This is a genomic window from Streptomyces sp. NPDC044063 (assembly GCF_056434285.1).
In genome coordinates this window covers 1-55961 of the sequence record NZ_JBWKFM010000029.1, presented here as the reverse complement: position 1 = coordinate 55961, position 55961 = coordinate 1, and the positions used below count along the sequence as shown (strand labels likewise).

General features: G+C 75.2%; 49 protein-coding genes and 1 pseudogene (1 of these 50 running past the window's edge). 23 read left to right on the top strand and 27 right to left on the bottom strand.

Annotated features, from left to right (window positions below; genetic code table 11):
* Nucleotides 1-313 carry the 3' portion of a MarR family winged helix-turn-helix transcriptional regulator gene (locus AC07BS_RS28410; protein WP_478650454.1) on the top strand. The gene continues 104 nt to the left of window position 1, outside the view, so the window shows 313 of its 417 coding nt (coding positions 105-417); its start codon lies off the left edge, out of view; it ends in the stop codon at nt 311-313.
* A gap of 22 nt (nt 314-335) precedes the next feature.
* Here AC07BS_RS28410 and AC07BS_RS28405 read toward each other — a convergent pair whose 3' ends face one another.
* From AC07BS_RS28405 to AC07BS_RS28395, 3 genes are read right to left on the bottom strand one after another with little or no spacing between them, the layout of a single operon-like run.
* Nucleotides 336-1187, bottom strand: a complete 852-nt coding sequence (locus AC07BS_RS28405) for a geranyl diphosphate 2-C-methyltransferase (RefSeq protein ID WP_478934907.1) — start codon at nt 1185-1187, stop codon at nt 336-338.
* A 48-nt stretch (nt 1188-1235) separates the two neighbouring features.
* Nucleotides 1236-2462, bottom strand: a complete 1227-nt coding sequence (locus AC07BS_RS28400; protein ID WP_478934906.1) for a family 2 encapsulin nanocompartment cargo protein terpene cyclase — start codon at nt 2460-2462, stop codon at nt 1236-1238.
* A 39-nt stretch (nt 2463-2501) separates the two neighbouring features.
* Nucleotides 2502-3926, bottom strand: coding sequence for a family 2B encapsulin nanocompartment shell protein (locus tag AC07BS_RS28395; RefSeq protein ID WP_478650460.1), 1425 nt, complete (start codon nt 3924-3926; stop codon nt 2502-2504).
* A 500-nt stretch (nt 3927-4426) separates the two neighbouring features.
* Here AC07BS_RS28395 and AC07BS_RS28390 point away from each other — a divergent pair, with 500 nt between their 5' ends.
* Nucleotides 4427-6355, top strand: coding sequence for a GTP-binding protein (locus AC07BS_RS28390; protein ID WP_478934905.1), 1929 nt, complete (start codon nt 4427-4429; stop codon nt 6353-6355).
* A gap of 52 nt (nt 6356-6407) precedes the next feature.
* Nucleotides 6408-6794 carry a DUF488 domain-containing protein gene (locus AC07BS_RS28385; protein ID WP_478934904.1) on the top strand — a complete coding sequence of 129 codons (387 nt, stop codon included), beginning with the start codon at nt 6408-6410 and terminating at the stop codon, nt 6792-6794.
* On the opposite strand, the gene AC07BS_RS28380 is transcribed toward AC07BS_RS28385, so the two are convergent.
* The gene (locus AC07BS_RS28380; RefSeq protein WP_478934903.1) at nt 6791-7237 is read right to left on the bottom strand and encodes a nuclear transport factor 2 family protein; all 447 of its coding nucleotides are present in this window, start codon (nt 7235-7237) and stop codon (nt 6791-6793) included. The genes AC07BS_RS28385 and AC07BS_RS28380 overlap by 4 nt on opposite strands.
* 100 nt (nt 7238-7337) lie before the next feature.
* Between AC07BS_RS28380 and AC07BS_RS28375 the strand changes: the two genes are divergently transcribed.
* Nucleotides 7338-7916: a PadR family transcriptional regulator gene (locus AC07BS_RS28375; protein WP_478934902.1), complete on the top strand. Its 579-nt coding sequence runs from the start codon at nt 7338-7340 to the stop codon at nt 7914-7916.
* On the opposite strand, the gene AC07BS_RS28370 is transcribed toward AC07BS_RS28375, so the two are convergent.
* The gene (locus tag AC07BS_RS28370; RefSeq protein ID WP_478934901.1) at nt 7892-11881 is read right to left on the bottom strand and encodes a hypothetical protein; all 3990 of its coding nucleotides are present in this window, start codon (nt 11879-11881) and stop codon (nt 7892-7894) included. The two genes, AC07BS_RS28375 and AC07BS_RS28370, sit on opposite strands and share 25 nt — an antisense overlap.
* Nucleotides 11882-11887: 6 nt before the next feature.
* Nucleotides 11888-15418, bottom strand: a complete 3531-nt coding sequence (locus AC07BS_RS28365; RefSeq protein WP_478934900.1) for a hypothetical protein — start codon at nt 15416-15418, stop codon at nt 11888-11890.
* Between the two features lie 170 nt (nt 15419-15588).
* On the opposite strand from AC07BS_RS28365, the gene AC07BS_RS28360 reads away from it, so the two are divergent.
* Nucleotides 15589-16506 (top strand): DUF6891 domain-containing protein, encoded by a 918-nt coding sequence (locus AC07BS_RS28360; RefSeq protein ID WP_478934899.1) that lies wholly within the window; start codon nt 15589-15591, stop codon nt 16504-16506.
* Nucleotides 16507-16535: 29 nt separating this feature from the next.
* Here AC07BS_RS28360 and AC07BS_RS28355 read toward each other — a convergent pair whose 3' ends face one another.
* Together AC07BS_RS28355 and AC07BS_RS28350 are read right to left on the bottom strand one after the other, a co-directional pair.
* Entirely contained in the window at nt 16536-19655 is a 3120-nt protein-coding gene (locus AC07BS_RS28355; protein WP_478650476.1) for a patatin-like protein, read from the bottom strand.
* A 329-nt stretch (nt 19656-19984) separates the two neighbouring features.
* Entirely contained in the window at nt 19985-20452 is a 468-nt protein-coding gene (locus AC07BS_RS28350; protein WP_478650478.1) for a hypothetical protein, read from the bottom strand.
* 348 nt (nt 20453-20800) lie between these two features.
* Here AC07BS_RS28350 and AC07BS_RS28345 point away from each other — a divergent pair, with 348 nt between their 5' ends.
* Both AC07BS_RS28345 and AC07BS_RS28340 read left to right on the top strand, forming a co-directional pair.
* A complete protein-coding gene (locus tag AC07BS_RS28345) occupies nt 20801-22174 on the top strand; it encodes a TrkH family potassium uptake protein (RefSeq protein WP_478934898.1) in 1374 nt (457 codons plus the stop codon).
* Complete coding sequence (locus tag AC07BS_RS28340) at nt 22167-22889, top strand: potassium channel family protein (RefSeq protein WP_478650482.1); 723 nt, start codon at nt 22167-22169, stop codon at nt 22887-22889. Before AC07BS_RS28345 ends, AC07BS_RS28340 begins: the two co-directional genes overlap by 8 nt.
* Before the next feature lie 7 nt (nt 22890-22896).
* Here the strand turns inward: AC07BS_RS28340 and AC07BS_RS28335 are convergent, their stop codons facing one another.
* Nucleotides 22897-23106, bottom strand: a complete 210-nt coding sequence (locus AC07BS_RS28335) for a DUF5133 domain-containing protein (protein WP_478934897.1) — start codon at nt 23104-23106, stop codon at nt 22897-22899.
* A gap of 246 nt (nt 23107-23352) precedes the next feature.
* Here AC07BS_RS28335 and AC07BS_RS28330 point away from each other — a divergent pair, with 246 nt between their 5' ends.
* Entirely contained in the window at nt 23353-24051 is a 699-nt protein-coding gene (locus AC07BS_RS28330; protein ID WP_478934896.1) for a DJ-1/PfpI family protein, read from the top strand.
* A gap of 49 nt (nt 24052-24100) precedes the next feature.
* Here AC07BS_RS28330 and AC07BS_RS28325 read toward each other — a convergent pair whose 3' ends face one another.
* Entirely contained in the window at nt 24101-25267 is a 1167-nt protein-coding gene (locus AC07BS_RS28325; RefSeq protein WP_478650488.1) for an AAA family ATPase, read from the bottom strand.
* 87 nt (nt 25268-25354) lie between these two features.
* On the opposite strand from AC07BS_RS28325, the gene AC07BS_RS28320 reads away from it, so the two are divergent.
* The 4 genes from AC07BS_RS28320 to AC07BS_RS28305 all read left to right on the top strand — a co-directional run bounded on the left by AC07BS_RS28320 (nt 25355) and on the right by AC07BS_RS28305 (nt 29768).
* Nucleotides 25355-27088, top strand: a complete 1734-nt coding sequence (locus AC07BS_RS28320) for a DUF885 domain-containing protein (RefSeq protein WP_478934895.1) — start codon at nt 25355-25357, stop codon at nt 27086-27088.
* Between the two features lie 28 nt (nt 27089-27116).
* Nucleotides 27117-27488, top strand: a complete 372-nt coding sequence (locus tag AC07BS_RS28315; RefSeq protein ID WP_478650492.1) for an arsenate reductase family protein — start codon at nt 27117-27119, stop codon at nt 27486-27488.
* Nucleotides 27489-27686: 198 nt separating this feature from the next.
* Nucleotides 27687-28352, top strand: a complete 666-nt coding sequence (locus AC07BS_RS28310; protein ID WP_478934894.1) for a hypothetical protein — start codon at nt 27687-27689, stop codon at nt 28350-28352.
* 93 nt (nt 28353-28445) lie between these two features.
* The gene (locus tag AC07BS_RS28305; protein ID WP_478650496.1) at nt 28446-29768 is read left to right on the top strand and encodes a chloride channel protein; all 1323 of its coding nucleotides are present in this window, start codon (nt 28446-28448) and stop codon (nt 29766-29768) included.
* Nucleotides 29769-29795: 27 nt separating this feature from the next.
* On the opposite strand, the gene AC07BS_RS28300 is transcribed toward AC07BS_RS28305, so the two are convergent.
* Nucleotides 29796-30578 carry a hypothetical protein gene (locus tag AC07BS_RS28300; RefSeq protein WP_478650498.1) on the bottom strand — a complete coding sequence of 261 codons (783 nt, stop codon included), beginning with the start codon at nt 30576-30578 and terminating at the stop codon, nt 29796-29798.
* Between the two features lie 200 nt (nt 30579-30778).
* Entirely contained in the window at nt 30779-31327 is a 549-nt protein-coding gene (locus AC07BS_RS28295) for a hypothetical protein (RefSeq protein ID WP_478650500.1), read from the bottom strand.
* Between the two features lie 269 nt (nt 31328-31596).
* Between AC07BS_RS28295 and bla the strand changes: the two genes are divergently transcribed.
* Complete coding sequence (gene bla / locus AC07BS_RS28290; RefSeq protein WP_478650537.1) at nt 31597-32472, top strand: class A beta-lactamase; 876 nt, start codon at nt 31597-31599, stop codon at nt 32470-32472.
* A 92-nt stretch (nt 32473-32564) separates the two neighbouring features.
* Nucleotides 32565-32930: a cupin domain-containing protein gene (locus AC07BS_RS28285; protein ID WP_478650502.1), complete on the top strand. Its 366-nt coding sequence runs from the start codon at nt 32565-32567 to the stop codon at nt 32928-32930.
* Nucleotides 32931-32944: 14 nt separating this feature from the next.
* Here the strand turns inward: AC07BS_RS28285 and AC07BS_RS28280 are convergent, their stop codons facing one another.
* Genes AC07BS_RS28280 through AC07BS_RS28265 form a run of 4 tightly spaced genes read right to left on the bottom strand, consistent with a single transcriptional unit; the run spans nt 32945 to nt 36480 of the window.
* Nucleotides 32945-33730: an SDR family NAD(P)-dependent oxidoreductase gene (locus AC07BS_RS28280; RefSeq protein WP_478650504.1), complete on the bottom strand. Its 786-nt coding sequence runs from the start codon at nt 33728-33730 to the stop codon at nt 32945-32947.
* Nucleotides 33727-34986 (bottom strand): kynureninase, encoded by a 1260-nt coding sequence (locus tag AC07BS_RS28275; protein ID WP_478650506.1) that lies wholly within the window; start codon nt 34984-34986, stop codon nt 33727-33729. The genes AC07BS_RS28280 and AC07BS_RS28275 overlap by 4 nt, the downstream gene beginning before the upstream one ends.
* 10 nt (nt 34987-34996) lie before the next feature.
* Nucleotides 34997-35887, bottom strand: a complete 891-nt coding sequence (locus AC07BS_RS28270; protein WP_478650508.1) for a tryptophan 2,3-dioxygenase — start codon at nt 35885-35887, stop codon at nt 34997-34999.
* A complete protein-coding gene (locus AC07BS_RS28265) occupies nt 35884-36480 on the bottom strand; it encodes a DUF6875 domain-containing protein (RefSeq protein WP_478934893.1) in 597 nt (198 codons plus the stop codon). The genes AC07BS_RS28270 and AC07BS_RS28265 overlap by 4 nt, the downstream gene beginning before the upstream one ends.
* A gap of 385 nt (nt 36481-36865) precedes the next feature.
* Between AC07BS_RS28265 and yczE the strand changes: the two genes are divergently transcribed.
* A complete protein-coding gene (gene yczE / locus AC07BS_RS28260; RefSeq protein ID WP_478650512.1) occupies nt 36866-37498 on the top strand; it encodes a membrane protein YczE in 633 nt (210 codons plus the stop codon).
* 45 nt (nt 37499-37543) lie between these two features.
* Here the strand turns inward: yczE and AC07BS_RS28255 are convergent, their stop codons facing one another.
* Nucleotides 37544-39337 carry a gamma-glutamyltransferase family protein gene (locus tag AC07BS_RS28255; RefSeq protein WP_478934892.1) on the bottom strand — a complete coding sequence of 598 codons (1794 nt, stop codon included), beginning with the start codon at nt 39335-39337 and terminating at the stop codon, nt 37544-37546.
* A gap of 58 nt (nt 39338-39395) precedes the next feature.
* Nucleotides 39396-39857 carry a protein-tyrosine phosphatase family protein gene (locus AC07BS_RS28250; protein ID WP_478934891.1) on the bottom strand — a complete coding sequence of 154 codons (462 nt, stop codon included), beginning with the start codon at nt 39855-39857 and terminating at the stop codon, nt 39396-39398.
* Nucleotides 39858-39900: 43 nt separating this feature from the next.
* Between AC07BS_RS28250 and AC07BS_RS28245 the strand changes: the two genes are divergently transcribed.
* Nucleotides 39901-40596 (top strand): class I SAM-dependent DNA methyltransferase, encoded by a 696-nt coding sequence (locus AC07BS_RS28245; protein ID WP_478934890.1) that lies wholly within the window; start codon nt 39901-39903, stop codon nt 40594-40596.
* A 7-nt stretch (nt 40597-40603) separates the two neighbouring features.
* Here the strand turns inward: AC07BS_RS28245 and AC07BS_RS28240 are convergent, their stop codons facing one another.
* Together AC07BS_RS28240 and AC07BS_RS28235 are read right to left on the bottom strand one after the other, a co-directional pair.
* Nucleotides 40604-41119, bottom strand: a complete 516-nt coding sequence (locus AC07BS_RS28240; RefSeq protein ID WP_478934889.1) for a GNAT family N-acetyltransferase — start codon at nt 41117-41119, stop codon at nt 40604-40606.
* A 201-nt stretch (nt 41120-41320) separates the two neighbouring features.
* Entirely contained in the window at nt 41321-41698 is a 378-nt protein-coding gene (locus tag AC07BS_RS28235; RefSeq protein WP_478934888.1) for an SDR family oxidoreductase, read from the bottom strand.
* Between the two features lie 7 nt (nt 41699-41705).
* Between AC07BS_RS28235 and AC07BS_RS28230 the strand changes: the two genes are divergently transcribed.
* The 4 genes from AC07BS_RS28230 to AC07BS_RS28215 all read left to right on the top strand — a co-directional run bounded on the left by AC07BS_RS28230 (nt 41706) and on the right by AC07BS_RS28215 (nt 44448).
* The gene (locus AC07BS_RS28230) at nt 41706-41843 is read left to right on the top strand and encodes a hypothetical protein (protein WP_478934887.1); all 138 of its coding nucleotides are present in this window, start codon (nt 41706-41708) and stop codon (nt 41841-41843) included.
* Between the two features lie 234 nt (nt 41844-42077).
* Entirely contained in the window at nt 42078-42809 is a 732-nt protein-coding gene (locus AC07BS_RS28225) for a GNAT family N-acetyltransferase (RefSeq protein ID WP_478650522.1), read from the top strand.
* A gap of 102 nt (nt 42810-42911) precedes the next feature.
* Nucleotides 42912-44057, top strand: coding sequence for a PP2C family protein-serine/threonine phosphatase (locus AC07BS_RS28220; protein ID WP_478650524.1), 1146 nt, complete (start codon nt 42912-42914; stop codon nt 44055-44057).
* Nucleotides 44058-44214: 157 nt separating this feature from the next.
* Nucleotides 44215-44448, top strand: coding sequence for a hypothetical protein (locus tag AC07BS_RS28215; RefSeq protein ID WP_478650538.1), 234 nt, complete (start codon nt 44215-44217; stop codon nt 44446-44448).
* Between the two features lie 21 nt (nt 44449-44469).
* Here the strand turns inward: AC07BS_RS28215 and AC07BS_RS28210 are convergent, their stop codons facing one another.
* Both AC07BS_RS28210 and AC07BS_RS28205 read right to left on the bottom strand, forming a co-directional pair.
* Nucleotides 44470-45417 (bottom strand): glycosyltransferase, encoded by a 948-nt coding sequence (locus AC07BS_RS28210; RefSeq protein ID WP_478650526.1) that lies wholly within the window; start codon nt 45415-45417, stop codon nt 44470-44472.
* Nucleotides 45418-45523: 106 nt separating this feature from the next.
* Nucleotides 45524-45964 carry a GNAT family N-acetyltransferase gene (locus tag AC07BS_RS28205; RefSeq protein WP_478934886.1) on the bottom strand — a complete coding sequence of 147 codons (441 nt, stop codon included), beginning with the start codon at nt 45962-45964 and terminating at the stop codon, nt 45524-45526.
* Nucleotides 45965-46125: 161 nt separating this feature from the next.
* Here AC07BS_RS28205 and AC07BS_RS28200 point away from each other — a divergent pair, with 161 nt between their 5' ends.
* Nucleotides 46126-47064 carry an anti-sigma factor RsbA family regulatory protein gene (locus tag AC07BS_RS28200; protein WP_478934885.1) on the top strand — a complete coding sequence of 313 codons (939 nt, stop codon included), beginning with the start codon at nt 46126-46128 and terminating at the stop codon, nt 47062-47064.
* Between the two features lie 149 nt (nt 47065-47213).
* A complete protein-coding gene (locus AC07BS_RS28195) occupies nt 47214-48620 on the top strand; it encodes an amino acid permease (protein ID WP_478650531.1) in 1407 nt (468 codons plus the stop codon).
* 58 nt (nt 48621-48678) lie between these two features.
* On the opposite strand, the gene AC07BS_RS28190 is transcribed toward AC07BS_RS28195, so the two are convergent.
* From AC07BS_RS28190 to AC07BS_RS28175, 4 genes are all read right to left on the bottom strand, one after another.
* Nucleotides 48679-49530: a class I SAM-dependent methyltransferase gene (locus AC07BS_RS28190; protein WP_478650532.1), complete on the bottom strand. Its 852-nt coding sequence runs from the start codon at nt 49528-49530 to the stop codon at nt 48679-48681.
* Nucleotides 49531-49648: 118 nt separating this feature from the next.
* Nucleotides 49649-50584 (bottom strand): alpha/beta fold hydrolase, encoded by a 936-nt coding sequence (locus tag AC07BS_RS28185; protein ID WP_478934884.1) that lies wholly within the window; start codon nt 50582-50584, stop codon nt 49649-49651.
* A gap of 147 nt (nt 50585-50731) precedes the next feature.
* Nucleotides 50732-53644, bottom strand: coding sequence for a helix-turn-helix transcriptional regulator (locus tag AC07BS_RS28180; protein WP_478934883.1), 2913 nt, complete (start codon nt 53642-53644; stop codon nt 50732-50734).
* Between the two features lie 176 nt (nt 53645-53820).
* Complete coding sequence (locus AC07BS_RS28175) at nt 53821-54324, bottom strand: NUDIX domain-containing protein (RefSeq protein WP_478650535.1); 504 nt, start codon at nt 54322-54324, stop codon at nt 53821-53823.
* Between the two features lie 118 nt (nt 54325-54442).
* On the opposite strand from AC07BS_RS28175, the gene AC07BS_RS28170 reads away from it, so the two are divergent.
* On the top strand, nt 54443-55795 hold the full coding sequence (locus AC07BS_RS28170) for a cytochrome P450 (RefSeq protein ID WP_478650536.1): 1353 nt from the start codon (nt 54443-54445) through the stop codon (nt 55793-55795).
* 73 nt (nt 55796-55868) lie between these two features.
* Here the strand turns inward: AC07BS_RS28170 and AC07BS_RS28165 are convergent.
* Nucleotides 55869-55961 (bottom strand): annotated as a pseudogene (locus AC07BS_RS28165) (transglycosylase SLT domain-containing protein); the annotation flags it as partial.

Genomic DNA, 55961 nt, shown 5'->3' with positions numbered 1-55961 from the left:
CGCCTGGCAGGTCCTCAACGTCGTCGGCGGGGCCCCGCGCGTCGCGGACGCCGAGGTCCTGACCGTCCTGGCCGCCAACGCCGAGGCCACCGCCCTGACGGCCACCGTGGAGCGGCTCCTCGCCGACGGCTGGATGATCCGCCCGGCCCCGGACCACCTCGCCCTGACCGACCCGGACCGTACTCGCCTGGCCGCCGTCGCCGGACACGTCGGCGCCTTCCGCGCCCGGGCCGCGGCCGGCATCACCGACGACGAGTACCGCGTCGCCGTCGGTGTCCTGGAGCGCCTGACGCGCAACGCGGAGGCCGCGTGACGCCCGGCGCGGGGACCGGACGTCAGATCCGGTCGGCGGCGATCAGGAGGTAGTGGAAGCTGCCCTCGCGGTACGCCGTCAGGAACGGGTCCTCCACCCCCGTGGCCAGCGACGACTTGGCCCGCAGCTCCCAGTAGGGGATCGCCGCGGGCGTGAGGTCGACGACGTGCATCGGCACGAGCCCGTTGGCCGCCATGGCCTTGAAGTACGCGCTGCGCGGGTGGATGTTGCACGTGTAGTGCTCGTCGATGGCGCTGACCGCCTTGGAACGGCCGCCGGTCACATCGTTGGAGCAGCCGGTGATGACGACGTAGCGGCCGCCGCGCGCGAGCTGCCGCGCGTGCTCGGCGAAGAGCTCGCCCAGGTCCACGTACATGGTGGACTCGTTGTTCCAGATGCCCTGGAAGGCGCCGGTCGGGAAGCCGGTGTCCAGCATGTTGCGGAAGTGGTAGCCGACCTTGTCGTCCACACCGCGCCTGCGGGCCTCCGCGTTGGCGAAGTCGACCTGCGTCCGCGAGATGGAGACGCCGTCGACCCGGCAGCCGAAGCGGGCGTTGGCCATGACGCTGGTGCCGCCGCGGCCGCAGCCCGCGTCGAGCAGCCGGTGACCGGGGGCGATGGGGCCGAGGTGGTCGAGGAGGACCTCGGCCTGGGCCGACTCCAGGCGGTGGAGCTCCTCGACGATGCGGGCCTCGCGGGTCTCCTCCGGGCCCTCCAGCACGGACGGGTCGTAGTCGCCGAGCCCGTAGTGGTGGTGGTAGAGGTCGTCGACCTCGCCCAGCCGCAGGTTGACCGGGTCCTTCTCGTTGTTCCAGTAGTCGGCGACCGCCTGCTGGTACGCGGTGCGCAGGACGACCTCGGGGGTGGTGGTCATCGGGGGTTTGCTCCTTACGGATGGTGCGAAAAAAGGGTGCCGGCCGTCCTACGCGGCGTAGCGGGCGCTGCCCGCGTGCCAGGCGCGGTTGCCGCCGAGCCAGGCCCAGACCCCGGCGAGGAAGCGGCCCAGGGCCGGGGAGCCGGTGAGGACGAGGGCGGCGGCCTCCCGTTCGAAGGCGCGGACGAGCTCGTCGTGGATACCGGCGCTGCGCTCGATCGCCTCCGGCGGGGAGCACCCCTCCTCGGCCGCGATGGCCGCGGGGAGGTTGAAGTGGAGGCCGGCGGAGCCGTCCTCCTTGGCCATGGAGTACAGGTCGTTGACGAGCGTGCTCGCGATACCGGCCATGGTGACGGCGCGGCGCACCCGGGGGTCGAAGTACTCGGCGGCGGACAGCGGGTGCCCGTCCACGACGTCGACGAGCGCGATGCACGGCAGGAAGCTGTTGAAGCGGCGGTGCGCCAGGTACTCGTGGACGGCGGGCATGGTGCCGGTGCTCCGCCAGGAGCCCTCCTGCTCGTAGCCGACGAACAGCCCGGCGATCTCCTGGCGCAGCCGGGCCATCTGGGTCGGGTCGGCGTACCGCTCCAGGTGCCCGAAGCCGGAGCGCAGCGCGTTGCGTACGGGGTCCGCGCGGACGGCGGCGTCGAGGGCGGCGGCGTAGGGGTGGGGCAGGTGTGCCGGGTCGACGGCGGCGAGGGCGTTACCGAGCTGGGCGCCGAGGCGTTCCGGCGAGGAGCCCATGGTCTCGTCGTCGCAGTAGTAGTCGTCCGTGGCCCATTCCGCGAGGGCGCAGCGGGCCGCGGCCAGCAGCCGTTCCGGGTCGTCGGTCTGCGGGTGGGCGAGCATCATCATGCGGCCGAGGTTCGTGGCGCGGATGCGGTCGGGCCGCTCCCGGTAGATGCCGGTCTCCTCGGCCCAGCTCATCAGCCGGTCGTTGACCTCGTCGCCGAGCGCCACGTCGTCACGGAGCGGTGGCGGGCAGTACAGCTCGGGCACGGGGTTCCGGGACGCGGCCGCGCCCGTGTCCGTACGCGTTCCCGCGCCCGGCCGTGGTGCGGGGACGCGCAGGCCCGCGGTGCCGAGGCCGGTCGGGCCGGTCGGCACGGTGCGGGCCGGCACCGTACGGGCGGCGGCCCGGGCGGGCCCCTCCCCCGCGGCGCGGGCGTCGAGGACGCGGGGGGCGGCGCCGCTCTGCCGGGTCAGCAGGGCGGCGACCAGCCGCGCGGCGGCGTGGGTGGCCGGCGGCGCGGTCATGCGGGACAGCAACGACACCGCTGTTTCTCCGTACTTCTCTCCGTGCGACGAGGACGGTCAGGAAAAGGCGCCGGAGACCTCGGCGTGCTCGAGCACACCGAGCGCGTCGGGCACCAGGACGGCGGCGGAGTAGTAGGTGCTGACCAGGTAGGAGATGACGGCCTGGTCGTTGATGCCCATGAACCGCACGTTGAGGCCCGGCTCGTACTCGTCGGGGATGCCGGTCTGGCGCAGGCCGACCACGCCCTCGTCGGACTCGCCGGTGCGCATCGCGAGGATGGAGGAGGTGCCCTCGTCCGAGACCGGGATCTTGCCGCAGGGCAGGATGGGCACGCCCCGCCAGGCCGGGATGCGGTGGCCGTTGACGTCGGCGGTGTCGAAGGCGAGGCCGCGCTTGTTGCACTCGCGGCCGAAGGCGGCGATGGCGCGCGGGTGGGCGAGGAAGTACTTCGTGCCGCGCCGCATGCTCAGCAGCTCGTCCATGTCGTCCGGGGTGGGCGGGCCGGAGTGGGTCTGGAGGCGCTGGCTGTAGTCGACGTTGTGGAGGAGGCCGAACTCGGGGTTGTTGACCATCTCGTGCTCCTGGCGCTCGCGCAGGGCCTCGACGGTCAGGCGGAGCTGCTGCTCGACCTGGTTCATCGGGTCGTTGTAGAGGTCGGCGACCCGGCTGTGGACGCGCAGGACGGTCTGGGCCACGCTCAGTTCGTACTCGCGCGGCTCGAGTTCGTAGTCGACGAAGGTGCCCGGGATGACCGGCTCGCCCATGTGTCCGGCGGTGAGGGCGATGTCGGCCTCGCCGCGCTTGTTGCGCGGGAGCCCGCCGTCGGCCTCGCGCCGCGCGACGTGGGCGCGGAGCCGCTCGCTGCGGGCGGCCACCTCCTCGTAGGCCCGGCGGGGCAGGGCGAGGACGGTGCAGGCGGTCGCCGCGCGGGCCGTGGACTCCCAGGTGCCGGGCTCCGCGCCCAGGACGCGGCCGCCGAAGAACCCGCCGTCGGCCAGCATGCCGCGCCGGGTCGGGCCACCGTACGGGCCGGTGCCGGTGCGCTCCACCTTGCCGTGGGCGATCAGGTAGACGTGGTCGGCTGGCCGACCGGCCTCGGCGATGACCTGGCCGGCCCCGAACTCGCGCTGCTCGAACCGGTCGGCCAGGGCGCGCAGCACGTCCGCGTCGGCGAAGCCGCGCAGCAGCGACAGTTCCCCCAGCTCGGCGGGGACGACCCGGACCCGGGCGCCCTCCTGCACGAAGGTCACGCGGCCGTCGCCGACCTCGTACACCAGGCGCCGGTTGACGCGGTACGTGCCGCCGCTGACCTGTACCCAGGGCAGGACGCGCAGCAGCCAGCGCGAGCTCTTGCCCTGCATCTGGGGGACGGTCTTGGTGGTGGTCGCCAGGTTCCGTGCCGCGGCGATGCCCAGGCTGAGCTGTGCGTGGGCTCCCGTGGCCCGCTGTTCCGGCTGCTCCGGCATCCCCGCGGTCGACATCCCAGGTCCTTTCCCCTCAGGCGCCGCCGAGGAGCCCGTAACGGTGTACGGAACGCTCGTGGCGGCCCTGATGACCTGCGGTGACGGCGCTCCGCCGGGAGTGAACCAGCCACCGGCGACAGCGGTCGACATGGGCCTGTCACACCGTATGCATTCACGCCACGCGCGTCACGGCGATCTCTTTTGCCTCTCAGGCAACATTTCTCGGGAGGAAGGGGCGCTGCAATCGGCCGGGTTGGGGGCGTCCGGCGTCGCGCGGCCTTTCTCGCGCGGGGGTCGCGGGGCCTGCTGGAGGGCGGCCGGGCGCCGCCCAAGATGACGAGAACTCTTCGCTCCGCGTCCGCTCGGCCGGGGGCGCCGGAAATCCGGTTGCCGGGCTTCGCGGCGCCGTCCAGCATGGGGAGGTCCCGTCGATCACCGAAGGAGCAACGCGATGCGCCGATTCCTCGAAACGCCCCAGCGCCCCGACCACACGGCGATCTTCGAGGACTTCAGCCATCATGCACTTCGAGCACATCGAGCACACCCGGAACATCGGCGTTCTCGCACACGTCGACGCCGGTAAGACCAGCCTGACCGAGCGTCTGCTCTTCGACTCCGGCGCGATCGACCGGCTCGGCAGCGTCGACGCCGGCAGCACCCGGACGGACAGCGGCGCCATCGAGCGGGAGCGGGGCATCACGATCCGCTCCGCCGTCGCGTCGTTCACCGTCGGCACCACGCAGATCAATCTCATCGACACCCCCGGACACACCGACTTCGTCGCCGAGGTCGAGCGTGCCCTCGGCGTGCTCGACGGCGCGGTGCTCGTGCTCTCCGCCGTCGAGGGCGTGCAGGCCCACACCCGGGTCCTGATGCGGACGCTGCGCGCCATGGGCCTGCCGGTCCTGCTCTTCGTCAACAAGATCGACCGGGCCGGCGCGCGCCGCACCGGCCTGCTCGACGACATCCGGCGGAAGCTGGCCCCGCACATCGTCCCCATGACGGCGGTGGAGGGGCTGGGCGGCCGGGCCGCCCGCGCGGTGCCGGAGTCGTTCGACGACCCGGGGTTCCGCGCGCGCGTCGGCGAGGCGCTGGCCGAGGTGGACGACGCGCTGCTCGCGCGCGTCGTCGACGGCCCCGCGCCCTCCGCCGGGGAGCTGCGGGACGCGCTCGCCCGGCACACCGCCGGCGGCCGGGCGCACCCCGTGTACTTCGGCTCGGCCCTGAGCGGGGAGGGCGTCGGCGCCCTCGTACGCGGCATGGCGGAGCTGCTCCCGCCCGCCCCCGGGCGCGGCGGCCCCGCCCCGCACGGCACGGTCTTCGCCGTCGAGCGGGGGCCGCTCCGGGAGAAGACGGCCTATGTGCGCCTGTTCTCCGGGGAGCTGACCGAGCGGCAGAGCGTGACCCTCCACCAGTACGGGCCGGACGGCGAGCACGACACGTACACCGCCCGCGTCACCTCGCTGGAGGTCGTCGGGCAGGCCGGCGGGGACGCCGGTCGCGTCCGGCTCACCGCGGGGAACATCGGCAGGATCCGGGGCCTGGCCCGGGTCCGGGTCGGGGACCGGCTCGGGGAGCACGACGGCCCGGACCGGGCCCGCTTCCCCTCCCCCACCGTGCGGACGGTCGTCCGCCCGGCGGACCCGGGTCCGGAGCCGGCCGCCCTGCTCCACACGGCGCTGCGGGAGCTGGCCGAGCAGGACCCCCTCATCCGCACGCGCGCCGAACCCGGCGGCGGCGTCTCGGTCCTGCTGTACGGCGAGGTCCAGCAGGAGGTCCTCGCGGCGACCCTGACGCGCGAGTACGGCGTCGCGGTGGTCTTCGAGGACACCCGGACCGTGTGCGTCGAGCGCGTCACCGGCGTCGGCGAGGCGTACGAGGAGATGGGGCACCGCGCGCCGAGCCCGAGCGGCTTCTGGGCCACCGTCGGGCTGCGGGTGGAGCCCGCGCCGTACGGCGGCGGGGTCTCCTTCCGGTACGAGACGGAGCTGGGCGCGCTCCCGCACGCCTTCCACACCGCCGTCGAGGAGGGCGTGCGTGCCGCGCTGCGCGACGGGCCGCACGGCTGGGCGGTGACGGACTGCGTCGTCACGCTGACCCGGTCGGGCTTCGCCGGCCCGGTCAGCACGGCCGGCGACTTCCGCGGGCTCACACCGGTGGTGCTGGCCCGGGCCCTGGAGCGGGCCGGCCTCCAGGCGTACGAGCCGTGCCACGCCTTCGAGGCGGACGTCCCCCTCGACGCGCTCGCCGCCGTCACCGGTTCGCTCGCCGCGCTGGAGGCGGACGTCCGGGAGACGGCGGGCGGCACGACGTCCTGGCTGCTGAAGGGCGTCGTGCCCGCCCGCCGGGTGCGCGCGATCGAACGGCGGCTGCCGGATCTCTCCCACGGCGAGGGGGTGTGGTGGTCCCGGCCCTCCGGCGACCGGCCGGTCCCCGGACCCGCCTGAGGGACAGAGCTCTCCGGGTGCGCGGCCGGCGGGCCCGGCCGAGGATGGAGAAGTGGGACGAGGACGGGCGGCGCACGCGGACGTCCGCGTGCGCCGGGTGTACGAGGAGCCCGGGGCGGCGGACGGCAGCCGGGTGCTGGTGGACCGCGTCTGGCCGCGCGGCCTGAGCAAGGAGGCCGCCGCGCTCGACGAGTGGTGCAAGGACGCCGCGCCCTCGACGGACCTGCGGAAGTGGTACGGCCACGATCCGGAGAGGTTCGGCGAGTTCGGCAGGCGCTACCGCGGCGAGCTCCACGGCGACCCGGAGCACGAGGAGGCCGTGCGCCACCTGCGCGACCTGGCCGCGCACGGCCCACTGACCCTGCTGACGGCCACCAAGGACCCGGACATCAGCGCCGCCGCCGTCCTGAAGGCGGAACTCGACCGGGACCGGCCCTAGCGCGCCGGGATCAGGCCGTCGGCGATCAGGCCCGCGTAGACGGCCTCGCCCATGGCCCGCACGGCGGACTGGGGCCGGACCATCACCGTGAACTCCTTGATCCGGCCGTCGTCGCCGACGTGCAGCATGTCGATGCCGTGGATCTCCCGGCCGTTCACGGTCGCCCGGAAGAGCAGGATCTCCGACGGTTCCTCGGTGCCGCCGGCGCTCGTCTCCGACGCGCCGTCGTAGCGGCCGATGTAGCGGAAGTCCTCGAAGGTGCGCAGCAGCACCCCGAACAGGCCCAGTACGAGCGGTCTGCCCTCGAAGGGCACGTACTTCACCGGGCTGTGGAAGCGGATGTCCTCGGCGAACAGCTCCTCCAGGGCCGCGTGGTCGCGGCTCTCCACGGCGGCCCGGAAGCGGTCGGTCACGGCTGTCACCGTCGCGGCCGTCACGGTCATGGCTCCTCCTCGCACTCGTCGTCATACTCATGAATCTGACTAGTCATTTTCTTGAGTATCATGCGGCACACGTTCGTGACCAGACACGGGAGGAGCACCGATGGCATTGCGCCACGCCGTCCTGGCGGCGCTGCTCGACGGGGAACTGAGCGGGTATCAGCTGGCCAAGGCCTTCGACCTCGGGGTCGCGAACTTCTGGCACGCCCGGCCGCAGCAGGTGTACGCCGAGCTGGCCGGGCTGGAGAAGGGCGGGCTGATCATCGGGCGGGAGGTGGCCCAGGACGCCCGGCCGAACAAGCGGCTGTTCACGGTCACCGCCGCCGGTCTCGCCGAGCTGGAGGACTTCACCGCCACCACCGCCAAGGCGTCCTTCGTCCGCGACGACCTGCTGGTCAAGGTCCAGGCGGCGGACCATGTGGACACCGCGCGCCTCGTGGAGCGGCTCACCGAGCGCGCCGCCATCGCCCGGAGCAAGGTGGCGCTGTTCGGCGGGCTGCTGGAGACGATGCGGGGCGACCGTACGGAGGAGGAGTTCCTGCGCCACGGCGAGCGCGTCGGCCCGTACCTGACGTGCCTGCGCGGCCTCGCCTTCGAGCGGGGCAACCTCGAGTGGTGCGAGCGGGCGGCGGCGGTCCTGCGCGAACGGCGGCGGGCTCAGAGCAGCACCGTGTCCGTGTAGACGACGCGTTCCACGGGCGGCGGGTCCGCGGCGGTGACCTCGTCGAACGGCATGCGCTCCCACTCCTCCACCACCACCCGCCAGTCCGAGGAGGCGTTGCCGCCCGGGCGGCCCAGGGGGACGGTGGACGGCAGCGGCAGCACGGCCGACCAGGTGACGACCGTGCCGGAGGTGGAGACGGCCGGCAGGTCGTGGATGTCGCCGGCGCGCTCCCAGGCCAGGTCGGCGTCCTCGTGGGCGAGCGGGGGCCGGTGTTCCACCCAGGCGCGCAGCCCGCGCGGCGCGCCCGGCATCGGGGCGGCCTCCGCGACACCGGCGACGGTGACGGCCAGGGTCTCGAAGCCGGTGCGGTCGTAGGTGGCCGTGCGGTCGGGGACGACCTGGACGGCGTCGAGGCGGGTGGCCGGGGAGAGTTCGAGGCCGGGGAGCGACTGGGGCTGGTAGCGGGCCAGGGACAGATGGAGGAAGGGGCCGTGGGCGCCGCCGGTGTCGGGTCGCAGGTCGGCGTACCACAGGCCGCGCCCCGCGTGGTAGCGGACGGGGTGCGCGGCGACGGCCAGCGGACCGGGGACGTCCGGTTCGGCCGCCCGCAGGCCGGCGGCGCGTACCACCTCGTCGCCGAGGAAGTGGACCGGCTGGGGCGAGGCCTTGGGCAGGTCGGTGGCGGGCCGCACGGGGTCGAGGCCCCACAGGGTGATGTGGTCGCGGCGGGGGTCGCCCACCGGGACGGCGCCGCCGGGCTCGGCGGTGACGACGGCGAGCAGTTCACCGTCCCCGGAGGCGTACCAGGGCCGTTCGAGGTAGACGCGCAGGGCTCCCGAGCGGCGGCGGACGAGGCTGCGCGCGGCCTGCGGGGGCACCGTCTCCTCCCAGCGGAAGGCCGGGACGGCGTAGCGGACCCGGACGGCGGGGGGACGGGCCGAGGAGGGCACGTCCACGGTGGCCGGGGGGCCGTCGACGGGTGAGGTGTCGATGTCGGAGGGGTCGGGCGGGAAGTACTCGCGGTAGCGCGTGACGGCGGAGGGCCGGTAGGTGATCCGCCGGTGGCGGGTGTCGTCGAGCCGCTGGGCGGCGTACGTCTCGGGGATCCGGCGCGGCGGGGAGCCGTCCGAGGGGTCGGGCAGGTCACCGGGGTGCGTGCCCTCCACGGGGCTGAGGAGGCGTACGTCGCTCCAGCCGGTGACGGGCAGGACGTACGCCTGGGCCTCGTGGGTGGCGCGGCGCGGGCCCGCGGGGTCGGCGGGGTCGTCGACGGGCTCGGTCCAGGAGGCGTGGACGGCGACGGTGCCGGTGCTGCGGGCGTGGCAGCGCAGGCTGCCCCGGAAGCGGACGCGGGTCTCGCCCTCCGTACGGACGGGGCGGGGCGGTTCGGTGAAGGCGGGGGCGGCCAGGGGGCGGGGCACGGCGTGCACGGCGACGAGCTCGCGGGCCGGTGTGATCATGGGATGGCGGCCGGCGAGGGCGTCGGCGGTGGCCTCGGCGCGCAGCCCGGGCACGTCGTCGCACCAGTCGAGCAGGCCGAGCACGGAGGGGCCGGAGGGGGCGATTCCGCTGCTGAGGGTGAGCTGTGCCATGGCCGCCGGGGGCAGGGTGAGTTCGACGAGCCGGTCGTCGGTGGCGGAGACGCGTACGTCCGGGTCGCCGTCGGCGAGCTGGAGGCGGTAGGTGCCGAGTTCGGGCCAGGTGCCGGTCAGCGGCAGGCGCAGGGTGTGGTCGAGGCCGGGGCCGCGGACGCGCAGCCAGAGGGCGTCGGCGAGCGGGTCGGGCAGGTACGGGAGGACGGCGCGGCGGGTGTCGACGAGGGCGGTCCAGCCGGGGGGCAGCGGGAAGCCGTCGTCGAGCAGGCGCCGGACCTCGTCCTCGGTCCGTCCCGGGTCGGGCGGGGCGACGAGCCGGAAGCCGGGCAGGGAGCGGCTGATCGGCAGGTCGGGGTCGGTGACGTCCCAGTAGTGGGGGCGGGCGAAGGAACCCTCCTCCTTGCGGGCGACGTTGAAGGCGCGCTCGATCGCGGGGAGTCCGGCTCCGTCGCCGATGCCCTCGTCGAACGCCCCCAGGAGCTCGGCGTCGTGCTGGCTGGTGCGGGGCGGCGCGAGGTGGCGTTCGCTGGTGTCGAGGAGCGTGGTGCCGCGGATGACGAGGTGGTCGAGCGATTCGCCCTCGGTGAAGACCCGGCGCTGGACCACGGTGGGAGCGAGCACGGGCTCGTGGCGCAGGTGGGGGACGAGGGGGCTGCTGTAGAGGTCGTCGCCGTCGGGCACGGACCAGCCGGAGAGGTCGACGGTGCGGGCGCGGAAGCGGTAGCGGCGGCCGTAGCGCAGCCGGGGCAGGGAGCCGCCGGCGATCTCCGTGGTGATCTCCAGGGGGAGGCTGGTGGGGGCGCGGTCGCCGGCGGCGATGACGTGTCCCGGCTCGCCGCGGCCCTTGGTGGGGTCGGGGCCGAGGAAGAGGCCGGGCCGGGGCACCACCAGGCTCCAGTTGTCCCACCCGAAGAGGGCCTCCTGGACGTGGAGGCGGGTGGGCGCGCCGGGTCCGTCGTCGCGGCGCACGGCGGAGGCGGCGACGTGGCCCTCGTCCTCCGTGCGGTGGAAGGGTTCGGCGACGCCCCTGATCCGGTAGGTGACCTTGCGGCGGACCAGGGAGTACCAGCGGTCGGTGGTCGCGTCGAAGACCTCGACCCGGAAGCCGCGGGTGAGGTCCTCGGCCAGCAGCCGGGGCGGGTCGGCGGCCGCGTCGGCGAGGGCGGCGCGTACGGTGCCGGCGCGCTGGAGGGAGTCGCCCACGGCGCGGGCCTGGAGCCGGCGGGAGACGGTCAGCCCGCTGGAGCGCAGGACGGGCAGCTCGCCGCGGTCGTCGCCCTCCTCGACCTGCCGCGTGAGCTCCCGGTGGTTGAACACCAGCTGGGCCAGGCGCAGTCCGGTGGCGTCGGTGTCCAGGGCGCTGGTCTCGAACCGCGTGGTGTCCGACAGGGTCAGGTGGCCCTGGGCGCGGTCGCCGCGGGCCGACCTGGCGGTGAGGGTGCCCGTGGCCAGGACGCAGGTGGTCCAGGGCTGGTCGGCGGGGTCGGCGGTCAGGCCGGGCACGGCGAGGTGCACCCGCAGGTCGAGTTCGCCGTCGCCGCCGGGGAGTCCGGTGACGGTGAGGGGGATGGCGAGGCCCAGCGCCGCGAGCAGGGCGGGCTGGTCGCCGAGCGAGCCGAGGACCTCGTGGAAGCCCGGGTCGGGGACGGTGGGCGGGGCCGCCGCCTCCGCCTCCCCCGCGCGGGCCGCCGGGGGCGGGCGGAAGAAGCGGAGCGCCTGGTAGAGGTCGAGGAACTGCTGGAGGTCGGGGTCGGGGTCCGCCGCCGGGCCGGTGGCGTGCACGGGGCCGCCGGCGGGCGGGACGTAGCCGGTGTTGCCCTCGTAGGCGGTGGCGGCCAGCCGCTGGTCGAGGGCGGCGTCCCGCCGGTCGGCGGGGGCCGCCAGCTCCTCGGCCACCACGTCGTGGAGACGCCGGAGGACGGACAGCGGGGACCAGCCGCCGTCACCGTTCGCCCGGGCGCGGGAGCGGCCGGCGGACAGCTGCGGGCCGGGCGGGCCGGCGGCCGCGGCGACGTAGCTCTGCCGGGCGAGGGCGTTGACGCGCCAGGCGGGGTAGGAGTCGATGGGGGTGCCGGACAGGTCCCGGTCGGCGTGGGCGTCGACGCGGACGGGACGCAGGATCATGTCCCACCACTCGGGGCGCAGCGCGGACAGGTCGGGCGTGGCGTCGGCGCGGACCGGGGGCGCGCCCCGGCGGACGGCCTCGACGGTGACGCGGAGCGTGCCGGCCGCGTGGGCGGCGACGAGGGCGGCCGGCCAGTGGGTGAAGACGCCGAGGCCCGCTTCCGGGCGCAGGACGCGCGGCGACACGTACGCGGCCAGGACGAGGCCGCCGTCGGGCAGGACCGTGCGGGGCAGGGCCGTGAAGACGGCGGTCTGGTCGGCCATGTGTCGTCACTCCTCGGCGAAGGCCAGGCAGTACCGGGCCCAGGGGCAGTCGGCGTCGAAGCCGCCGGGGGCCATCAGTTCGGCGAAGGTGGGGTCGCCGTTCGAGCCGGCGAACTTCCGTTCGTAGCTGATCTCGACGCTCTTGGAGAACAGACCGATCTCGACCTCGATGACGAGGCGGGCGCGTCCCGCGAGCTTCTTGGCGGCGAAGTCGTAGGTGAGCTGGAGGGAGAGTTCGATGGAGGCGCTGATGAGTCCGAGGACCTCGACGCGGCCGCGGACGCGCAGGAACCCCTCCAGCCGTCCGCCGAGGACGTCGTCGGTGACGCGTTCCAGCCGGAAGCCGACACCGCCCATGACGGCGACCGATCCGGAGGCGACGCCGAAGTCCAGGGCCAGGACGGCGCCGAACCACAGTTCCGCCTCCAGCCGGCGCAGGCCCTTCAGGTCGACGCGGACGGCGAAGAACCCGCCGCCGCCCAGCATGGAGACGGCGAGGGTGAAGGGGCGTTCGCGGGTGCAGAAGGAGAAGCCCACGGACGGCGGCCGGGGGCCGAGGAAGGGCAGGTCGACGTCGGCGGCGAGGGAGAGGTTGGCGAGGCTGAAGACACCGACGGCGACATTCGGCACGGGCAGGCCGTAGCGGGCGCTGATGCCGTCGGGGCGGACCTCCAGGTTCGGCGGGTCGCTGAAGCCGTCGAGGGGGATGAGCTCGCGCAGGGTGTTGACGAAGGCGAGGATGCCCTGGAACTCGATGCCGGCGAAGGCGATGTCGACCTCGGGCGGGCGCGAGGTGCCCGCGCGGAACATCATGTGCCGGAACCTCAGGTCCATCACATGGGTGACGGGCGAGCCGCCGTGCGGCACGAACCGGAGGACGAAGTCCTCCAGGAACGCCATCACCTCGACGTCCGGCTTCCCGGTCTCGCCGGCGCGCACGTCGAGGGAGAGCAGCAGCCGGCCCGGTACGAAGATCGCGTCGGCGCCCTCGGGGAAGGGCTTGAGCCTGGGCTCCCACTCCAGATGGAGGTGGTTCCACAGGCGGGTCGGCGGGCGGCCAGCGGCGACCTCGCGCAGCAGCCGGGTGAAGTCGGAGGAGCCCAGCGCGCGGAGCTCCTCGACGCCCTGGAGCAGCCGCTCGGCGAGCCGGCGCCGGCCTGTGGTCAGGTCGGCCAGATGGGCCCGTACCTCGTCCTCGGCCTCCGTCAGCCGGGCGAAGGCCGCCTCGAACGGGTCCTCCCCCACGGGTGGGACGGGCGTGGCCAGCGCCGTCTGCAGGGCCCGGACCGCGTCGTCGATCTTCTGGCGCGCCGCCGGGACCTGTGCGCGCAGCCGCTGGAGGTTCTCGAGGGCGGCGGCGCCCGCGTGGAGCAGCCGGGAGACCATGGCGGGGATCTCGCCGGGGAGCAGATCGGTGACGTCGACGAGGTCGCCGAGCGCGAACAGGCCGAAGAGCTTGCCGAAGGCCTCCTGGGCGCTGCCGAACAGCGCCGCGGGGTCGAACTTCTCGGCGGCGGTCTTCTCCAGGTCGGCCACCGGGCCGAAGCGGCGGGAGAGGCCGTCGAAGGCCATGCCGGGGTCGACGACGGCGCCGGAGAGCTGCCGGTCGTCGAACCGGACGCGGCCCTGCTTGATCAGGCTCAGCGGGTCGGGGTCGGGGTCGTCCTCGCGGAAGGCCATCCCGAGCACGACCTCGCCCGCGTTGGGGTGCGCCTCGCGCGACCCGCGTGCCTCGGGGACGCCGTGGGCGCGGTAGGCGGGGGCGTAGCCCATCTTGAACGGATCGCGCCGGCCGGTGAGCCCGGCCACCGCCGGGACGACGAGCTTGGACCACAGCAGCCAGGGTTCGGCCGCCTCGTCCGACGCCTCGAAGGCGAACCGCAGCGACGCGGTCTCGTACGCGGCGCCGTCGCCCGACCCGGCCGCCGGCGCGTAGGCGATGCGCCGCCCGGCGGCCTCGCGGAACACCCGGCCCCGCAGCTGTCCGTCGGTGCCCACGTCGGCGGTGTCGAGGCGTTCGCCGGGGGGCGCGACGGTCAGCCCGTACATGCCGTAGACCCGCTCGGGGCCGCCGGGGCGGGAGACCAGCCCGGCGGGGACGAACAGCAGGGGCATGTCGAAGCCGTGCTCCGTGCCGTCCTGGTCGGTGGCGGTGACGCGGAAGACGACGTCCTGGTCCGGGGAGCCGTTCTCCGGCTGCGGCCAGAAGGGGCCGTCCTCGGGGGGCTTCCTGAGGTCGGGGGTCACGGCCGGTGCCAGCGTGACGCGGGTGAACGGGAAGCGGCGCAGGGTGCCGGGCGCGTAGTCGCGGGTGGGCTTCAGGACCGTCAGGAACCAGCGGGTGCGCAGCAGGGAGACCGGCTGCCGCGGCCGCAGGGGGGCGGGCAGCCGCTCGGTCTCCTCGACGACGACCGCCGGGTGCCCGAAGGGGCACAGGTAGCCGAGGCGGACGACCTGGACGAACTGGTCGCGGCCGGTGGTGGCGCGGTGCCGCCAGCCCACCAGGTTGTTGCTCCCCACCCGGGCCCAGTCCTGGCCCGCCACGTCGAGGTGCGCGCCGAGCGAACTGAGTGCCAGCAGGCGTACGTCGACGACCTCCGGTGCGCGGACCGGGGGCCCGGACCGGGGCCGCACGGCGGCCGTCTGCTCGACGAGGTCGACGCGGTCGCGGACGGTCAGGGAGGAGGGGAACGGGTCGGTGGCCGTGGGCGGGTCGGCGGGCGGCCAGGGCCGTTCGCCGAGGTCGCGGGTCCAGACCGCTCGGACGATGCGCTCGGGGTGGTCGCGTTCGTCGACGGGCGGCCCGGACGGGGAGACGCCGGCCACCCCGAGGCGGGTGTGCCACAGCTCGACCGTGGTGCCGTCGGCCGACGTCTCGGGGGCGACGGCGTGGGCGAAGCGGCCGAGCGGGCTCGGGGCCAGCTGGAGGCGGCTCGGGGCCTCGATCACCGTCTCCTCGGCGGCCGGCGGGTAGGGGTCGGGTACGTCGGCGAGGTCGACGGCGCCGGCGCTGTGGGCGCTGCGGGCCACGGGTGGCCGGGAGGTGTGGAGGCCGGCGGCCCGGGCCCGGAGCAGCCGTGCCCGCAGCACCGCCAGGTCCAGGCCCTGCGCGCCGGCCGCGGCGGCGCGCCGGTAGGCGGCGCGGGCGACGGACTCCGGGTCGGCGGCGGCCCGTTCGGGCAGCGGCCCGCGCGGCAGGGCGGTGCGCGGCACGACGGGGCGCAGCCGGCTCATGGCGGTGAGGAGGCCGGAGACGGTGAACGGGATGCCGGGGTCGCCGGCGGGCACGGCCAGGACCAGCCGGCTCGCCGCGGAGAGCCGGCCGCCGACCGGCAGCGCGATGCCGGCCGCGACCTCGGTGGCGGTGAAGGCCCGCTCGTAGAGGTGCTGCGGCGGGAACTCGAAGACGAGCAGACCGTCCTCGCCCGGCACCGGCACGAGCCGGGGCACCTCCAGCAGCGGCTCCCGCAGGGCCAGTCCACGCCAGCGCACGGTGACGTCCAGCAGGTCCGGCGAACGGAGCAGTCGACGGGCCATGCGACCTCCCCCACCCGTGGGGTGCCGGCCGAGCCCCTGCGCCACCGGGCCCCCACGCCACTGTAGATGGTGTGGATGGGGCGGGATATCCCCCCTGCGGGGGTTTGTTCCGGGCGTCGTTTGTTCCGGGCGTCCGGGGCGTTGTCAGTGGCCCGTGCCATGGTGTCGGCATGCTTGCGATCACAGTGGGGACGGAGAGCGGCCGGCGGTACGTCCGGGCGGCCGAGGAGGAACTCGCGGGGCTCGTGCGCCGCATCGGCGGGGACGGCGACAGGTTCCTCGTCGTCGAGCGCGTTCCCGAGCTGCCCGACGTCTTCGTCCAGGTGTGGCACGAGGCGGGCGGGGACTACACGCTGGAGCACCGGGACGGCTCGGCCGACCGGCATTTCCAGGTGGCCCTCGGCGCACCGGAGCCCGTGATCGCGGCCATGACCGGCTGGGCACGCGGCGAGGACGGCTGGGACGCCGGCCTGGAGTGGAGCCGGCTCGCCCTGGCCCCGGAGCCGCCCGTTCCGCCGCTCGAACTGTCCGACGAGGACCGCGAGGAGCTCGAACAGCGCGTCCGCGAGGCGCTGGTCGGCGGCTACACGACGCGGGCCGGCCTGGCCGAGCTCGCCGAGGACTACCTGATATCCGGCGACGACCGGCCGGTGTCCCCCGCGCAGGCCCGGGAGCTCGCCGACCGGATGTGGCTGGAGCGGGTCGAGGAGCAGGCCGCGTGGGAGGGTGAGACCGACCCGGAGCGCCTGACGCGGGCGTTCGCGGCGCTGGAGGCCGCCGGCATCACGGCCCGGGAGCACTTCACGTGCTGCCGCGGCTGCGGGCACGCGGAGATCGGCGGGGAGGCCGCGCCGGACGCGCGCGGCTTCGTCTACTTCCACTCCCAGTGCACGGACGCGGCCGCCGCCGGGTACGGGCTGACGCTCCTGTACGGCGGCTTCGACGGCTCGCCGGAGACGACGACCGCCGTGGGCCGGGAGGTCGTGACGGCCCTGGTCGAGGCCGGGCTCCCGGTGGAGTGGAACGGCGACCCGGGGCAGGCCATCGACGTCACCCCGCTGGACTGGCGCAGACGGCTGGTGGGCTGACGCCCACCCAGGAGCCCGGCGGGCACTTCCTAGTGCTTGCGTTCGCGTCGCAGCGCGCTCCCCGCCAGGTCGCCCAGCAGCCACAGGGGAGGCAGCAGGAGGAAGAGGACGAACACCGCCCAGGCCCAGGCGTGCGAGCCCAGGTAGGGGACGGCGGTGCGGCCCAGCCAGGGGAAGACGTGCCGGTTCAGTTGGGGGACGGCGGCGGCCAGGACGAGGGCGAGGACGACGAGGACACTCAGTACGGCGACGACGAACCGCACGGCACGGGTCGCGGCCACGAGGACGGCGAGACCGCCGAGAATCGCCGCCGCGCCGAGGGCGCTGAGGACGTCGATCCTGCTGGTCGTCGCGAGGGCCCCGCCGATCAGGAGCAGCAGCCCGGCCAGCGCCGGGCGCCCGCCGAAGGTCCTGGACCGGACCACGTCGTCGGCGAAGCGCAGGGACCGGCCGACGGTGCCGAACACCGGCCGGAACGACCGCAGCCGGGCCGTGCCCGTCTCGACGGCGTTCGCGGCCACCGCGGCGCTCCGCACGATCGTGCGGGTCAGCGCCTTGGTGCCGCGTTCGGCGGCGAACGTCTCGTGGGAGATCCGGCAGGCGCCGAGGAGCTCCCGGACCCGGTCGCGCGGCACGGCCGCCGCCCCGTCCGCCGCTCCCCGGGTGACCCTGGCGTACGCGGTGAGGAAGTCGGCGGCGGTGTCGGCGTTCCCTTCCCGGCGGTCGCGTTCGGCCTGTTCCGCGACGCACGGCAGCTCCTCGGCCGCGATCAGGCTCTGCAACCCGCTCGCCACCCACATCGCGGTGAGGGGCAGGCTGACGGGCGGTTCGGCGCCGGGCCCCTGGAGGAAGGCCAGTTCGGCGGGTCGGCCGTCGTCCCCCTCGGTGAACACGCCGGGGGGCGGCTCGCAGTCCGCGATCTCCCGCAGCGCGGCCCGGAGCCGCTCCACCCCCATGCCGCCCTGCGCGGGGTCCGCGATCCGCCGCAGATGGCGCGGGGAGAGCAGGACGTGGACGAGCCATCCGGCGCCGTCCAGGCGGCCCCACATCCAGTCGTTGGCGCGCCACGACCGCTTGTGGAACGCGCCGAAGTGGTGGAGCTGGAGTCCGGTGAGCTTGTCACCGGCGAGACTCCGCGCGTCGAGCGCGGTCCTGGTGTCGGCGCTCACCTGGACGAGTTCCACGGCCTGCCGGGCGGTGGCCGGCTCGTCCGGGAACATCACCTGCTGAGCGGCCTGGAGGTCGAACAGCCGGCGGGCCACCGCGGCGACGGACGCGTCGGACCCGGCGGGCGCGCCGAGCGCGACGGCCCCGCCGGTCAGGTGGACGAGGACGTGCCGCGCGTCCGCCGTGCCGTCCCCGGGGCCCGTCAGCAGGTCGCGCAGCAGCGGGTGCGCGCGGAGGACGACGCCGGCGAGGGCGCGCCAGCCGTCGGCGAGGGCCGCCGGGTCCGCGGGCAGCTGCCGGCGTACGGCGTCCCGCCACGCGGGGGACGCGGCGAGGGCGGCGGCCGTGCCCGGGGCGAGCCGCCCTTCGGCGGACAGGGTCCGCCCGATGTCCTCCCGCAGGGTCGCCGGTGCGCGCGGGGGCATCGCGGCGTGGGTCTCGACGAGGAGGCCGTCCAGCGCGGCACGCGCGTCGGGCGCCGGCTCCCCCGCGAAGCCGCCGCGCAGCAGCCGCAGCACGGTGGCCTTGGCCCCGTCGAGCGGTGGCCGGCCGAAGCGCGCGAGCTGCCCGTACACCTCCGCCGGCCCGGCGTCCGCGGCCGGGAGGCGGGTGGGCATGGCGCCGGCCAGGGCCTCCGCGGCCCCGGCCGTGAGGACGTCGAGGTCGCCGCCGAACCCGGCGGGGCGGCCGTCGGGCGCGTACGTACGGCCGTCCGAGGTCAGCCGGCGCTGGGTCTCCTCCGCCGCCGCGCGGGCCAGCTCCGCGATCCGTGCGGCGCCGTACTCCTCGTACAGCCCCTCCCAGACCGGTGTGCCCGTCGCGCCGGCGAGGAGGGCCAGGCGGCTCTCGGCGCTCCGGTGGGCGCGGGCCCGGGCGTTGTGCTCCATGAGGGAACGCAGTTCGGCGGTGATGGTCTGGGACTGGACCGCGTTCACGTCGGCGATCAGGGCCGGGCCGAGGCCGGGGACGTCCTTCGGGCGGGGGCTCGACCCGATCCGCGCGGGGTCCGGGACGCCCACGGACGGCACGACGTACGCGAGGACGCGTCGCACCTCCTTCGTGGCGGGCCGGTCGAAGACCGCCCGGAGGGCGGGCCCCAGGGGCCGGTTCGCCAGCAGGCCGCCGTCCGCGCAGAACTGGGTGCGGACGCCGCCCGCCAGATAGGCGGCCATGTCGGGGTGTTTCTCGTCGCCGGCCTCGCCGACGGGGACGTAGGCCGGTTCGAAGGCGCCGGGGAAGGAGGCGCTGCTGCGCGCGGCGAGGGCGAGCGCGGGCAGCGCGGCACCGGTCCTGAGCTGGGCGGCCGTGAAGGTGAACAGGCCCTGGTGGGTGGTGTCGCGGATGGCGGTGCCGTAGTCGTCCGCGAAGGTGCTCTCCAGCCCGGCCAGCAGGGTGGTGGTGATGAAGACGCGGGTGGGGTCGTCCTCCGCGTCCCCGGCGGCCGGCCCGGCGACGGGTTCGCCCCTGCTGAGCGTGTCGATGGCGCCGCGCAGGCCTTCGAGCAGCACCTCGTCGCCGCGCAGCAGCGACGGGGGGTTCCGGGTGGCGGGGTCGCGCAGCAGCTTCGCGAGCGAGCCCTCGTCGAGCCACAGGTCGCGCAGGACGCCGAGGTCGAGGCGGCGGGCGTTCGCCAGTCCGAGGAACGCCGCGTTGATGCCGCCGGCGCTGGTGCCCGACAGCACGTCGATGCCGACGTCCAGCCGCAGGAGCCGGAGCAGGGCGCGGTACGTCCCCACCTGCCGGTCCCGCGCCGTGCCGGTGCCGGTCTCCCCGTCCAGCCCGTCCCCAGCCGATGCCGGTACCGGTACCGATACCGACCAGCCGGCCGCTGCCAGGAGGTTCATCTCCCGGGCGATGCCGCCCATCCACACGGCCAGGCTCACGCCGCCCGTGAACGTGGCGGCCAGCCGCAGCTCGGTCCGCGCCGCCGGGCCCGTGCCGCTGTCCTCCGCGTCCCCTGAGTCCTCCACGTCCTCTGCCACCCCACCATCGGACCGTCGATCGGCGGCTCCCGCACGCCGGGGCATGTCGTCGGGGGCAGCGACGGGGCCGGGACGGGGAGCGGCGTACTCCGGTCGGCGGACCCGCCGGCCCGTGCGGCCGTGCGGCCCGATGATCATGCCGCTGCGCACCATGTGGTTCCCGTTGCGCGACGACGCGGGCCGGGACGCGGACTGGCCGGACGGGGAGGTGCGCGTCCTGTCGTTCCCCATGTGAGGCCGGGGGCCGGGGGCCGGGGCCGGGGGCCGGGAACGGAACCGGGCCCGGTCCCTCGCCGTACGAGGTCCCGGGCCCGGCTGTCAGTGGCGCGTCAGTGGTTCGTGCGGGTGTTCCAGATCGCCTGGCTGCCGTCGTAGATGACGACATTGCCGTCGTCCTGGATGACGAGGCGCGAGCCGGGGTGCCCGGCGGTGTTGGAGGCCCACACGGCCCTGCCCGAGCGGGTGTAGACGACGAAGTTGCCGTCGCCCTGGAAGCTCGCGCTCCAGCCCTGGCCGACGGTGTTGGAGGCCCAGCGGGCCCGCCCGAACTCGTCGTAGACGACGAGGTTGCCGTCCGTCTGCATGACCAGCTGGGCGGTGTCGGACGACACCGACTGGCCCCGCTCCAGGGTGAACGGGGCGTAGCGCACCTGGGTGGCCTGGGTTCTCGCGCCGCCGGCCTCGGTCGTGGCGACGGTATGGGTCGTGCCGGCCGACGTGGCCGCGCCGGCCTGGCCCGCGAACGTCAGCGCCACGAGCGTGGCGGCGGCGAGTGTTGTGGCGGTCTTCTTCCCCACGAAAGGATCCCTTCGTCGAGTCGTGCATCCACCGATCGGCCCCGGGGTGTTGGGACCTCGGACGGGACTCTGGCAGCTTCCCGGGGCGGAAGGTGCCCCTTCGTCGCACGGTGACGGGTTCGCACCGGTCATTGGCTTGAGCACCGATGTTCGATACCGGCTCCCGACGTCCCGTCAACCGGCCGTACGGGAGCGGGCCGCCTCCCCGACACGCGGCGGCCGCGGGGGCCCGGCCCGGTGCCCGTCGCCGTTCTATCGTGTGCGACGGTCAACCGTGCGGGTCGTCCACCGCGCGGTACGAGCGCGTCCGGCCGCGGCCGGCCCCAGGCGGTGGCGGGAGGTCGGCCGATGGCAGGGCGTACGACCCGGCTCGTGCGGTGGCTGCTGACCATCCACCCCGCCCGTACGCTCGTCGCCGCCTTCGCCCTGGTGATCGTGGGCGGCACGGCGCTGCTGACGCTGCCGACCGCCACGGCAGGTGACGCGGCGGCGGGCCTGGTCACCGCGCTGTTCACCGCCACGTCCGCCGTCTGCGTGACCGGACTGGTCGTCGTCGACACCGGCTCGTACTGGTCCTCGTTCGGCGAGGGGGTGATCCTCGCCCTGATCCAGCTCGGCGGCTTCGGCATCATGACCATGGCCTCGCTGCTGGCGCTGCTCATCTCCGGCAGGCTGCGGCTGCGGATGCAGCTGACGGCGCAGGCGGAGACGAAGAGCCTGGACATCGGGGACGTGCGGCGGGTCCTGCTGGGCGTCGCCGGGATCACGCTCGCCGTGGAGGCCGCGCTGACCGCCGGCCTCGCGCTGCGCTTCGGCCTCGCCTACGGCCGGAGCCCGGCCGTCGCCGCCTACCTCGGCCTCTTCCACGCCGTCTCGGCGTTCAACAACGCCGGCTTCGGGCTGCGGCCCGACAACCTGGTGCCGTACGCGCGGGACCCCTGGGTCACCCTGCCGGTGGCCTTCGGCGTCATCATCGGCGGCCTCGGCTTCCCCGTGCTGCTGGAGGTCCTGCGGCACCGGCGCGGCCGGCGTGCCCGGCCCGGGCGCACCTGGTCGCTGCACACCCGGCTCACCCTCCTGACGTCCGTGGTACTGCTGGCCGCCGGGACCGTGCTGACGTGTCTGCTGGAGTGGACCAACCCCGGTACCCTGCGCCCCTTCGACTGGGACGAGAAGGTCCTCAACGGCTTCTTCCACTCCGCCGTCAGCCGTACCGCGGGGTTCAACTCCCTCGACATCGGCGCCATGCGGCCGTCGACGCTGCTGGCGACCTGTGTGCTGATGTTCATCGGCGGCGGGAGCGCGGGCACCGCCGGGGGCATCAAGGTGACCACGTTCGCCGTGCTGGCCGCCGCCATGTTCGCCGAGGTGCGGGGCGATCCCGCCGCCGACGTCATGGGGCGGCGGCTGGCCCCGTCCGTGCTCCGGCAGGCGGTCACCGTGGCCCTGCTGGGCGTCGGACTGGTGGTGGCCGCCACCCTCGCGCTGCTGGCGGTCGCCGGGAAGTCCCTCTCCGCCGTGCTGTTCGAGGTCGTCTCCGCGTTCGGCACGGTCGGCCTGTCCACCGGCATCACTCCGGGGCTGCCCGCCCTCGGGCAGCTCATCCTCATCGCCCTGATGTTCGTCGGCCGGCTCGGCCCGGTCACCTTGGTGTCGGCGCTGGCGCTGCGCGAGCGCGCCCGCCGCTACCAGCTACCCGAGGAGCGACCCGTCATTGGCTGAGCACCTGAACCCCTTCGGACGCCGCCGCGACAAGCGCGCGGCGCGGCGCGCCCACCCCCAGCGCGACCAGCGGGTCGCCGTGATCGGACTCGGCCGGTTCGGCGGCTCGCTGGCCCACGAGCTGATGCGCCGGGGCTGGGACGTCCTCGGCGTCGACCAGGACCCGCGCCGGGTCCAGCGGCTGAGCGACTCGATCACCCACGCGGCGGCCGTCGACTGCACCGACCCGGTCGCCCTCCAGCAGCTGGGCGTGTACGAGTTCACCAGCGCGGTCGTCGGCATCGGCTCCGATGTCGAGGCCAGCATCATGGTGACGTCGAACCTCCTGGAGGCCGGGGTCCCCAACATCTGGGCCAAGGCCGTCAGCCGGCAGCACGGCCGCATCCTGGAACGGATCGGCGCCCACCACGTGGTGCTCCCCGAGCACGACATGGGCGAGCGGGTGGCGCACCTGGTCACGGGCCGCATGCTGGACTTCATCCAGTTCGACGACGACTACGCCCTGGCGAAGACCACCGCCCCGGGGGCCGCGACGGGGCGGCCCCTGGGCGTGAGCCGCGTGCGCAGCACGTACGGCGTGACGATCGTGGGCGTCAAACGGCCCGGCGAGGACTTCACGCACGCGACCGCGGAGACGGTCGTCGAGGCCGGTGACATTCTCGTCGTCACCGGCAGGACGGCGGCCGTGGAGCGGTTCGCGGCGCTGGACCGGTGACGGTACGTCAGTCGGTGAGCAGCCTCCGGGCGGTGGCGATGGCGGCGTCCACGTCGCGGGTACCGGTGGAGACGCACAGGGTGTAGGAGACGTCGTCCATCCGCCGCCGTATCCGCTCACCACCGTCACCGGCCGCGCCCCCGGCCGCGGACAGCGCGTGGAGCTCCTCGTACTCCGCGATCAGTTTGGTCAGCACCGCCGGATGGGCCATCAGCACCGGACATCTCCTTCCGCGTCGGCCACCGTGACCGAGGCGCGGTGCGCGTACCCGGGACGCGGCCGGTCCATGCCCGCGAATCCCCGGCCGGCCGGGCCGTGGTCCGCGATGGTGTGCAGGGCGGGAACATACGTGGCGGTTTTCCGTTGAAAGGTGTCGCTCGCGCCACTGGGACGACGGTCCGGGCCCGCATACCGTCGAGGTGGGCCGGATGAACCGGCCACAACCGTACGCAAGGGGCATGTCATGCACGCTCAGATCGTCCTGTTCGACGGCTTCGACCCGCTCGACGTCGTCGCGCCCTACGAGGTGCTGTACGCAGGAGGCCTCCTCTCGGACGGAGCGGTGAGTGTGGAGCTGGTCTCCGCCGAGGGTCCGCGCGAGGTGGTGAGCGGCACGAAGGGCATCGCGCTGCGCGCCACGGGTGTGCCGACGCCCGGGACGGCGGATCTGATCCTGGTACCGGGCGCCACGGGGCGCATCACGGAGCCCGCCGGAACCGCCGGCCACCACGACTCCGAGGGCGCGGAGGAGGACGAGCTGGTGGACGGCTCCGGCGTCGTCGTGATGCGCCGCGCCCTGGCCACCGCGCTGCCGGGCGTACTGAAGGAGGCGATGGAGCACCCGGAGGTGACGGTCGCCACGGTCTGCGGCGGATCCCTCGTCCTCGCCATGGCCGGTCTGCTGAAGGGCCGTCACGCCACCAGCCACCACTGGGGGCTGGAGATGCTCGGCGCCGCGGGCGCCCACGTGGTCCGCGCCCGCGTCGTCGACGACGGCGACCTCGTCACCGGCGCCGGCGTCACCTCCGGGCTCGATCTGGGGCTGTACCTGCTGGAACGCGAAGTGGGCCCGCGGGTCGCCCATGCCGTCGAGGACGTGCTCGCCCACGAGCGCCGCGGCATCGTCTGGCGTCCCGACGGACCGGTCCCGGCCGCCCTGTGACCGGAGCGCCGGACCGTGACGGGACCCGCCACGGCCGGCCGCCCCCGGGTCAGCGCTTCGGCCAGTGCCAGGCGGGCTCGTCCAGGGCGCTCTCCCGGCCCGCCACCTCCGTCTGGCCCAGGCCGTCCTTGACCAGGTGGATGTCGTCGACCTCCAGCCGGTGGCCCCGGGAGGCGCGGGCGAGCGCCGTGGCGAGGCCCGGTGCGTGGGTGACGACCACGATCTGCGTGTCCCGCGCCGCGGTGAGGATCAGATCGGCCAGCGGCGCCAGCAGATCGGGGTGGAGGCTGGACTCCGGTTCGTTGAGGACCAGCAGCGCGGGCGGGCGCGGCGTGAGCAGGGCGGCCGTCCACAGCAAATAGCGCAGCGTGCCGTCCGACAGCTCGGGGGCGCCCAGCGGGCGCAGCAGGCCGCGCTGACGCAGCAGCAGTTCGAACCGGCCACCGGCGTCGCAGTCGATCTCGACGGCGCTGCCGGGGAAGGCCGCGTCCACGGCGGCGTCGAGGGCTTCGCGGTCGCCGATCTCCCGGATCGTCTGCAGGGCGGCGGCGAGGTCCGCGCCGTCGTGGGCGAGCACCGGGGTGCGGGTGCCGATGCGGGCGCCGCGGGCGGGCGCGTGGGTGTCCGTGCGCACATGGTCGTAGAAGCGCCACGAGCGCATGTGCTCGCGCAGGCGCAGCAGGTCGGGGGCGAGCTGCGGGTCGGCGAGCTCGCCGAGCATGCTGTCGTACGGGCGGAGGGTGTTCACCGAGCGGTGCCACGTGCCGTCGGCGGCGCGCGTACGGACGGCGGGGCCGGAACGGTCCGAGAGCAGCGCGGCGGGGCGCAGGACCGGGCCGGCCCAGGTGCACTCGCGCTTGATCTCGGGGTCCAGGTTGAACATGGACGGCTCGCCCGTCGCCCCCGAGGTGGGGATCGGATGCCCGAAGTCGACCGCGTAGCCGAACTCGTCGCCGGAGAAGCCCAGCCGGAGGCTGGCGGCCAGGTCCCGGCCCCGGCCCTTCCGCTCCCCCGCCCACAGGGTGGAGGGCATGCCTCCCTCGCGCGCCAGCGCCGCGACGGCACCGCCCCGCGCCGCGTCGCCGAGCAGCCGGAGGGCCCGGTAGAGGCTGGACTTGCCGGTGCCGTTGGCGCCCGTGACCACGTTCAGACGGCCGAGCGGGACGACGAGGCGGCGCAGGGAGCGGTAGTTTTCGACGGCGAGGGTGGTGAGCATGGCGTCCTCAGTATGTGCGGCGGATCCTCTCCCCCAGTCTGCCGAGGGGGTGTGACAACGCCTCCGATCGCCGGGCAGGATGCGGCCATGGACTTACCGCCGCGGTCCGCCACCGGCGCCTTTGGCCCGCTCCCCCGTGAGGTCGCCGAAGCGCACGTCGACGCCCTCGTGGCTCTCGACCCGATCACCGGGACGCTCCTGGGCGATCCGGGGAGCGCGGGCCGTCTCCCCGACTTCTCCCCCGACGGCCAGGAAGCCCTGGCCGGCCTCCGGCGGGCGACGCTCGCCCGGCTCCCCGCCGCCGGGACCCGGCCCGGCGCGGACGGCGACAGTCCTGAAGGCGACGGTGCCGACCGCGAACGGCGCTGCGCCCGGCTGCTGCGGGAACGGCTCACCGCCGAGCTCGCCCTGTACGAGGCGGGCGAGGGGCTGCGTGAGGCGGACAACGTCTCCTCGCCCTTCCACCGCGTCCGCAAGTCCTTCGCGCTCCTTCCCACGGAGTCGGAGGAGGACTGGGCGGCGATCGCCCTCCGGCTGAGGGCGGTTCCCGGGGCGCTGGCCGGCTACCGGGCCTCGCTCGCCGAGGGATCGGCCCGGGGGCTGCTCGCCGGCCCGCGCCAGGTGACCACGCTCACCGGCCAGATCGAGGAGTGGCTCGGCGAGCCCGGCCGGGGCGGGTTCACCGCTTTCGCCGCCGACGGGCCCGAGGCGCTGCGACGGGAGCTCGGCGCGGCGGCGGAGTCGGCGACGGCGGCCGCGGGGGACCTGCGGGACTGGTTGCGGGAGGTGTACGGCCCCCGCGCCGCCGGTGCCCCGGACGTGGCGGGGCCCGAGCGGTACACCCGGTTCGCCCGGTTCTTCCTGGGCGCCGACCTCGACCCGGCCGAGGCGTACGCGTACGGCTGGTCCGAGTTCCACCGGCTGCACGCCGAGTCGCGGGCCGAGGCGGAGAAGGTCCTGCCGGGCTCGGGGGCCGCCCCGTCGCGGGCGCTGGCCTGGCTCGGCGCGCACGGGGAGGCCGTCGAGGGCACCGCGGGCGTCAGGGCCTGGCTCCAGGACCTGATGGACACGACGGTCGAGGCGCTGGACGGCACGCACTTCGACCTGGCCGCGCCCGTCCGGCGGGTGGAGGCACGCATCGCCCCGCCCGGCGGGGCCGCGACCCCGTACTACACGGGGCCGTCCCTGGACTTCTCCCGGCCGGGGCGCACCTGGCTGCCAGCGCTCGGCCGCACCCGCTTCCCGGTCCACGACCTGGTGTCCACCTGGTACCACGAGGGCGTCCCGGGACACCATCTGCAGCTCGCGCAGTGGACGCTGCTGTCCGGGGAGCTGTCGCGGCATCAGACGAAGACGGGCAAGGTCAGCGCCACGACCGAGGGCTGGGCGCTGTACGCCGAGCGGCTGATGGACGAGCTGGGCTTCCTGACCGACCCCGGGCGCCGGCTGGGATACCTGGACGCGCAGCTGCGGCGGGCCGTCCGGGTCGTCGTCGACATCGGCACCCACCTCTCGCTCTCGATCCCCCGGCACTCCCCCTACCGTCCCGGGGACCGGTGGACGCCCGCGCTCGCGCAGGAGTTCCTCGGCCGGCACACCGGCCGGTCCGCCGCGTACGTCGCGAGCGAGATCACCCGCTACCTGGGCAGGCCCGGGCAGGCGATCGGCTACAAGCTCGGCGAACGCGCGTGGCTGCGCGGCCGGGAGGCCGCCCGGGCCCGGCGCGGGGGTGCCTTCCGGCTCAAGGAGTGGCACATGGCCGCGCTCTCGCTGGGGTCGCTGGGCCTGGCCGATCTGGAGGCCGAGCTCGCGCTGCTGTGAGCCGGCCGCCGTGCCGTACCGTGGGCGCATGGAGATCTGGATCAACCCCGCCTGTTCGAAGTGCCGCGGCGCGCTCACCCTGCTCGACGCCGAGGGCGCCGGCTACACCGTGCGCCGCTACCTCGACGACGTGCCGAGCGCGGACGAGATCCGCGCGGTGCTGGGGCGGCTCGGGCTGGAGCCGTGGGACATCACGCGCACCCAGGAGGCCGAGGCCGAGGAGCTCGGGATGAAGGACTGGCCGCGCGACGAGGGCGCCCGCGACCGGTGGGTGGAGGCCCTGGTGGCGCGTCCCCGCCTGATCCAGCGCCCGATCATCACGGCGGACGACGGCACGGCGGTCGTGGGCCGTACGGAGGAGGCCGTACGGGAGGCGCTGGCGCGGTCGGGCCGGGACTGACCCGGGACCGGCCCCGGCGGCTCGCGACCGACGCCCCCAGGACAGCCACCTAGACTCCCCGGGTTCGATCTTCAAGGGGAGGACGCCTGTATGGCGATCAGAAATGTGTTCACGGGGGGCGGTGCCGCGTCCTGGGGGTCCTGGGCACACTCCCGGCGGCGGGCCCGGTCCGTGTTCGGGGCCGACAGCCCCGGCCGGGTGTCAGATCCGGTCATCGACCGTGTCCAGAAGGCCCGTGCCGTGGCGGGCGCGCTGACGACGTTCGCGCTCATATCCGTCTACGGCGTGGACGGCGGCTGGAGCGGCGCCTTCACGGACGGGCTCACCAAGATGTTCCTCGCCCCGCTGGTGCTCATCGGGGTGGGGCCGCTCGTCGTCGCCGCCTTCATCCGGTACGCGCCCCCGCGGCACCGCCCGTTGCTCCGCGCGCGGCTGCGCTCCCCCCTCAGGGCCATCGCCTGGTACCTGGGCGTACCGCTGTCGGCGGTGGGCGGGCTCGCCGTCCTGGGCGTGGTGGCGCACCTGCTGGACGACGTGATGTGGGCGCAGGCGGCGATCGGCCTGATCCTCCTCGTCGTCGGCATCCCGTACGCGGTCTGGACGGTGGGCTTCCTCGTCTTCGCCACGGGCCCGGCCGCCCGGTACGCCTTCAACACCGCCGACGTCCACGCCGCGCTGCCGGCCGTGCTCACCACCGTCCTGGTGTGGGTCCTCAACCTCGCCCAGCTCGGCGACGGCCTGCCCAACGGGCCGCTGCCGGTGAAGATCGCCGCGTTCCTGGGCGGGCCGCTGTCCGTCACCGCGGTCTCGTGGTGGGAGCTGCGCGTGCTGCGGACGCGCTACGGGGTGCGCGTCCGCGACTGATCCCGGTCCCGTCCTCCGGCGCGCGGCCGGGCGGCTCCCGGCGTCCGCGCGTTGTCCCGTGCCCGCCGGGTGACGGGGTGTAGAACGGCCAGCGTGCGCAACGATCCCCGGGCGCCCGCTCCGGCCGACGCGTCGCCGGGCGGGCCGGGCCCGGCCGCTCTCCCGGCGCGGTTCTGGGCCGCGGCCGTCGTCACCGGTGTCACGGCGGGGGTGGTGGCCATGGCCTTCATGTGGCTGCTGCACACGGTGCAGCACGCCGCGTTCGGCTACCGGGAGGGCGACTACTCGGCGGCGGCGGCACACCGCGGCGACCTCCGGGTGATGACCGTGCTGGCCGTCGGCGGCCTGGTCACGGGCGTGGGCTGGTGGGCTCTCCACCGCTTCGGCGGGGGCTCCGGCGGCGAACCGACGGTCGTGGTGTGGTCCGGCTCCGGGCGGCTGTCGCCGGTGCGGGCTGTGGTCGACGGCGCCCTGTCGGAGGTGGCGGTGGGGATGGGCATGTCGCTGGGCCGAGAGGCGGCGCCGCAGCACGCGGGGGCCGCCTTCGGATGGTTCCTGGGGCGGCGGTTCGGCCTTCCGGCGCCGCAGACGACCCTGCTCGTCGCCTGCGGCGCGGGGGCGGGCGTGGGCGCCGTCTACAACGTCCCCTTCGCCGGGGCGCTGTTCGCCGCCGAGGTGTACCTGGGCGGCATCTCGCTGCTGACCGTGCTGCCCGCCGTCGCCGTCTCGGCGGTCGCCACGGCCGTGGGGTGGCTCGCGCTGCCCGACCGGCCCGAGTACCGGCTGCCGGACCCCGGTTCGCCGTCGGTGGCGCTGGTGGTGTGGTCGGTGCTGGCGGGGCCGCTGCTGGGGCTGGCCGCGGCCGGCTTCGTCCGGGGCGTGGGCTGGGCGAGCGCCCGGCGGCCCCGGGGCAACGGGCTGCTCGTCGAGCCCCTGGCCGCCTGCCTCGTCCTCGGCGCGCTCGCCCTGCCGTTCCCGCTGCTGCTGGGCAACGGCCGCGACCTGGCGCAGTTCGCGTTCACCGGCGACGGGTCCTGGCAGCTGCTGGCGGCCCTGGCCGTGCTCAAGCCGCTGGTCACCCTGGGCTGTCTGCGAAGTGGCGCGTCGGGAGGGCTGTTCACTCCCGTCTTCAGCTCGGGTGCCGTGCTGGGGGTGCTGCTCGGCCGTGCGGGCGAACTGGCCGGTCCCGTCCTGCCCTCGATGGCCTGCGGCGCCGTCGGGGCCGCCGCGATGCTCGGCGCCGCCATGCGGGCGCCCGCCTCGGCGGTCGCCTTCGTCCTGGAACTCACCGACACCGCGAACCCCGTCATGGTGCCGATGATGCTCGCGGTCACCGGGGCGGTCGTCGCCTCGCGCGTGGTGGAGCGGCGCTCCCTCTACACGGCGAGGCTACGACCGGCGGCCGGTGACCGCTGACGGGCCCGGGGCGCGCCCGGGCCCCGCTCAGCCGAGCTTCTTGGCCTGGGCCTCGACGACGGCCTTCGGCTGCTCGGCCTTGCCGGTCAGGCTGATGGCGTAGAAGGCGGCGACGGTGCCGCCCTTGCGGACGGCGACCAGGTGGCCGGTGGCCGGGCCGTCGACGCCCTCGACGTCCGAGCTCACCACGAAGCCGACGGCCTCGTCGCCCCCGGACCAGGAGACGGGCTCGATCTTGCTGATCTTCGTCTTGTCCCCGGCGGCGTTCAGGACGAAGCCGCCGGCGCAGTCGGCGCCCGCCTTCTTCACGGCCGCCATGGCCTCCTCGGCGCCCTTGCCCTGGTAGGTGCCGAGGATGTCGGCCGTGATGGTCGTGCCGAGGGCGTTGAGGCCGGCCTTCGCCTTCTCCTCGGCGGAGGCGTCGGGGCCGGGGCCGCCCTTGGGCTCCTGCATGATCTTGCGGGAGACCACGGCGCCGGGCTTGCCCGGGCCGCGCAGGGCCATGATGTCGACCAGCGGCTTGCACTCGGCCTTGTCGCCGCTCACGGTCTTGGCCGACTCCAGGTCGGCGGCGCTGGACTCGTTGACCCGGTAGCCCGGCAGGTCGGAGCCGGTCACGGCGAGCTTCGACAGCTCGGCCGGGGAGAGGGCCTTGCCGCCCGGGGCGGCCGGGGCCGCGGCCTTGGACGACTCCTCGGCCTTGGGCTCGTCCTTGGAGCCGGACTTGTCGGAGCCGCAGGCGCCCACGAGCAGCGCGAGCGAGACCGCGGTGGCGGCGACGGTGGTACGGCGGACGATGTGACGACGCATGAAGAAGGACTTTCCTGAGGTTTCGGTGGGGTCGGCGAGGCAACGCTCCCCCGCGCCGGTTCCTCGGCGGCGGTCGCATGGATCGTTGTGCGCGGTCAAAATGTACGTCCGGTACCTACGTAAAGATCAAGCCAATTTTCTGATGAACCGAATCGTGATCCCCCCGAAACCCGTCGGCTACCGGGCCGAGACGCGCCCGCTCAGGCCGGACCGCCGGCCGGCGCGGACGACGCGAGTTCGTGGTAGTACGCGCGCAGGCGGGCGAGCCGCTCCGTGACGGCGTCCTCGGTGAGGGCCGGCGTTTCGTCGAGCTGTTCCAGCAGCACGTCCCGGCCGGGGCGGTCGGTGCCACGCACGTACTCCCGGGTGCGGTCGGCCCCGTTGCCGATGAGGAGGACCGAGGGCAGCCCGCAGTAGGTGTCGAAGCTGACGCACTTGGCCTCCCACAGCAGCCAGACGTCCTCGAGGTGCCGCTGCTCGGCGACGAGCAGCGCGGCGATGCCGATGCGGCGACTGAAGCCCCACGCGTGGCGGTGACCACCGATCTCCTGTCGCAGGAGGTAGCGCGCGAAGTCCGCCCGGCACGGGCCGGGCCCGGCCACGAGCAGGTCGAGGACCTCCTGACGGTCCGGCCAGCCGGCGTCGTACGGGAGGCCCTGGTCGTCGCAGTGGGCGACGAAGGCCAGCAGTTCCCAGCGTTCGGGGTCCTCCTGCCACCAGGTCAGGTCGGGAACGGTGGGCTGGGCCATCGGGGACGGGCTCCTCTCGGGGGTCGGCGGGCGGCCGGGGTCCATGAGAAGCGAGACGCGGGCGCCGGGTCAATGACGCGCACCTCGGTAGCTCCAGATACAGAAGTGACGCATGTGACTGAATCACATTCAAGCGGAACTAGATGATCTAGCTATGGCGTCCTGAGCGATGACCAATCCGTGCGAGAGAGAAGAGCACGACCGTGCAGAACACACCGCACAGCGCGCCGCGGACCCCGGGGAACGGCCGCGGCCCGTCGCGCCGCGCGATGCTCGCCCTGAGTGCCGGGGCGGCGCTCACCGCCGCCGTGTCCACCGGCGGCACGGCCCACGCCGCGGCGCCCCGCGAGGACGAGCTGTCCCGCCGGCTGGGCCTGCTCGAGAGCGGGCACGCCGCCCGTATCGGCGTGTACGCGCACAACCTGCGGACGGGCAGGACCGTCCGGCACCGCGCCGACGAGCGCTTCCCGATGTGCTCGACGTTCAAGACGGTCGCCGTCGCCGCCGTCCTGCGCGACCTCGACCGCGACGGCGAGTTCCTCGCCAAGCGCGTCCGATACATCCAGCAGGACGTCATCGACGCGGTCTGGGCCCCGGTGACCAAGGACCACGTCGCCGACGGCATGACCGTGGACGCCCTCTGCGAGGCCGCCATCTGCCAGAGCGACAACCTCGCCGCCAACCTCCTGATGCGCGAGCTCGGCGGCCCGGCCGCGGTGACCCGCTTCGCCCGCTCGACCGGGGACCGCGTCACGCGCCTCGACCGCTGGGAGCCGGCGCTCAACTCGGCCGAGCCGTGGCAGACCCAGGACACCACGACGCCGCACGCCATCGGGCGGACCTACGCGCGGCTCGTCCTCGGCGACGTCCTGGAGCGCCGGGACCGCGAGCGCCTCACCCGGTGGCTGCTGGGCAACACCACCAGCAAGGACCGCTTCCGCAAGGCGCTGCCCCCCGGCTGGCGCCTGGGCGACAAGACCGGCGGCGGCGAGTACGGCACGAACAACGACGTCGGCATCGCCTGGACCCCGGACGGGACGCCCGTCGTGCTCTCCGTCCTGACCACCAAGCACACCCCGGACGCCAAGGGCGAGGACGCGCTCGTCGCCGAGGTCGCCGGTCTGCTGGTGAAGACACTCGGCTGACGGGTGTCACCCGGCCGCCGCGCACGGATCGCCGTGCGCGGCGCCGGCGGCTACGTTCGGGAGAGCCGATCAGCTACCCGAGGAGCGCACCGATGGCCGGTCTCGTCCGCAAGAGCCTCGACTCGCCCGACGAGGTACGCCCCTTCGAGGACGACAAGGGGCGGCTGGAGCTGGTGGACACCGGCTCCGGCGCCGTCGGCAGGGCCACCTTCGAACCCGGCTGGCGCTGGTCCCAGCACGTCAAGCCGATCGCGGGAACCGACAGCTGCCAGGCCGCCCACACCTGCTACTTCGTCTCGGGCCGTATGCGCGTCGTCATGGACGACGGCCAGGTGGAGGAGTTCGGCCCGGGCGACTACATGGTCTGCGCGCCCGGTCACGACGCCTGGGTCGTCGGCGACGAGCCCTGCGTCGTCATCGACTGGCAGGGCTTCGCCGACTACGCCAAGCGCGGCTGAGGAGCGCACGGCCGTCAGTGGAGGTACGAGGCCCCGTTGAGGTGGAGGACCGCCCCGGTGGCGAACTCCGCCTCCGGCGAGGCGAACCAGGCGACGGCCGACGCGATCTCCGCCGGGTCGGCGACGCGGCCCAGCGGATGCTGGGCGAGGACCTCCCGCGCGGTCCCGGGCGCGTCGAGCAGGCCGGCGGTCAGGTCGGTACGGGTGAAGCCGACCGCCAGCGCGGCGACGGCGATGCGGTGCGGCCCCAGGGCCACCGCCAGCGACTGGGCCAGGGCGTGGAGGCCCGCCTTGCTCGCCCCGTACGCCGGGACGTCGGGCTCGCCGCGGTAGCCGCCGCGCGAGCCGATCATGATGATCCGGCCGCCGTGCGGGCCCTCGGGCCGGTGCAGCAGATGGTCGACGACGCACCAGGCGGCGTTGGCCGCGGCGAGCAGGTTGACGTCGAGGTGCCGGCGCCACATCTCCTGCCACGCGGCGTACGAGGTGGTGGCGATCGGATGCTCACGGTAGATGCCGGAGTTGGCGACCAGGACGTCCAGCCCGCCCAGCCCGGCGACGGCCTCGTCCACCACCCGGGCCACCGTGCCGGGGTCCGCGAGGTCGCCGGTGACGGTCAGGTGCCCGTCGCCCGGCAGCCCCGCGGCCACCTTCCCGGCGGCCGCGGTGTCGGCGCGGGCGTGGACGGCCACCGCGGCGCCGCGGTCCGCGAGGGCCGCCGCGACGGCGGCGCCGATGCCGGTCCGCCGGGAGGCCCCGGTGACCAGCACCCGCCGGCGGCGCTCAGGGCCGCCGCTCACGCCGTTCTCCTCGCGTGGTCGTCCACGACGCGGCGCATGCGCCGCACCGCCTCGTACACCTCGGTGAACCGGGTGGACAGCGGCACCGGCGAGATCCGCACCCGGTCGGGCAGCGAGTGGTCGACGAAGACACCGGCTCCGGCGAACAGCGGCACCAGCTCCCGTGCCGCGCGGTGCTCGTACGTCAGGTGGGCACCGCGCAGCGCCGGGTCCGCCGGCCCCGCCGGCCGGAACCCGCGGGGCACCAGCTCCCGCGCGGCGAGGTCCTGGAAGAAGCCGGTCAGGGCCGTGCTCTTGGCCCGCACCCGCGCCATGCCCGCCTCGGCGAGGAGGTCCAGCCCCGCCCCGGCCGCGACGATGGACAGCACCGGCGGGCTGCCCGTCAGGAAGCGGCGGACGGTGGGGTCGGGGTCGTAGCCGGGCAGCATGGACATCTGCTCGCGGTGGCCGTACCAGCCCTGGACGGGCTGGGTGGTGAGCTCCTGGAGCTCGCGGCGCACGTACAGCAGGGCCGGCGACCCCGGGCCGGCCAGCAGGTGCTTGTAGGTCGAACCGACGGCGAGGTCCGCCCCGCACGCGGTGAGGTCGAGCGGGACGGCGCCCACGGCGTGGCTGAGGTCCCACAGCGTCAGCGCGCCCGCCTCGTGGACCGCCGCCGTGACCTCCGCCATGTCGAGCAGCGCCCCGGAGCGGGGCGAGACGAGGGACAGGCACACCACCGCCACCGAGTCGTCGAGTGCCTCCCGCAGTGTCTTCGTGTCGAGGCCGTGGTCGATGTCGGTGTGGACGGTGCGCAGTTCGCACCCCGCGTCGGCGGCGACGCCGGCCAGGACGTAGCGGTCGGTGGGGAAGTTGTCGTCGTCGACGACGACGGTCGTGCGTCCCGGCCGGGCGCGCAGGGCGGCGACGGCCAGCTTGTAGAGGTTGACGCTGGTGCAGTCGCTGACGACCACCTCGCCGGGGCGGGCGCCGAGCACCACGTCGGCGATCCGGTCCCCCATGACCCGCGGCAGATCGAGCCACCGGGTGCGGGCCTGCGCGAGGCCGTCGCCCCACTGGCCGCGCACGGCCTCGTCCACGAGGGCGGGGGCCGCGGCCGGGAGCCGGCCCAGCGACGCCCCGTTGAGGAACAGCGCGCCCTCGGGAACGGGGTGGAAGCGGTCGGCGAAGGAGGCGAGCGGATCCTCCGCGTCCAGGCGCCGGGCCTCCTCGAACGTCGGCTCCGGTCGGTGCGTCGCGCTCGTGGTCGTGTTCACGACGGTCCCCTCACAGCAGTCCTCTCGCGGTCCACAGCTCCGGGAAGAAGCGGTGCTCGGCGACCCTGCGCAGCCACGCCACCCCGCCGGTGCCACCGGTGCCCGGTTTCGTGCCGATGATCCGCTCCACGGTCAGCAGGTGCACCGCCCGCCACCGGCTCATTCCCTCCGCGACGTCCATCAACGCCTCGGCCAGCCGGAAGAGGGGGTCGCCGGGGCCGGCGTCGCGGTAGACGGCGGCCCAGGCCTCCTCCACGCGCCCGTCGGGCTCGTAGGGCAGGGAGACGTCGCGCTCCAGCACCTCGCGCGGGATGTCCGCGCCGCGCCGGGCGAGCAGGGCCAGCGCGGCGTCGTAGACGCTGGGGGCGTGCAGCGCGTGCCGCACCGCCTCGCCCACCTCCGGTACGTGGCGGTGGGGGCGGGCCGGTTCGGGCGACTTGTTGCCCAGGACGTACTCGACCATGCGGTACATGTACGACTGGAAGCCCGAGGCCCGTCCCAGGTGGTCGCGGAAGGCGTTGAACTCGGTGGGCGCCAGGGTGCCGAGCACGTCCCAGCAGGACACCAGCAGGTCGATCACCCGCCGGGAGCGGCGCAGCGCCCACACCGCGTCCGGGATCCGGTCCCGCTCCAGCAGGTCCCTCACGCGCGCCGTCTCCTCGTACACGAGCTTGAACAGCAGTTCCTTGACCTGCCCCAGGATGTAGAAGGTGAGTTCCGAGGGGGCGTCGGAGCGCGGCTGCTGGAGGCCGAGGAGGACGCGGATGCTCTGGTAGTCGATGTACGGGGTGCTGGCGCCGGCGAAGTCGAGGAGCGGGGTGCCGCCGGTGGCCGCCGCGGTGGCGGCGCGTTCGTCGTCGCTGCCGACGCCCAGGTCCGGCGGCGGACCGGCCGGGCTCACGCCCACCTCCGGCGGGCCTCGGCGTAGAGCCGCGCGAACAGCGGGTCCGGCACCGATCCGGCGCGGTAGCGCTCGCCGTAGCGCCGCTGGTAGGCGGCGAACCACTCCGGGTCGCCGGTCAGGAACATCACGTCGTGGAAGGCCATGCGACGCAGCGCGAACATGGGCACCGGGGAGCGGGAGACGGGGAAGTCGCCGTTGCGGGCGGCGCGTTCGTCGCAGGCCGCGTGGAACTGACCGAGCATCAGGCCGCGCCGGACGAGGCCCGTCTTCACCCGGGCGTGGGCGGCGTCCATCAGGGGATAGCCGTCCGGTCCGATGCCGCGCAGCACCACGACGAGGGTGTGCAGCGTGCGGTTCCGGCCCGCCCAGGGCACGGCCTCGAAGGTCTCCGTCATGCGGTGGACGAGCGCGACCAGGCCGGTGACCCCGCCCCGCGGGTCGGCCTCCCACTCCCGCACCTCCAGCGACCGGGACATGATGGCGGGTTCCACGAAGGGGCAGACCGGGCCGCTCCTGCCGATGAGGCGGTGCGGTCTGGTCAGGTACTCCGTGAACCACCGGTGTGCGATGTCGAGTGACGGCGACACCATTGCCGACCCCCGTCCGTTCCTCACCCGTCCCCGACGTCGGCATCGGCGGGGCACGGTCAGGATCGGCGCTGCCCGCTCGGCCCCGGGAGGTGTGTCCCCGACAAACCCGCACCCGTACGCGTGAGCGAATCACGGGCATTCTTCCGCCTTTGCCGCCCGGCGGTCCGGGGCGCGCCGGGGCACGGAGGGCCGGGCGCCCGTGCCCGCGCGCCGCCGACCTGCCGCGTCGTGGCCGGGCCGGCCGGCCGCGGGAGCCGGAAGGAACTGGCCGGAACACGGCCTTGCGTACGACCGGGGAGTCCCAGGACCGCGCGGCGCGGGGAAGAGAATGCGGCACCGGCTGCTCGGCTCTTCGCGCCATGTGATCCCTGGAAGGCTGGTCACGATGCATCTCGCCCGCCGGCTCGTCGCGCTCCACGCGGGCCTCGCGCTGTACGGCCTCAGCCTCGCCCTCCAGGTCAGGGCGGCCCTCGGCCTCAACGCCTGGGACGTCCTCCATCAGGGGCTGGCGAGACGCACCGGACTGTCCCTCGGCACGATCGTTGTGATCGTCTCGGCCGCCGTACTGCTGCTGTGGATCCCGCTGCGCGAACGCCCGGGCATCGGCACCGTGTCGAACGTCCTCCTCGTCGGGCTCGCCGCCGACGCGTCACTCCACCTGCTGCCCGTGCCGCACGCCCTGGGCGTACGCGTTCCGCTGCTGCTCTCGGGCGTGGTGCTCCACGGCCTCGCCACCGCCCTCTACATCTCCGCGCGCTTCGGCCCCGGCCCGCGCGACGGGCTGATGACCGGGCTGTGCCGGCGCACCGGCGCGTCCACGCGCCGGGTCCGCCTGGCCATCGAGGTCACGGTCCTGGCCGCCGGCTTCCTCCTCGGCGGTTCCGTGGGGGTGGGCACGGTGCTCTACGCGCTGGCCATCGGCCCGCTGATCCAGCTCTTCCAGAAGGTCTTCCCGCCGCCGGGTCCGCCCGGCCCGCCCCGGGACATGGCCCTGGCCGGACCGCCGCCCCGGACCTGACCACGCGGCCGGGCGATCGGGGGGCGGGGTCGGATCGCGGGTCGCTCAGCCGCCCGCCGCCGCGCCGTCCCTGCGCGGATCGGCCGCGCCCAGCAGACCGCCGCCCGGGGTGACGGCGACGAGGGCACCGCCACTGCGCAACGGGACGGCCGCGGCGCAGGGATGGCCCCACGCGCGCAGCCGGGGCAGGAGGCGCTCCGCGCCGGTGCCCCGCTCGACGTCGGACCGCACGTCCCGTACGCCCGCGCAGTCGGCCGCGGTCGCCTGGCCGGCGACGTGGGCCCGGCCGAGCGCCCGGTGCGGGACCGCTCCGTGCACGACGACGTCCAGGATCTGGTGCGCCACGTAGTCGGGGATGTACGCGCCGCCCGCCGATCCCGCGACCAGGCGCGGGCCGCCCGCCGGGGCGAGGACGAGGGTCGGCGCCATCGACGTGGTGGGGCGCTTGCGCGGTGCCATGGCGTTGGCGCCGCCGGAGGCGGCGGGGGCGAAGTTGGTGAGGGCGTTGTTGAGGACCGTCCCGCGCGCTTCGAGGCCCGACCCGAAGTTCATGTTCACCGTGGTGGTCATGGACAGGGCGTCCCCATGGCCGTCGACCACGGAGACCTGGCTGGTGGCGTCGTGGCTCACGGCCCCGTCGTCGGCCGGGCGCACGGGCAGTCCGGTGCGTACGGGGTGGATCGCGGCGGTGGGCGAGATCAGCGCGGCGCGCCGGTCGAGGTAGCCGGGGTCGCGGAGTTCCGCCGGCGGGAGGCGGCCGAAGTCCGGGTCGCCGATGTGCGCGCGGGCGTCGACGCCCGCCAGGCGGCTCGCCTCGATGGCGAGATGGGCGTGGGGCGGTGTGCCCGGGGTGAGGCGCGCGATGCCCCGGCGCTCGGCCAGGCCGAGCAGGGTGAGCACGTCGAGGCCGCCGAAGGAGGGCGGAGGCGCCGTGCACACCCGGAACCCGAAGGCCGCGCCGCAGAGGGGGGCGCGCTCGCGGGCGCGGTAGCCGGCGACGTCCCGCACGGTCATCAGGGAGGGAGTGCCGTCGTGGGTGGCGCGGGCGACGAGGGCGGGCGCGATCCGCCCGCCGGGGGCGTAGAAGGCGTCGGCGCCCCCGGTCGCCACCTCGCGCAGGACGGCGGCGAGTTCCGGGTTCCGCACGGTCGCGCCGACCGGGGGCGGCGTGCCGTCCGGGCAGTAGCGGGCCCGTACGTCCGCGTGGGCGCAGCCGTCCCGCGCCATGTCGCGCAGGTACGGGCCGGCGGGGAAGCCGTTGGCGGCCAGGTGCCGGGCCGTGCCGAAGAGCCCCCTCCAGGGCAGCCGGCCGTACGTGCGGTGGAGCAGGCCGAGGACGCGTACGGTGCCGGGGACGCCCACGGCGCGCCCGGTGTGCTCGACGCGCTCGTCGAACTCCTCGGTCCCCCGGGCCCGTTCGGCCGCCGTCGGTACGCGCAGGCCCGCGGTGACGGCGGCGGGGGCGGCGGCGAGGCCCTCGAAGAAGCGGGCGCGGCCGCGGGCGTGGTCCCAGTACATGATCTGCGTGCCGCCGCCGAGGCCCGACGACTGCGGCTCGACGACGGCGAGCACGGCCTGGACGGCGACGGCCGCGTCGGCGGCCGTGCCGCCGCGCGCGAGGACCTCGCAACCGGCCGTCACGGCGAGGGGGTTGGCGGCGGCCACCATGAAGCGGGCCCCGTGCGCGTCCCCGGAGCCCGGCGTACGGGCCACGACCGGTGCGCACGTCCCGCGCCCGGGCGGCGGGGCGGTACCCGGGCCGGGCGCCGCCGCCAGGAGCGCGAGGGCCAGGGCGAGGGCGGTGGCGAGGCGGAGGGCGGCGGTGCCGGTGGTGGTCACGGGTCGGTCGTCCCCCGGTGGGTGGCGTGTCCGTCGACGGTGCGTCAGCCGACGCGTTTCAGTGAGCGAACCGCCGTATGTACCGCTTCTGCCAGGGCGTCTCGACGGCCCGGGGGTCGTAGTGGCGGCGGACGTACCGGACCGCCTCGTCGGCGGGGACGCCGTCCAGGACGGCGAGGCAGGCCAGGGCGGTGCCGGTGCGGCCGCGGCCACCGCCGCAGGCGATCTCGACGCGCTCGGACCCCGCCCGTTCCCAGGCCTGGCCCAGCACCGCCCGGGCCTCCGCCCGGTCGCCGGGCAGCAGGAAGTCCGGCCAGCGCAGCCAGCGTGCCTCCCAGGGGACCTCCGGAGGGCGCTTGCCGAGGAGGTGGACGGCGAAGGCGGGGAGCGGGCCGGGCGGGAGGTCCCGGCGCAGCGCCCTGCCCCGGACGAGCCGCCCGGACGGCAGTCTCAGCACGCCGGCGCCGCCCTCCGGCCATGTCGCCGGCGCCCTGTTCCCCGGCGCCCTGTTCTCCCGCACCCGTTCACCGTACCGTCCGGCGTGGCGCGTAGGGTCGCGGATCGTGACCGAACCCGATTTCCTCACCACCGCCCGGGCGTTCTACGACGCCATCGCCGACGACTACGCCGCGCGCTACCGCGACAGCCTGGCCGACCAGACGATGGAGCGGGCCTTCCTGGCCGGCTTCGCGGAGCTCGTACGGAACGGGGAGGGGGCCGACGGTGTCGGCGGGGCCGGCGGGCCGGTCGCCGACATCGGGTGCGGCGAGGGCCGGGTGACGGCTCATCTGCGGGACCTGGGCCTGTCCGTGTCCGGGATCGACCTGTCGCCGCGGATGGTCGCGCTGGCCCGGGAGGGCCATCCGGGGCTGCGGTTCGAGGTGGGGTCGATGACGGCGCTGGACCTGCCGGACGGCGGGCTGCGCGGTGTCGTCGCCTGGTACTCGATCATTCACACGCCGCTGGACCGGTTGCCGGACGTCTTCGCCGAGTTCCACCGGGTGCTGGCGCCGGGCGGCCTGCTGGTGGTCGCCTTCCAGGTCGGCGACGAGCCCCTCCACCTGGCGGAGCCCTTCGGGCACCCGGTGTCGCTCGACTTCCGCCGGCGCCGGCCGGATCGCGTCGCCGGGCTGCTGGGCGACGCCGGTTTCGTACCGCACGCCCGGCTGGAGCGCGAACCGGCGGAGGGCGAGACGACCCCGCAGGCGTTCCTGCTGGTCCGCAAGCCCACCGCCGGGGCGGGTGCCGACGCCCGCTAGCTGTCGACTAGATACCGAAGGGGGCCGCGTAGCGGACCGTGCCCGCGGGGAGCGGGTGGGCGGCGTCCAGGGCGAGGGCCATCAGGGCCTCGTCCGGGACGTCGACGGTCAGCCCGATGCCGTGCGCGGAGGCGCGGGTGAAGCCGAAGCGCGGGTAGTAGGAGGGGTGGCCGAGGACGACCACGAAGCGTTCGCCCCGCTCCTCCGCCGCCCGGAGCGCGGCGCGGACGGCCGCGCCGCCGGCGCCGGTCCGCTGGTGGCCGGGGAGGACGGCGACGGGGGCCAGGCACAGGGCCGGCACGTCGCCGATGTGACAGCGGGTCAGCAGGGCGTGGCCGACGACCTCGCCGCCGGGGTCGGTGGCGACGACGGACAGGCCGTCGATCCAGGCCGGGTCGGCGCGCAGGGCGTCGACGAGGTCGGCCTCCAGCGGGGTGTCGAAGGCGGCGAGGATGACGTCGCGTACGGCCTGGATGTCGGCGCCGGTCTCGGGGCGGGTGGTCCAGTCGCTGCGGGTGGTCATAGGGGGTCGGATTCCGTTCCGTCGCGGGGGTGGGGACGCGTGCCCGGTGCCGGACGCCGCACGCCGGCGCTCCTCCCTCGCCGGGCCGCGCGATCCGTCCGGCGCGGGATCACGAGGATCGGTCCGGGCCGGGGGCGCTGTCAACGAAATATCCGCGTATACCCCGGTCCGGCCCCCGGCCGTGAGCCACCCGCTCGGCGGTCAGAGCCCCGCGCCGCCCGTGGCGTCGACGACGTGGCCGGTCACCCGGCGGGCGTCGTCCGAGGCGAGGAAGGCCACGATGTCGGCGATGTCCTCCGGCCGGCCCACGCGGCCCAGCGCGGCCGGACCCGCCGCGTGCGCCTCGGCCCGCGCGTCGCCGTGGCGGCCCGGTTCCGCGCGGAGGGCGAAGGCCCGGCCGCCGTCCTTCCGGATGGTCTCGACCACCGCGTCCGCCGCCGCCTCGTCGCGGGCGTAGGTGAGGACGACCGTGGCGCCATCGTGCGCGAGGCGCTCGGCGACGGCCCGGCCTGTCCCCCGGCTGCCGCCGGTGACCAGTGCGGGCGCCCGCGCCGGGCGGGTGGGGGTCGGGGACCTCACGGAGGCGATGGGCATCCGCCCCGCCAGGTACTTCGCCACCGTGATCCAGGGCCTCTCCCGCCGCGCCCAGGACGGCGCGACGGCCGCCGAGCCGAGCGGCGTCGCCGAACTCGCCCTCGGCGCCTGGCCCTCGCCCCGCCCCTGATCAGCGGGGGTGCGCGGAGGTTCACCGGGGTCTCACGGGAGGCGACCGGGCCCGCGCACCCCGGCTTCACCGGGACGTCCGGAGCGCTTCACCTCCGGGCCTTCCCTTCGGCGTGTTCGGGACCCCATACTGACCCCACCCGCCCCACGTGTCCCACGAATGCCGGTCAGGCTCGCGTGCAGGAGCGCCGGGGCGTACCCCCCTCCTCTTTCTTCCTCGCCGAAGGATCCGGCCATGCCCATACCTGTCTTCCTTCACGGTCGTGCCGTGCGGCTGGAGCCCCTCGGCGAGCATCACATCGCGGGCCTGACCGCCGCGGCGGCCGAGGACCGCGGCAGCTACGCCTTCACGCCCGTGCCCTGCGGGGCCGAGGCCATGGCGCACTACGTCCACCAGGCGCTGGCCGCGCAGGAGGCCGGCCGGGCGCTGGCCTTCGCCACCGTGCGCGTCGCGGACGGCCTGGTCGTGGGCTCGACGCGGCTCCACGAGCTGGACTACTGGCAGGGGCCCGTCGTCTGGCCGCCCGCCCCGCGCGGCCCCCTGGGCGACCCGCTCGCCGCGCTGCCCGACGCCGCGGAGATCGGGGGCACCTGGCTCTCGGCGAGCGCGCAGGGCACCGGCGTCAACGCCGAGACCAAGCTCCTCCTGTTCCGCCACGCCTTCGAGACGTGGGGCGTCCGGCGCGTCTCCCTGCGCGCCGACGCCCGCAACACGCGCTCGTGCACCGCCATCGAACGCCTCGGCGCCACCTTCGAGGGCGTGCGCCGCGCCCACACCCGCGGTCTCGACGGCGTCGTCCGGGGCACGGCGTTCTACTCCGTCCTCGACGAGGAGTGGCCCCGGGTGCGCGAGCTGCTGGAACGGCGCGTCGCACGACAGGGCGAACGCCTCGCGGCGGACCCCGCGTACTCCGCGCACCCGGCCCTGGCGGCCCACGCGGCGGCGCGCCCGCTCGTCCCGGCGTAGCGCCACCCGCGGTGCCGCGGCTTCGCGGCCCACACTGGTGAGGTGAGGGTTCACGGACGTGGCGCATGAGCGGAGAGTGCACCGAGGAGGTAAGCAGGACCCATGCCCCTTCAACGGAGACCGTCCGGAGCCGGGCGGCGGTGGTGGCCCTTCGGCCACCCGCTGGTCCTGGTGCCGCTCGGGCTCATCGCGCTGGTCGTGGTGGTCGACCTCCTGACGCCCCCGGACATCCACCTGGGGCCGCTCCTGGTCGCCGCGCCGGCGATCACGGCCGCCATCGGGGGCACGGTGCTCACCGCCGTCATCGGGGCACTCGCCGTGATCGCCCAGGTGGTCATCGGGATCTTCCACGGCGGCCTGACCACCCCCAACCACCAGGCCCAGATCGCCGCGCTGCTCCTCATCGCCGTCCTCCTGGTGATCTTCCGCCACGCCCAGGAGCGCCACGAGCGGCAGCTCGACCAGGCGCGCCTGGTGGCCGAGGTGACCCAGCGCGTGTTCCTGCGGCCGATCCCCACCCACATCGGCCCCCTGCGCTGCGCCTCGGTGTACGGCGCCGCGGAGGAGGAGACCCGCATGGGCGGCGACCTCTACTCGGCCGCGCGCACCGGCACCGGCACCCGTGTCGTGATCGGCGACGTACGGGGGAAGGGCCTCTCGGCGATCGGCGACGCCGCCCTGCTGCTCGGCGCGTTCCGCGCCGCCGCGCACCGCAACCCGCCCCTGCCCCGGCTGGTCGCCCACCTGCAGAACGCCTCCTACTGGGAGATGACGGACCCTGACGACAGCCCCACGACCGGGGAACGGTTCGTCACCGCCGCCGTCCTGGACATCCCCGACGAGCGCCCCGAGCTCGAACTGATCAACTGCGGTCACCCGCCGCCGCTGCTGCTGAGCGGGGGCGAGGTCACCGCGCTGACCGTGAGCGACCCCGCCCTGCCGCTCGGCGTGAGCGGCGCCCTGACGGAGGACGACTACGAGGCGGAGCGCTTCCCCTTCGGGGTGGGCGACGTCCTGCTGCTGTACACCGACGGGGTCGTCGAGACCCGGGACGCCGCCGGGCGCTTCTACCCGCTCGCCGAACGGGTGGCCTCCTGGCACGAGACCGATCCGCACCGGCTCGTCCAGCGCGTCCACCGCGACGTGCTCGCGTACGCCGGGGGGTCGGTGAGCGACGACGTGGCCATCCTGGCCATCGAACGGCGCTCCCTCGTACGGGAGCCGGGACCCGCGCACCACCTCGGCTGACGGGGCCGGACGGGCGACGCCCGCGCCCGCCCCGGCCGCGTCACCGGGGCGCCGCCGACCCCGGGCACCCTCTGTGTTGCATCCTGACGACCGGGCGCCGGACGGCGAACGCCCCACCCGGGGAAACGGCTCCAGGAAGCGGCGAGGAATGAGCGACATGACGGTCTGCGAGGTCTGCGGCAACGACTACGAACTGGCCTTCGAGGTGCGCGCCGCGGGAGCCGTGCACGTTTTCGACAGCTTCGAATGCGCGGCCCACAAGCTCGCGCCCATCTGCGACAACTGCGGATGCCGCATCCTGGGCCACGGCCTGGAGACCGACGGCATGTTCTTCTGCTGCGCCCACTGCGCCCGCGCGAAGGGCTACACCGAGCTGACCGACCACGCCTGACCCGGCCGGACGGCCGTCGGCTCAGGAGGCGAGACGCTCCCGCTCCCGCTCCGGCCAGCCCGGCAGGCTCGCCAGCGGCGGCAGCTCGGCCGTGCGGGCCGGGCGCCGGACGACCTCGCCGGCCCGGGCGCCGGGCGTCATGACGACCTTGCCCCAGTGCTCGGGGAGGGGCACCCCCTGGGCCCGGAACTCCGTGCGCAGGGCCACGTAGAGGAGCTCGAAGGCCTGGAGGGAGATGTGCGCCCAGTCCCCCTTCACATGCTCCTTGTAGCGCAGGTCCACCTGACCGATGGACTCGGCGCCGTGGCGGCGGCAGATCTGGTCGAGGATGCCGAACTCCGTACCCCAGCCGACGGGGAACACCAGCTCGGCCAGGGTCGAGCGGCGGCTGGCGTGCTCGCCGCTGAGCGGCTGGCGCATGCCGGCCAGCTCGGGGTGGAGCAGGGAGAGCATGGGCCGGGCCATGGCCTCGGTGGTGCGGCCGCCCTCGTAGCTGTCGTAGAAGCCCCGCACGTGGTGGAGTGAGGGGTCGCGCAGCAGGGGCCCGACGAGCCGGGTGACCTTGGAGGAGTCGAAGCGCAGGTGATCGCCGTCGATGAAGGCGACGACGTCGCCCCGGCTGGCCCAGATGCCCTTCCACATGACGGAGCCCTTGCCGGAGTCCGGGATCTCGGTGACCGGCCCGGCCGAGGAGAAGTCGATCACGCGGGCACCGGCGCGGGCCGCGAGCGCGGCGGTGTCGTCCTTGGAGTCGTGGTTGACGACCAGGACCTCGTCGACGGCCCCGGTCGCCAGGAGGTCGTCGACGAGCGGCGCGACCACGCCGGTGATCGTACGGGCGCAGTCGCGGGCCGGGATGACGACCGAGACCCTGAGGGGGCCGCCGCCGGCCGCCGTACAGGTGCGCTTGACGGCGGCCAGCTCCTCGGGGCGGTCCGCTTCGGACCCGGGGAAGGTCTTGATCGTCACTGTGCTCAGCCCCTCGGTGCGGTTCACCCCCGCGACAGGCATGGCCCCCGGGACCAGCATGCGCGATACGGGCGTACGCCGCTCGGCCGCGTTCGGCCGGACGGGCTCAGTGGGATCGGTCGAGCTCCTTCTGGAAGTGGAAGGCGACGATGGACATCCGCTCCCGCAGGTAGAAGCGGTGGGCGTCGGTGCGGTGGGTGCCGGAGTCCAGGGTGAAGAGGTGGCAGCCGGCCTCCCGGGCATGGTCCTGGAGATGGGCGAGCAGCCCAGCGCCGACACCGGTGGACCGCGCCTCCGAGTCGGTCACGAGGTCGTCGACGTAGAGGGACCGCACGGTGCTGGTATTGACGATCACACGCCATCCGGCGGCGCCCACGCATATCCCGTCGTCGTTGTACGCGGCACTGAAGCGCAGGCCCTGGCCGTGGCCCTCGGCGTAGATCTCCCCGAACAGGTCCTCCGTCAGGTGCGGGCGGAGCTGCCGCAGCACGGGCAGCAGGTCGGACACGAGACGCGCGTCCCCAGGAGCAAGATCGATGATCTTCATGGCGGCACCCTAACGGGTGATCCGCCGGCCTGGGGACCGTGCCGTGCGTTCGGGCCGTGACCGCTCCGCCGCGCGGCCGAAGCGCGTCGGGCCCACTTCCGCTCGGCGTCCCTCCCCCTATCGTGGAGAGGCCGTCGTGCGGCGGCGATCGGGGGTGGCGGGTGAGGGACGGGGCGGCCGGGGGACGGGCCTTCACCCATCCGGCGTTGTTCTACCGTGACCGGTACGAGTACCTGACCGCCAACGTGTCGTTCATACGGGCCGGGCTGGCGGCCGGGGAGCCGGTGGCCGTGGCGGTGCCGGCCGGCAATCTCAAGTGGTTGCGCGCGGAGCTGGGCGACGCCGCGGCGGCGGTGCGGTTCGTCGACATGGAGGAGGCCGGGCGCAATCCGGGCCGGATCATCCCCGGTGTGCTGCTGGCCTTCGCCGACGCCCACCCCGGGGTCCGCGTCCGTATCGTCGGCGAGCCGATCTGGGCCGGCCGTTCCCCGGCCGAGTACCCGGCCTGCGTCCAGCACGAGGCGCTGATCAACCACGCCTTCGCCGGGCGGGCGGTCACCGTCCTGTGCCCGTACGACGCCTCGGCCCTGGCACCCCGGGTGCTCGCGGACGCCCACGCCACCCACCCCGTGGTCATCAGCGGCGGCGCGGAACGGCCCAGCGGCTCGTACGCGCCCGACCGTGTGATCGCCGCGTACAACCAGCCGCTGACGCGGCCGCCCGGCCGCTCCGTCCTCGCGCTCGCCTTCGACGGCGGCACGCTCGCCGCCGTCCGGCGGCTCGTCGTCGAGCGGGCCGTCGCCCTGGGCCTGCCGCCCGCGCGCCGCGACGACCTCGCGCTGGCCGTCGCCGAGCTCACCACCAACAGCGTGCTGTACGGCGGCGGCTCGGGCACCGTGCGGATCTGGGCCGAGGCGGGGCACATCGTGTGGGAGGTGGAGGACCGCGGCCACCTCGACGACCCGCTGGCGGGCCGACGTCCCCCGCCGCCGGACCGCCCGGGCGGACGCGGTCTGCTGCTGGTGCACTGCCTCAGCGACCTCGTCCGCACCCACACGCTTCCCGGGCGGACCACGACGCGCTGCCATCTGCGGCGCTGACCGGGGAGTGCCGACCCCGCACGCTCCACCGGCCGGGGCGATCACACAGCGTGAGCCGAGCGTCCGCATATCGGACGCGACAGCGAAGGCCGTCGCGGTTGTCCATACTCATGGCGTTCCCAGTCTCGCATTATGGACAGGCACGTACCATGACCCGGACACTTTCCTCTCCTCGCCCGCCGGTGGAGAGCCCCGCTCAGCAGGGCTCCGCACTGTCGCACGGGCTCAAGCAGCGCCACCTGTCGATGATCGCCCTCGGTGGCGTCATCGGCGCCGGCCTCTTCGTGGGCTCCGGCGCCGGCATCGCCGCCGCCGGTCCCTCGATCGTCCTCGCCTACGCCGTGTCCGGCCTGCTCGTGATGTTCGTGATGCGGATGCTCGGCGAGATGTCGGCCGCCAACCCCGCCTCCGGCTCCTTCTCCGTCCACGCCGACCGCGCGATCGGCCCCTGGGCCGGCTTCACCGCCGGCTGGATGTTCTGGATCCTCCTCGTGGTCGGCGTCGCCGTCGAGGCGATCGGCGCGGCGCACATCGTGCAGGGCTGGTTCCCCGGCACCCCGTCCTGGCTGTGGGTGCTGGTCTTCATGGCCCTCTTCTGCGGCACCAACCTGGGCGCGGTCTCCCGCTTCGGCGAGTTCGAGTTCTGGTTCGCCGCCCTGAAGATCGGCGCCATCGCCCTCTTCCTGGGCCTGGGCGTCCTGGCCGTCCTGGGCCTGCTGCCCGGCAGCCACGCCCCCGGCACCAGCCACCTCCTGCACGAGGGCGGCTTCCTGCCCAACGGCGCCGACGGTCTGCTGACCGGCCTGCTGGCCTCCGTCGTCGCCTACGGCGGCCTGGAGACCGTCACCATCGCCGCCGCCGAGTCCGAGGACCCCGCCCGCGGCGTGGCCAAGGCCGTGAAGACCACCATGTGGCGCATCGGCGTCGTCTACGTCGGCTCCATGCTGGTGATCGTCACGCTGATCCCCTGGCACGACAAGACCGTCACCGAGGAGGGCCCCTACGCCGCCGTGCTCGACCGCCTCGGCGTCCCCGCCGGCGGCCAGATCATGAACGTCGTCGTCCTCGTCGCCCTGCTGTCGGCCATGAACGCCAACATCTACGGCTCCTCCCGGATGGCCCACTCCCTCATCACCCGCGGCCAGGGCCCCAAGGCCCTCGCGAAGGTCTCCGGCGGCGTTCCGCGCCGCGCGGTCCTCGCCTCCTGCGCCTTCGGCTTCGTCGCCGTGCTGCTCTCCTACTGGTGGCCCACCACCGTCTTCGCCTGGCTCCTCAACATGGTCGGCGCCGTCGTCCTGGTCGTCTGGGCCTTCATCGCCGCCTCCCAGCTGCTGCTGCGCCGCCGCCTGGAGCGCGAGGCCCCCGAGAAGCTCGTCGTGCGCATGTGGGGCTTCCCGTACCTCACCTGGGTCACCCTCGCCGGCGTCGTCGGGGTCCTGGCCCTCATGACCCTCGACACCGACACCCGGGTGCAGCTGTACTTCACCGGCGGCCTCGCCCTGGCCCTCGCGATCACCGGCTACGTCCGCCAGCGCGCCGCGGCGGCACGCGTCTGACGCGACCCCGCACCCACCGAAGGAGCCCGGCGCGTCGCGCCGGGCTCCTTCGCGTGCGTCACGCGGCGGTGGCGGGCCGGGAGTGGTGGAGGCTCGCGTAGTAGTAGCCGTCGGCCTCGTATCCGGCCGGGTCCAGGCCGAGCTCCTTCACCCGGTCCACCGTCCGCCGCCGCTCGGCCTCGTCGGTGAAGCGCCGCTGCGGATGGAGGCCGGGCCCGGTCCGGGTGGTCAGGCCGTGGGCGCGGAGCACCCGGGCGATGGGCTCGTAGTCCACGGTGCGCAGGGCGAACGCCGCGACCTCGGCGTCGCGGGGCATACGGGCCAGGACCCGGTCGAAGGTGCGCGGACCGATGTAGCTGAGACCGCCGGTGACCGTGACCAGCCAGGCGTCGCCCAGGGCCCGGTCGAACTCCGGCCCGGGCTCGGCGGTCCCAGGACTTCCCGGGTCCGCCGTCTCGAGGTTGACGGCGAAGCCGGCGTCCAGCAGACCCACCTCGCGGGCGTAGGCCACGGCCCGCTCCGAGACGTCGATGCCGATGACCGGCACCGCGTCGTCCCGCCGCCGGGCCGCGTAGAAGTCCTTGTCCCGCTGGACGAGCTCGGCCGTGGAGAGCGGGGCCGCCTCGGGGCCGGTGTAGTGCGCGTAGAGGTCGGCCAGGGTCAGGTCGTGGTTGAGCAGCGCGGCGTTGATGCCGTAGGAGCAGCACAGGTCCACGACGGGGCGCGGCCGCGCGGGGGCCCGGCGGGCCCGCTCGGCGACCAGGGTCCGGAACACCGGCTGGGCGTGGTGCGGGATCCGGTAGTCCAGCGGCCGCAGCCGGGTGAAGTAGGCGCGTGGATCGGGCCGGTCGTAGATGTCGTCGAAACCGCTCTTGCCCCAGCCGTGGCTGTTCCCGGTGTACACCGTCATGCGCTGCCCCTTCCGGTCGGGTTCCGGTGGCAACCGCCGCGCGGACGGCATTTCATCGTACCCACGCGGCCCCCGTACATGCCCTCGCAGCGCACCCGCACCGGCCGCCCCGCCGCACTCACATGGCGCCCGGCGCCCCCGCCAGGTGGGTGACGAGCGCGTCCGCCACCACCCCCGCCGGGCCCGGCGTGAGGTTGTGGCCCATTCCGGGGACCATCAGCAGCCGGGCCCCGGCGATCTCCCCTGCGATGATCCGGCCGTGGCCGGGCTTGACCGGCTCCGCGCTCCCCTCGACGACGAGCGTCGGGGCTGTCACCCGGGCCAGGGCGCCCACCGGCTCGAACTCCAGGCCGGCCATCCCGGCGAGGCGGTGGTTGGCCGCGGTCCGGGGGTCACGCATGCGGTCGTGGAGCCGCTCCTCCAGGCGTCGCTGGGCGTCCTCGTCGAAGTCGGCCGCGCCCTCCCGGCCGTGGAGGACGCGCGCCAACCCGACCTGGAAGTCGACGGCCTCCGCCCGGGTGGCGGGCGGCGGGCCGGCGGCCGCGTTCCGGAAGAAGGCGACGAACTCCGGCTCCGGCTCGGGCAGAGCGCCCTCCGGCTGCGGTTCGCCCATCAGGGCCCGTACGATCACCTGGCCCTCACGGGCACCCAGGGGCGAGGAACCGATCACCGTGAGGCTGGCGACCCGGCCCGGGTGGTCGGCCGCGATCCACTGCGCGATCAGCCCGCCCGCCGAGTGCCCCACGACATGGGCCCGGGCGAGCCCCAGGGCGTCCATGAGCGCGAGCGCGTCGTCCTTCAGATCGACCCAGGTGTACGGGTGCTCCTCGAAGTCGCGGGCGGTCGAACGGCCCACGTCCCGGTGGTCGTAGCGCACGACCCGGTACCCGGCCGCCGCGATCCGCCCCACGAACTCGTCGGGCCACAGCAGCCCCTGGGCCATCGAGCCGGCGATGAGCAGCACCGGCGGGTGCGCGGGGTCACCGAACTCCTCCGTCCACAGCTCCACGCCGTTGGCCTCGACCATGCGTCCCGCCACAACCGTCTCCGACATCTTCGATACAGCCGACATACCGTCCCCGTTCTCCGGTCCGTTCGCTTCCCGTCCGCTCGTGCCGCGAACAAGGACAACTCTGCCGGGCGGGATCACCGGTGCCATCCGTAGGACCACTGGTCGTCCACTGGGGCGGCACCGGTGCCGTCATCGCAGCAGGCGGGCCAGCTCGGTCCGCGAGCCGATGCCGAGCTTCGGATACACCTTGTACAGGTGGTACTCGACCGTGCGCGGGCTGAGGAACAGCCGGGCCGCGACGTCCCGGTTGCTCACGCCCTCGGCGACGAGCCGGGCGATGCGCAACTCCTGCGCGGTGAGCCGGTCCAGGGCCGCGGGACCGTCCGGGCCGGCCGTCTCCCCGGCCGCGCGCAGCTCCCCGCGCGCGCGGCGCTCCCACGGCAGCGCGCCCATGCGGTGGAAGGCCTCCGCCGCGTGGCGCAGATGGGGCCGTGCCTCGCCGACGCGGCGGTCCCGGCGCAGCCGCTCGCCAAGGAGCAGCTCCGTACGGGCCCGGTCGTACGCGGTGGCGTCCTGGTCGCCGTCGGAGTCGAGGAGTTCGAGCGCCCGCCTGAGCAGCGCGGGCGCCTCGGCGTCGTCGGCGACCAGGGCCCGGCAGCGGGCCACCAGCGCCCGCGCGCGGGGCGAGGCCGCCTCGGCGGACCACTGACCGAGGAACTCCGCTGCGGCGCCGGCCGCCGCGCGGTCCCCGACGGCGACGGCCGCCTCCACCCGGTCCGCGGCCGACCCCCACACCACCAGGTGGTGCCCGGCGCCGGGCCCGGCGGACGCGAGGGCCGTGAGGCGTTCGTGGGCCCGGTCGAAGCGACCGAGGCCCAGCTCCAGCAGGCCGAGCGCGTACGAGGCCACGCCGGCGCGCAGGCCCAGGCGGTGGGGGATGGCGATGGCCAGCGCCTCCTGGGCGCGGGCCCGGCACTCGTCCTCCTGGCCGCGCACGGCCGCGCAGACGGCGAGGTTGGCGAGGTGGGCGGCCACGGAGTTGTCGAGGCCGGTCTCCCGGGCGAGGGCCAGCCCCTCCTCGGACAGCGCGGCGCTGAGCGCGAAGCCGCTGTCCATGCGCTCGGCCGTGGCGGCGTTCTCGAGGACGACGGGCAGCGTGCCCACCATGCCGGAGACGCGGGCGACACGGCCGGCGCGGGCGCCGTACCGGGCGGCGGCGTCGCTCTCCCCGAGCAGGCTGGCGGCGGCCGCCGCCCACAGCAACCGCGCGGCGGGGCTCTCGGCGGCGGAACCGGGCCCGGCGGGGGCGGGGGCGTCGTGAGCCGGGGCGTCGCACGCGGCGGTGTCGTCGTCCGGGAGTGCGGCCAGGGCCCTGCGCAGCACACGCGTGCCGTGGTCGGCGTCGCCCTCGTACAGCGCGCCCATGCCGGTCAGGATGTCGCGCAGGAAGGCGTCGCCGGCGTCCTCCGGCTCCCCGGGCGGGGCCGTCACCGCGGCCGCCCGGCGGCCGACGCGCACGGCCGCCCCGGTGTCGCCGACGGCGGAGGCGGCCTCGGCGGCGTCGGCGAGCAGGGCGAGCACGACGCGCCGGGTCGCGCGGGCGCGCTCCTCCGTACCGCCGGCCCCGGCCGCCTCTTCGGTCGCGGCCCCGGCCGACTCCGCGAACGACTCCGCGGCCGACTCCGCGGCCGTGAGCAGCGTCCGCAGCGCCTCGGCCGCGTTGCCCGAGGACAGTTCGAACCTGCCGTCGAGCCGGGCGATCCCGGCACGCAGCAGGGGATCACGGGCGAGGTCGCGGGCCGCGGCGAGGGCCGAGTGGGCCCGGCCCGGGCGACCGCCGAGCCACGCGGCGGCGGCCGTGTCCGTCAGCCGGCGGGCGCGGACCGCCGGGTCGGGGGTCAGGGCGGCGGCCCGGGCGAGGAGGCCCGCGGCGTCGGCGTAACCGCCCCGGGCCCCGGCGCGTCCGCCGGCGGCGGCCAGCGCGGCCGCGACGTCCTCGTCGGGGCCGGTCGCGGCCTCGGCGCGGTGCCGGGCCGCGCGGTCGTGGTCGCCGTCCTCCGCCAGGAGTCCGGCGAGCCCGCGGTGGACCGCGCGGCGGGCCGCCGGGGGCGCGCCCGCGTGGGCGGCGGCGCGGATCAGCGGATGCCGGAAGCGGACCTCGGGCGGCCGGATCTCCACGATGCCGGCCGCCTCGGCCGCGTCCAGCGCGCCGGGGTCCGCGCCCAGCCGCGCGGCGGCGGCGCGGATCAGCCGGGCGTCGCCCCGCCCCTCCAGCGCGGCGGCGAGCAGGACGAGCCGGGTGTCCTCGGGCAGTCGCGCGATCCGGTCGCCGTAGACGGCGGTGACGCCCTCCCCCACCGGCAGCGGGTCGGGCAGCGGCGCCCGGCCCGCCAGCTGATCGGGGGTCAGCAGGGCGGCGGTCTCGCGGAGGGCGAGGGGGTTGCCGCCGGTGGCGGCCGTGACGATCTCGACGACAGCGGGCGACGGGTCGGCGGCGGCACGCTCCGCGAGCACGTCCCGCGCGGTCGCGGCGTCCAGTCCGGCCAGCTCCAGCGAGGGCAGCGCGCCGAGCGACCGCCGGACCCCGGCGTCGTCACGGGTACCGATCAGCAGCCCCACGCCGTCGCCCCCGCCGAGCCGGCGGGCGGCGAACAGCAGGGCGTCGGCGGAGGCCTGGTCCACCCACTGGAAGTCGTCGACGACGCACACCAGGCCGCCGGCGGTCGCCGCCTCCGCGAGGAGGGACAGGACACCCGCCGAGACGAGGAACCCGTCCTGGGCCGCCGTCGGTTCGGCCAGCCCCAGCGCGGCGCGTACGGCGTCCCGCTGGGCGCCGGGCAGCGCGTCGGTCAGGCCGGCGACGGGGCGCAGCAGCTGGTGGAGGGCGGCGAAGGCCATCCCCGACTCCGGTTCGGCGCCGGTCGCCGTCAGGACACGCGCGGGGGCCGCCCGCTCGGCGGCGTGCCGCAGGAGCGTGGACTTTCCGGCGCCGGGCTCGCCGCGCACCACCAGGGATCGGCCGGCGCCGGAGCGTACGTCCTCCAGGAACCGCTCCAGCGCGCCGAGTTCGTCCTCACGCCCGGATATCCGGCCGACCGCCATCCCCGTTCCCCCGTCACCGCTGTCACCGCCGGGGCGCGGCCCGGTGCCCGCCCTCCGACAGGGCGACTGTACCCGTTCCGATCATGCTCGCCGCCGGCCGTTCCCGCTGGTCGGAGCGGTCGGAGCGGTCGGAGCGGTACGAACGGCCCAGGCGGGGACGGTCGCGCCGCGCGTCCTCACTCGCAGCCGCGGAACGACGTCTCCAGATAGGCCGGTACGCCGGTCGCCCTCGCCACGTTCACCGCCGCCAGCCGCCGCCACGTCGCCGTGTCGAGCACCTGCGCCCAGCCCGCCATGGACCGCACCTGCCATTCGGTGTGCTCGCCCGGGTCCAGCACGATGCCCGCCAGCTCGTCGTCCGTGAGGGTGCCGCCGTCGAAGACGAGACCCAGCTTGCACACCGTCCAGTCGCCGCCCGGCGGGAGGAAGTGCGTGGCGAGGAGCCGGGGCGGGCCGGTGAACGCGATGCCCGTCTCCTCCCTCGCCTCCCGGACGGCCGTCTGCCACGGGGTCTCGCCCGGATCGGTGTTGCCACCGGGCAGCTGCCACAGCCCCGGCCCGTAGGACGCCCGCAGTTGCAGCGGCCTGCCCCCGGTGTCGGTGAAGAACAGACAGCCGTACATGGTCGCCTTCGGCAGCGTCGCCACGTACCGTTCCAGCGGAAGCCATTCGCCCGTCACGGCAGGCCCCTCCCCTCTCCCCTCGCGTACACCCCTTCCAACTGCGCCGACCGGGTGAAGGACACGAGTCGGCCGTGCGGCGCTTGCCCGGTGCCCGGGCGGGGAAGAGGCTTCCCTCATGACTGCCTGTCACCCCGCGCCCAGGGCGCCCGCACCGGCACCGGCGGCCCGGCCGCTGGTCGGCCATCTGTTCCGGTTCGCCCGGGACCCGCTGCGGTTCCTGGAGTCGCTGCCCGCGCACGGCGACGTGGTGGAGGTCCGCCTCGCCGGCCGCCGCGTGTTCGTCCTGTGCCATCCGGACGCCGCCCGCCGCGCACTGGCCGACGGGCGCGCCTTCGACCGTACGGGCCCCGTCTTCGAACGGCTCCGGGCCGACATGGGCAACGGCCTGGCCACCTGCCCGCACGCCGGCCACCGGCGGCAGCGCCTGCTGATGCGGCCCGCCTTCCACCGCGACCGGCTCGGCCACTACGCGGAGATCATGCGGGCGGAGATCAACGCCCTGGCGGACCGCTGGCGGCAGGGGCAGGTCGTCGACGTCGTGGACGCCATGTTCACCCTCACGACGTCGGTGGCGGTGCGCACGCTGTTCTCCTCGCGCGTCGACGAACCCACCGGCGCCCGGCTCCGGCACTGCCTCGACGTCTTCCTCCGGGGCACCTACACCCGCACCCTGCTGCCGGTCACGGCCCTGCTCCCCACCCCCGCCAACCGGCGCTACACGACGGCCCTCGCACAGTGGCGCGCGTTCGTACGGGAGGTCGTCGCGGAGGGCAGGGCGCGGCGGGACGGCCACCGGGACCTGCTGTCCGCGCTGCTCGACGCCCGGGACGACGAGCGGACGGGAATGACGGAGGAGGAGCTGTCCGACCAGATCGCGGTGCTCGTCCTGGCCGGCGCGGAGACCACGTCCGCGGCTCTGGCCTGGACCTGGCACCTGCTGGCCGCGCACCCCGAGGCCGAGGCCGGCCTCCACGCCGAGACCGACGCCGTCCTGGGCGGTGGCGGCGCGGACCGGCAGGACCTCCCCCGTCTGGAACACACCCGGCACGTGATCCAGGAGGCGCTGCGCCTCTACCCGCCGGCCTGGGCCGTCCCCCGCGAGATCACGCGGGACACGGAACTCGCCGGGTACCGGCTGCCCGCCGGCGGCCTGGTCCTCTTCAGCCCGTACGTCCTCCACCGCCGGGCGGACACCTACCCGGAACCGGACCGCTTCCGCCCCGAGCGCTGGCGCCCGGACCCGGTCTCCGGCCGGTGCGCCGTCTCCCCCGCCGACTTCCTCCCCTTCGGCAGCGGCGCCACCAGGTGCCTCGGCGAGGCCTTCGCCCTCACGGAGGCGTCGCTCGCCCTGGCCTCCCTCGCCGCCCGCTGGCGGCTCAGGCCGCTGCCGGGCACGGTCGTCCGCCCGGCGGCGCGCAGCGTCCTGGCGCCGCGTGCCCTGCCGATGCGGGTGGAGAGCCGCCGCTGAACGCCGCAGGGCGGCCGCTCCTCGTCGTACGAGGTGCGGCCGCCCTGCGGCGTCACGGTCTGCCCGGTGCGGGTCAGTACGCGGAGTTGACGTTGTCCATGGAGCCGTACTTGTCGGCGGCGTAGTTGCAGGACGCGGTGATGTTGGCGACCGGGTCGTAGATGTC

What these genes read in the sequence shown, in the direction of transcription:
- AC07BS_RS28345 (WP_478934898.1), top strand. Translation starts at nt 20,801, where the DNA reads ATGGCAGGGCGTACGACCCGGCTCGTGCGGTGGCTGCTGACCATCCAC.
- AC07BS_RS28320 (WP_478934895.1), top strand. Translation starts at nt 25,355, where the DNA reads ATGGACTTACCGCCGCGGTCCGCCACCGGCGCCTTTGGCCCGCTCCCC.
- AC07BS_RS28390 (WP_478934905.1), top strand. Translation starts at nt 4,427, where the DNA reads ATGCACTTCGAGCACATCGAGCACACCCGGAACATCGGCGTTCTCGCA.
- AC07BS_RS28215 (WP_478650538.1), top strand. Translation starts at nt 44,215, where the DNA reads ATGACGGTCTGCGAGGTCTGCGGCAACGACTACGAACTGGCCTTCGAG.
- AC07BS_RS28195 (WP_478650531.1), top strand. Translation starts at nt 47,214, where the DNA reads ATGACCCGGACACTTTCCTCTCCTCGCCCGCCGGTGGAGAGCCCCGCT.
- bla (WP_478650537.1), top strand. Translation starts at nt 31,597, where the DNA reads ATGCTCGCCCTGAGTGCCGGGGCGGCGCTCACCGCCGCCGTGTCCACC.
- AC07BS_RS28295 (WP_478650500.1), bottom strand. Translation starts at nt 31,327, where the DNA reads ATGGCCCAGCCCACCGTTCCCGACCTGACCTGGTGGCAGGAGGACCCC.
- AC07BS_RS28180 (WP_478934883.1), bottom strand. Translation starts at nt 53,644, where the DNA reads ATGGCGGTCGGCCGGATATCCGGGCGTGAGGACGAACTCGGCGCGCTG.
- AC07BS_RS28220 (WP_478650524.1), top strand. Translation starts at nt 42,912, where the DNA reads ATGCCCCTTCAACGGAGACCGTCCGGAGCCGGGCGGCGGTGGTGGCCC.
- AC07BS_RS28365 (WP_478934900.1), bottom strand. Translation starts at nt 15,418, where the DNA reads ATGGCCCGTCGACTGCTCCGTTCGCCGGACCTGCTGGACGTCACCGTG.
- AC07BS_RS28315 (WP_478650492.1), top strand. Translation starts at nt 27,117, where the DNA reads ATGGAGATCTGGATCAACCCCGCCTGTTCGAAGTGCCGCGGCGCGCTC.
- AC07BS_RS28370 (WP_478934901.1), bottom strand. Translation starts at nt 11,881, where the DNA reads ATGGCCGACCAGACCGCCGTCTTCACGGCCCTGCCCCGCACGGTCCTG.
- AC07BS_RS28230 (WP_478934887.1), top strand. Translation starts at nt 41,706, where the DNA reads ATGGGCATCCGCCCCGCCAGGTACTTCGCCACCGTGATCCAGGGCCTC.
- AC07BS_RS28330 (WP_478934896.1), top strand. Translation starts at nt 23,353, where the DNA reads ATGCACGCTCAGATCGTCCTGTTCGACGGCTTCGACCCGCTCGACGTC.
- AC07BS_RS28265 (WP_478934893.1), bottom strand. Translation starts at nt 36,480, where the DNA reads ATGGTGTCGCCGTCACTCGACATCGCACACCGGTGGTTCACGGAGTAC.
- AC07BS_RS28225 (WP_478650522.1), top strand. Translation starts at nt 42,078, where the DNA reads ATGCCCATACCTGTCTTCCTTCACGGTCGTGCCGTGCGGCTGGAGCCC.
- AC07BS_RS28190 (WP_478650532.1), bottom strand. Translation starts at nt 49,530, where the DNA reads ATGACGGTGTACACCGGGAACAGCCACGGCTGGGGCAAGAGCGGTTTC.
- AC07BS_RS28395 (WP_478650460.1), bottom strand. Translation starts at nt 3,926, where the DNA reads ATGTCGACCGCGGGGATGCCGGAGCAGCCGGAACAGCGGGCCACGGGA.
- AC07BS_RS28240 (WP_478934889.1), bottom strand. Translation starts at nt 41,119, where the DNA reads ATGACCACCCGCAGCGACTGGACCACCCGCCCCGAGACCGGCGCCGAC.
- AC07BS_RS28325 (WP_478650488.1), bottom strand. Translation starts at nt 25,267, where the DNA reads ATGCTCACCACCCTCGCCGTCGAAAACTACCGCTCCCTGCGCCGCCTC.
- AC07BS_RS28380 (WP_478934903.1), bottom strand. Translation starts at nt 7,237, where the DNA reads ATGACCGTGACGGCCGCGACGGTGACAGCCGTGACCGACCGCTTCCGG.
- yczE (WP_478650512.1), top strand. Translation starts at nt 36,866, where the DNA reads ATGCATCTCGCCCGCCGGCTCGTCGCGCTCCACGCGGGCCTCGCGCTG.
- AC07BS_RS28185 (WP_478934884.1), bottom strand. Translation starts at nt 50,584, where the DNA reads ATGTCGGAGACGGTTGTGGCGGGACGCATGGTCGAGGCCAACGGCGTG.
- AC07BS_RS28205 (WP_478934886.1), bottom strand. Translation starts at nt 45,964, where the DNA reads ATGAAGATCATCGATCTTGCTCCTGGGGACGCGCGTCTCGTGTCCGAC.
- AC07BS_RS28360 (WP_478934899.1), top strand. Translation starts at nt 15,589, where the DNA reads ATGCTTGCGATCACAGTGGGGACGGAGAGCGGCCGGCGGTACGTCCGG.
- AC07BS_RS28285 (WP_478650502.1), top strand. Translation starts at nt 32,565, where the DNA reads ATGGCCGGTCTCGTCCGCAAGAGCCTCGACTCGCCCGACGAGGTACGC.
- AC07BS_RS28300 (WP_478650498.1), bottom strand. Translation starts at nt 30,578, where the DNA reads ATGCGTCGTCACATCGTCCGCCGTACCACCGTCGCCGCCACCGCGGTC.
- AC07BS_RS28170 (WP_478650536.1), top strand. Translation starts at nt 54,443, where the DNA reads ATGACTGCCTGTCACCCCGCGCCCAGGGCGCCCGCACCGGCACCGGCG.
- AC07BS_RS28405 (WP_478934907.1), bottom strand. Translation starts at nt 1,187, where the DNA reads ATGACCACCACCCCCGAGGTCGTCCTGCGCACCGCGTACCAGCAGGCG.
- AC07BS_RS28375 (WP_478934902.1), top strand. Translation starts at nt 7,338, where the DNA reads ATGGCATTGCGCCACGCCGTCCTGGCGGCGCTGCTCGACGGGGAACTG.